The organism is Sulfitobacter sediminivivens, assembly GCF_042611115.2.
GTDB classification, from domain to species: Bacteria; Pseudomonadota; Alphaproteobacteria; order Rhodobacterales; family Rhodobacteraceae; genus Sulfitobacter; species Sulfitobacter sediminivivens.
This window is the reverse complement of the sequence record NZ_JBHGAR020000004.1, coordinates 1-55,919: the sequence shown is the minus strand read 5'-3', so window position 1 is coordinate 55,919 and position 55,919 is coordinate 1. Positions and strand designations below refer to the sequence as shown.

The following is a 55,919-nucleotide window of genomic DNA, read 5'->3' as shown; positions in this document are numbered from 1 at the left end:
GCGCCGCCCCCGGCCCCTGCCCCAACTGGCCCACCACTTTATCCAAATGAGACGCCCCAGCTGCGACAAAAGATCAACAAGTGGGCGGATTTTTATGATGTCCCTCGTCCGCTTGTGCATCGCCTCGCAATCCGCGAAAGCACGCACCGCCCCGGTGCGCGCAACGGCCCCTATTACGGATTGCTGCAAATTCTGCCCGCCACTGCGCGCAGCATGGGTTTTCAGGGCAGTCCGAAAGACCTGTTAGATGCGGATACCAACCTGAAATACGCCGTAAAATACCTGCGCGGCGCATGGCTTTTAGCTGACGGCGACCATGGCACCGCTGTGAAATGGTATTCACGCGGTTATTATTACGAGGCAAAACGCCGTGGCATGTTGGTCGAAACCGGCCTGCGGAGCGGCTGATTTGATTTAATTCTTGTCATGGCATCGTCACAGGCAGACCATATCGGTGTATCGTCACTGAAAAGGAACGCTGTCATGACCTTTCGCCTCAATCGCCGCCATTTCCTTGCCGGTTCTGCCGGATTGCTCGCACTTCATCCGTTTTCCGTCCATGCCGCCGCCAATCAGGCGCATTTGCGTATTATGGAAACAACCGACCTGCATGTGCACGTCTTTCCCTATGATTATTACGCAGACAAGGACGTCGACACCGTCGGTCTTGCCCGCACCGCCGCCATCATCGAAGACATCCGCGCAGAGGCATCCAACGCGCTGCTGCTGGACAACGGTGATTTCCTTCAGGGGAACCCGATGGGCGACTACATCGCCTATGAACGGGGCATGAAAGACGGCGATATGCATCCCGTCATCAAGGCCATGAACACCTTGGGCTTTGCCGCATCGACACTGGGCAACCATGAATTCAACTATGGTCTTGAATTTCTGACCAAATCTCTGGCGGGTGCCGATTTTCCGGTGGTAAGCGCTAATGTTGTGAAAGAAATGGGCGGCGAGCCGACCAAAGACACAACCCTGGTGCCACCCTATGTCATTTTGGATCATCAGGTCACAGACGGTGCCGGGCAAACCCATGCGATAAAGATCGGGATCATCGGTTTCGTGCCGCCCCAGATCATGAACTGGGATCGCCGCCATCTTGAAGGCAACGTTCAGACCCGCGATATCATCCAGACCGCCCGCGCGTATATCCCACAAATTAAGGAAGCGGGTGCCGATATCATCATTGCGCTGTCCCATTCTGGTATCGGAGCGGCGGACGAAACGGCCCTGATGGAAAATGCATCCGTGCCATTGGCCGCCGTTGAAGGCATCGATGCAATTCTGACGGGGCACTCGCACCTCGTGTTCCCATCATCCACCTATGCCGATTATCCGGCCGTTGATGCCGCTGCGGGCACGATCCACGGCAAACCCGCCACCATGGGCGGTTTCTGGGGCAGCCACCTGGGGCTAATCGATCTGATGTTGGAAAACGATGGCGGCACATGGCGCATCGCCTCTCATATGGCAGAGGCGCGACCGATTTCGCAGCGCAACGAAGATCGCAGTGTCACCGCACTGGTCGAAAGTGTGCCTGCGGTGCTGGCCGCAGTGCAACAGGAACACGACGAAACGTTGGCCTATGTGCGGCGCGCGGTGGGCAAAACAGACGCCAATCTGCACAGCTATTTCGCGCTGGTCGCCGATGATCCATCGGTGCAGGTCGTCTCGAACGCGCAGATCTGGTACATTACCCAAATGATGAAAGGCACCGAACACGAGGGGCTGCCAATCCTGTCCGCCGCTGCCCCGTTCAAGGCCGGGGGGCGTGGCGGCCCGGATTATTACACGGACGTTCCCAAAGGGGACGTGGCGATCAAGAACGTCTCGGACCTTTATCTCTACCCCAATACAGTGCGTGCCGTGCGGGTGACCGGCGCTCAGGTCAAGGACTGGCTCGAACGTTCTGCGGGCATGTTCAATCAGGTGCAGCCCGGCGTGGCTGATCAACCGCTGCTGAATGATGCGTTCCCCAGCTATAATTTCGACGTGGTGGATGGCGTCACCTATCAGATCGACCTGTCACAACCGTCGAAATTCGATCCCAAAGGGGTCCTGTTGAATGAGGATGCCAATAGGATTGTCAACTTGCAGTACAACGGCGAACCCATTGACCTCGCTGCAGAGTTCATCATCGCCACAAACAACTACCGTGCCTCAGGCGGCGGTGATTTCCCCGGTGCCAAGGGCGATACCATCGTGTTTGAGGGACCAGATACGAACCGGGACGTGATTGTGCGCTATATCGTCGACAAAGGCACGATCAGCCCGCGCGCCGACGCCAATTGGACCTTTGCCCCCATCGAGGGTGCGACCGTCCTGTTCAATACCGGACCCAAAGCGTCCGATTACATCGATGATGTCAAAGGCGTCAAACTCGACCCCGCAGGGGATGGGCCGGACGGTTTTGCGCAGTTCCGCATCACGCTCTGAATCACACGACGCGGAAACTGCCAATGAAAAAGGCCACGCAGCGATGCGTGGCCTTTTTCATTCTGGATTTTGCTAGAACTACGCGTCGTCTTCGAGCGCCTCAACAGCCTTTTGCAGCTTGTCCTTGGTGATTTCCTTCTCGGTCACTTTTGCTTTTTCAACAATGTGATCAATCACTTTATCTTCGAAGATCGGCGCGCGCATTTGCTGCTGCATCTGCTGGTTCTTTTGCACAAACTCAAAGAACTGACGTTCCTGACCGGGATACTGACGTGCCTGGTTCATGATCGCCTGTGTCATCTCTGCGTCAGACACTTCGATTTCGGCTTTCTGACCCACCTCAGCCAACAACAGGCCCAATCGCACACGGCGCTCTGCCAGTGTTTTGTGCTCGTCTGTTGTCTCGATCTCCGGGTGATCATGGCCCTGAACTTCAGGGTTTTCTTCATGCCACAACTGGTGCGCAATCTGCCCTGCCTCTGCGTCGACCAACGAGGGCGGCAAATCAAAGCTGACCATTTTGTCCAGCGCATCAAGCAATCCGCGCTTCATCACCGCGCGTGCGGCCCCTGCATATTCGGCTTCCAAACGCTCGGCGATCTGCGTTTTCAACGCGGCAAGGTCCTCTGCGCCAAACTTTGTCGCCAATTCGTCGTTGATCTCGGCAGCAACAGGTTCTTTGACTTCTTTGATCGTGCAATCAAAAACCGCTTCTTTACCGGCTAAATTCTCGGCCTGATAGTCATCAGGGAAGTTGACCGTCACAGCCTTTTCTTCCTCGGCTTTCACGCCAACCAACTGCTCTTCAAATCCGGGGATGAATGAATTTGAGCCCAGCACCAGCGGATAATCCTCGGCTGAGCCGCCCTCAAACGCTTCACCGTCGACCTTGCCGACAAAGTTCATGACAATCTGGTCACCGTCTTTTGCCTTGGCACCTTTTTTGCGGGCTTTGAAATCCTGCGCCGTTTCAGCAAGGTTTGCGAGCGCCTCGTCTATTGCGGCGTCGTCGGCTTTCGCAACCAGCTTTTCCAGCTTAATCTTGCCCATGTCGATTTCAGGGATCTCGGGCAACGCTTCATAGCTCATCTCAACCTGAACGTCGTCGCCTTCTTTCCAGTCTTCGTTGGTCATCTTGACCTCGGGCTGCATCGCGGGACGATCGCCGGATTTCTCAAAATGCTCAGACATTGCACCATCAATGCTTTCCTGCATCGCTTCGCCCATCACACGCTGGCCAAACTGCTTTTTCAGCAATGCCATCGGGACCTTGCCCTTGCGAAAGCCCTTCATCTCAACAGTAGGCTGGGCCTCTGCCAGCTTTTCATTAACTTTGGCTTCCAGTTCGGCCGCCGTCACTGTGATGGCATAGCCGCGTTTCAAACCGTCGTTCAGTGTCTCGTTGACCTGCATGTGTGCTCCATAGAATAAGGCCGCACGAACAGGCGTGCGGACGAAAATTTCCGCCCTTCTATGTTCCTTAAAGGCGGCATGCAAGGGGTGGCACCGCCCCAAGTCCGGTTGAGAGTAAATTGGCTGTCAATCAGAGCATTTTTTGATGGAATTGCCTTTACGGATCATGTGCCCGCGATGCCGTGCCAGGACTACAGCCTTGCCCAAGGTGCGACCATCGCATCATCTTCGTACGTCGGTTGATGAATTTACAAATGAAACAAAGTTTTTCCGAAGGTCTGAACTTCCGGCGGGCCGGTCCAATTGTCATTTAACGTCAGAAAATCCGTTTCGCCAAACTTTGCGCGCATGGCCGCGCCGACTACATGACATCCCATCGGTCACGCCGACGCCAACCGAAATTGCTCCCGCCCAACACCCTCTTTAGTCAACGTGAGAATGAGTACCGCCAACAGCAGCAACTCAAATCACATACCAAGCGCTTCTTTGTACATCTCCAACACCGCCTCTTCTTCGGCAATGTCATCTTTGTCGCGCTTGCGCAGCGCAATCACCTTGCGCAGCACTTTGGTATCATAGCCGCGCGCCTTGGCTTCAGCCATCACCTCTTTTTGTTGTTCGGCGAGGTCCTTCTTTTCCGAATCCAACCGTTCAATCCTCTCGACGAACTGACGCAGCTCATTCGCGGTCACGCGGTATGTCGCGTCGCCAACGGGGTCGATGACATCGGGGTTTGTGGATGTGTCGCTCATGCTGCGCTCCTTGCGAATTGATTTGGGGTCTGACTACCCGTGCAATTTGGTACCCGCAAGCGGGTCTTGCCCAAACCTGCTGATTGTCGTAGCGAACGGGTTATGGAAATCGCAACATCTTCCCCGCTCGAATGGATCATCTGGACAGGTGCGGCCTTGTCGCTCATCGGTCTTGCCGGGTTGATCTGGTGCATTGTCCGGGTTGCGCAAGCCAAACGTTCAGGTCTTGATGACGCAGCAATGCGGGCTGTGCTGAAATCTGCGATTCCCGTGAACATGGGCGCGCTGTTTCTGTCGGCAATTGGCCTGATGATGGTCATTCTGGGCATTTTCCTGACGTAACCTCTGGCCTTATTTCACCCTTTTTCAAATACCGATGCGCGCCCTTCGCGTCAGGCGCTTGGCCTGATGTCACCGCAAACCGGCGCTTGTAACACATGCAAAAAACGCTATGTTTCTCTGTAACCATCAGGAGGCCTGCAGATGGACACTTCCCTGCCCACCGTTTCCCCGCATGTGACCGCATTTTTTGATGATGCGACCAACACAGTCAGCTATGTGGTCCAAGACCCCGATGGGTCGGCCTGCGCCATCATCGATTCCGTGCTTGATTTTGACCATGCCGCCGGGCGCACCGACACAAGCTCTGCCGACAGGATCATCGCGCATGTAACTGCCCACAACCTGCAGACCCAATGGATACTGGAAAGCCATGTGCACGCCGATCATTTGTCGGCTGCCCCCTATCTGCAAGAGAAACTGGGCGGCAAGATCGGCATTGGTGCCCAGATCACCACGGTTCAGGACACCTTTGGCAAAGTCTTTAACGAAGGCACCGAATTTCAGCGCGATGGCAGCCAGTTCGACGCGCTCTTTCGAGATGCAGACAGCTTTCATATCGGACAGATGCGCGCAGATGTGATGCACACTCCCGGCCACACACCAGCCTGTCTGACCTATGTGATCGGGGACGCGGCTTTTGTGGGTGATACGCTTTTCATGCCTGACTTTGGCACGGCGCGCTGCGACTTTCCGGGGGGGTCCGCCCATGACCTTTACAAATCCATTCAGCGCATCCTGTCGCTGCCCGACCAGACCCGCATTTTTGTGGGCCATGATTACAAGGCACCGGGACGCAGCGAATTTGCCTGGGAAACCACCGTTGGTGCCCAAAAGGCGGCCAACGTGCATGTGGGGGGTGGTGCTGGCGAAGAGGATTTTGTCACGTTGCGCGAAACCCGTGATGCCAGTCTGCCAATGCCAAAACTGATTGTGCCATCACTACAGATCAACATGCGCGCAGGTCATATGCCAGAGGCGGATGACAGCGGCACTGTAATGCTCAAACTGCCCATCAACAAACTCTGAAGGTACAAAATGGATATGGATTGGATATGGGGCCTGATCGGGGGCCTTACGATTGGCTGTGCTGGCGCGGTCTATCTGCTGGGAAATGGCCGCATCATGGGGGCCAGCGGGATTTTGGGCGGCCTGATTGACGGCTCTGCACGCGGGGCCTGGATGGAACGCGGAGCGTTTCTGGCAGGGCTGATAGCCCTCCCGGCGTTTTTGCAGGCGCTTGGCACACCCACAGCAGCCACCAACCTGACCTCAAACATCGGGCTGGTCATTGTTGCTGGCCTGCTTGTCGGGCTTGGCACCCGCATTGGTAATGGCTGTACGTCTGGCCACGGGGTCTGCGGCATTTCCCGGCTCAGCCCGCGCGGCATTGCCGCCACCCTGGTCTATATCGCGTCAGGGGCGGTCATGGTCGTGGCGCTACGCAGCTTCATGGGAGGGCTTTGACATGCGGACAGCTTTCGCTTTTCTTTCTGGTTCGCTTTTTGGCTTGGGCCTGCATCTGTCCGGGATGACCAACACCGACAAGGTACAGGGTTTTCTGGATTTCTTTGGGGCATGGGACCCGACGCTGGTCTTTGTCATGGGCGGTGCAATCATCCCGATGTTTGTCGCATGGCGGATGACCGATGTGCGCAAACCGCTGGTCGGGGGCGAGTTTCCGGCACCAGCAGACCCAGTGTTTGATCGCCACCTGATCATTGGGGCGGTGCTGTTCGGGATGGGATGGGGCCTTGTCGGTCTTTGCCCCGGCCCTGCGCTCGCCTCGCTCAGCTATGGTGGCTTTGGCGGGCTGACATTTTTGGCAGCAATGATTGCTGGCATGGCATTGGTACCCAGGGCAAAGGGTGCGCTGGACACAAGCGGCACTCGGGCGTAAATAAGCTTATGGATATTCGCCAATTGACCCCCCGCTATTTCGTCAGCCCGCAGATCGAACCGGGTGATATGTCCGCGCTCAAAGCGGCTGGCATTACCCACATCCTGTGCAACCGACCGGACGCTGAGGTACCACCCAGCCACAGTGCCGCAAAGATGGAGGCCGCTGCGAAGGCAGCAGGCATCAGCTTTGCGGTGCAGCCTTTGACCCATCAAACCATGGTGCCGGATGTGATTGCCGCCAACCGTGCCTTGGGGGCCGATACCGATCATGTCGTCCTGGCCTATTGCGCATCGGGCACCCGGTCCACAATTGCATGGGCTTTGGGACAGGCTGGTCAAATGACGCCGGACGCGATCATCGCCGCCGCGCGCAATGGCGGATATGATATTGAAAATATGCGACAGGTTTTGGAACACCCCTTTAACTGAGCATCCTTCCCATTCGACATCCTAACGCAATCGCCCGCTATCCAGCATCTGCACGCGGCAAGTCGGTAAGGTCGTCGTCTTGCGTAAACCCCGACAGATCAGACATGTCGGGCAAATCCGGCAGATCTGGCAGTTCAGCGAAATCAGGCAGGGCTGACACGCCGTTCATCGCATTGCCAACGGGCAGTTCTGCGAAATCCAGGTTTGGAGCGGACAGTTCTGCCATTGCGCCCGGGTCTGTGGCGCGGGTGCCGGTGCCGTCGCCCGCGACGTCCGGCAGGTCCAGCCCATCACGGTCGCTGGCGCGGCGTTTTGGCGTTGTGGCCGCAATGTTTTGATGTTCGACCCGCAGCGCCCGCACCCCGTCAATCTGACCCAAAGTGCCACGGCCGACCCCGGCCCCGCACATGGTCAGCACCCGTGACTGGTCAAAGGCAGTGATCCCAAGTTCAAAAACATCGCCGGGAGCAAGCGCGCCTAGCGTACTCACCGGCATGGATATCCGCGCCAAGGCCACATTCAGATCGACATGCAGCGCCATGACGGTATCACTCAGCGATTTTTGCCGCCGCGGTTCCGTGCCGTCAGCTAGGGTGCCATCGTCGTTGCGGCACTGTGAATTTTCTGACGGTTTTGGCAGGATGGGCAGGCACAAGATGATCTGACCCTGCCGACAGCCGCCCGCGATGTCCACGGTGATGTGCACAACCTGATACTCTGATGCCTCCATACTCATCAGCAGGATTCTGGCATCCTCGGCCCGGATGCCAAACCGATACCCTTGCAAGATCTGCCGTTCGATTTCGGTTTCCGGCAACATTGCCGCCCTGTGCAGCAGGGCGTCCAGAAACGGCGCACAAATGGCAGCGTCCGTTGCTGTCAGGGGGCGCGTTGCACCCCCGACCTCAGGCATCACTTTGCCCATGGTCTGCTGTTGGATCAGCCCACCCACCATATTTGGATCAAAAACTGCGGCCCCCCGCCTGCCTGATGGCCCTTCAAGCGCCATCAACAAAGCTGGCATTTCAAACAATTCGGCAAGGGCGTCACCGTCTCGTTTTTCCATCCGGATGCCGATTGCGGCCATGGCCATGCCAAACATTTCATTTGCCACCTTCGCCAGTGTCAGCCGCAAGGCTTTGGGTACAGACATTGCATGGGTCTGATGCTCAACCCGCCCGACCTGCGCTTTGCGATGCAGCGCGGAGTGCGGTTGATCGCGTTCCGATTGTCCCGATGTCAATGCGGTCATAATCTGCTGGTCGTGTCCCATCGCCTCCACCCGCGTTTTGCGGACCTTGGGACATACTTAGACGATGATTGGTTACCAACGCCTTTATGTCAGCGTGGCAAGCGTGCGTTTTTCCGGCTTTGCGTTTGTACCTTTCAACGGCAAGGTCACACGGAAAGCGGTTCCAGCAACCCTTGGCAGATAGGTGATATCGCCGCCAAGCCGGGTCATGATCTCGTGACAAATGGCCAGTCCCAGTCCGGCCCCTTCGCCCTCCACACCGCTGATCCGAAAGAATTTTTCAAAAATGACCGCCTGCGCGTCGGTGGCAATGCCATCGCCATTGTCGATAAAATCAATGGTCAGCGTTTTCTGGTCATGCTGCACATTGATCGTAAATTGGGGGTCGTCCGCACGGCAGTATTTTTGCGCATTGGCCGCAAGATTGATAAATACCTGTGCTAGCCTGTCCAAATCAGTGGTCAGGGTGACGGCCTCGGCCTGCTTATTGCGGATAATCTTGAGGGGCCGCGCCGCACCGGCAAGCGCTGTGATCACCGCCTGATCCAGCACATCCGCCAATTTCCCGTTACGCATGTTGAGCGTCACCTGACCGTTTTCAAGCACCGACAGGTCCAGCAAATCGTCCAGCAGACGCGTCAGCCGAATGGTCTCTGAATGGATAATCGAGGCATAGCGCGTTTTGTCAGCGGCCTTCATGCCCTTGGCATCGCGCAATATCTCTGAAAATGACCGGATTGACGTCATCGGCGTGCGCAATTCATGGCTGATCTGGCTGAGAAAGCTGTCCTTTTGCAGCGACAATTGCGTCAGTTTTTCATTGGCGTTGCGCAACTGCGCAGCCGTCTCGGACAATTCGCGCGATTTCGCCTCAAGTTGGCTTGAATATTCCAGCATCTGTGCGGATTCGTCGGCAACCGCCAAAAGATCCTGCACCGAAACGGATGTGCCGCCCACGATCTGGGCCACCATCGCATGGGCCGTTGCCGCGCCGACGGATGCGGCCAATTCACGTTCCAGTGCCTGAACAAATTGTGGGGTGGGTTCCGGCAACCCGCCGTTCACCCCTTGCGCTTTTGAATGTGCCCCAAAGAACACCCGCGCCTCTGCGGCCCCCAGAATGCGCTGTGCCATGATCATCAGGTCTTCACTTCCCGCGACAGACGCAGTCCAGCCGCGGGTCGGGCTAGAATGATCAAAGACATTCACAAACTGCGCACCCTGCAATCGTTCAACCGGGTCCGGAAAGGTAAAGAGCGAGACCAGACCAAAAACCAACGTGTTCAGCGACAAGCTCCATACCACCGCATGGACCGTTGGGTCCAACCCGTCGATGCCAAAAAGCGCCTCTGGCCGCAGCCATCCGATGCCCGCCAGCCCCTGTTCAAACGTCGCCACAGAAAGCGCGGTACCCGGCCCAAAGCTGGGCAACAACATCGTAAAGACCCACAAGGCGAACCCGGTGCCAAGTCCGCAGAGCGCGCCCATCCGCGTGGCCCCACGCCAGAATATGCCGCCAAGCAAGGCAGGCAGAAACTGCGCAACGCCGCCAAATGAAATGGTGCCAATCGCCGCCAGTGCGCCACTGCCCCCCGAGGCACGATAATAAAGGAAACCCAACGAAATGATTAGCAAGATCGACACCCGACGTGCCAGGATCACCACATTGCGGACATCCCCCGATTGTGTCGCGCCGTCCTGTCGCAATGCCAGCCAGATCGGCATGACGATGTGGTTGCTGACCATGGTGCTCAGCGCAAGCGTGGCCACGATGACCATCGAGGTGGCCGACGAAAATCCCCCTAAAAAGGAAAACATCGCAAGGCCGTTTTGGCCTTGGCTCAGCGGCAGGCTGAGTACAAAAAGATCTGGGTTTGACCCGACGGGCATGAGGTCAAGACCTATCACCGCGATTGGCACCACAAAAAGGCTCATCAACATCAGATACAGCGGAAATGCCCATGAGGCGATTTGCAGGTACCGTTCATCATCGTTTTCCACGACCATGACCTGAAACATTCGTGGCAAACACAAGAAAGCTGCCGCTGACAGCATAGTCAATGCTACCCACCTGCTGCCCTGCACATGCCATTCACCAATGGGGGAAGCGTCGATGCGGGTCAGGGTTTCGCTGACCCCGCCGGCCAGCCCCCATACCACAAAGATTCCGACCGCCAAGAGCGCTACCAGTTTGACGACCGCCTCAACCGCCACGGCAATTACAACGCCGTGATGGCGTTCATTGACGTTCAGGTTTCGGGTGCCGAAAAGTACGGTAAAAAGCGCCAGACCTGTCGCGACCCAAAACGCCGCCTGACCTTTGTTGATCACCTCATGTTCGGTGCCCACCAGGGCCGTATCGGGGGCCGCAAAAATCGACAGAGACAGAATAACGGATTGTAATTGCAGCGCAATATAGGGGGTCACCCCGATCACAGCCATGATCGTGACAACAATGGCCAACGTATTCGATTTGCCGTATCGCGATGAAATCAAATCAGCAATTGAGGTCACACGCTGACTGCGCCCGATGCGCACCAAGCGGCGCAGTATCCACCACCAGCCGATCATCACCAGCGACGGCCCCAGATAGATCGTCACATATTCAAGACCCGACCGCGCGGCATAGCCAACCGCACCATAAAACGTCCACGCCGTGCAGTAGATTGACAGCGACAGCGTATAGACCAATGGCGAGCGCAGCAGCCATCCGCCCTGCCCCTTCAGGGCCGCACGCTCTGCCATAAAGGCGACGATGAACAGCCCCGCAACATAAAGCAGGCAAACCATGACAAGCTGATTGAGCGAAACCATCAATCAGCCTCGGCGCTTGGTACACCATCTTTTGTGGCCTGCTCTCGCGTGTGCCGCCACAGCCCCCATGCGGCCAGCACCAGCAGTGCCCAAATGCCAAAAATATACTGCAGCGCCATGCTCAGCGGCATTGGGTCGAGGTCACCTTGTGCGGTCGTCTCGGACACCGGCCACAGCAACGGCACCATCCACAAACCCAATCCCAACAGCGGCAGAAACCGCATCGCATCCATCATCCTGCGCAATCGGTAGCCGCGCCGTTCCAAAAAGATAGGGCTGCGCGCCATGGATCAGACCTCCGTCATTGCTGAGTTAATTCGCGCACCGCTTCCAGCATCTCAGCATTGGAAAACGGCTTGGTCATGAACCGGCTTACGCCTGCTTTTTCGGCCATCTCGCGATCCCTGCTTTGGCCGCGTGCGGTCAGCATCAATATCGGCATATCGGCAAATACCGGATCAGCGCGCAGTTCGTTCAGGATTTCAAAACCGCTCTTGCCCGGCAACATAACGTCGAGCATCACCAGATCGGGCATCACCTTGCGGATCACATCAACCGCTGCGGCCCCGTTGGCCAGAGTTTCCACCCGCCAGCCCTCTTGAGACAGCAGAAAACGGATGGCCTCGGCGATGTTTATTTCGTCCTCGACCAGCACCACATGTTTGCCCATCGGCATTGATCCTCCCCCTCGCGCGGCACCGCCCCTGTCTGACGCAAGGTGCTTGTGCAGCACTGATCAGGATGCACCGGAATGAGAGGTCTGTCAAAGCACCAACGTGTCTAAACGCCATTTGCAAGGATCGAGGGTTCGCGCCGGGCACCGCAGTCATCATGCGGACAGATCCGGCAGGTTGACCCAACCAGTTGTGCGGTCGCGGAATCCATTGGTGCGGGCACCAGCAGCATGACAGCCTGTACCAACGGCGGAGTGTTGTAAGACGGCGCGCCGATGGCTTCGCTTGCCGCGAAACAGTCGAACTGAGCCTGTGCCGGACCCATTTGCGACACGCGGCCCGCCACCACGGCCCCGTGCTGCCCCAGCGCTGAAAACAGCGGCCATAGCGGGCAACAGGCACCGTGCCGCGGCACTGTGAACGCCTCAATCGACTTGCGGAAAATCACCGTGCCAGAGCGATCGCAGACCACCAGTCCAGCACCGTGTTCGGGCAAAGCAGCCAATCGGCGCAGGACGCGCACGACCGGTTGGCGCAGATTGCGGGCAAGGGTTACGGGGTCTGACCCAACCTCAGCCACTGCCGCGCGCAGATCGGATATCGACAGTCGCGCCGCGTCGCGGCCAACCTGATGCAAGACCGCTGTGGCGATGTGCTGCGCTGCCAGCGATTGAAGTTGCGGGGCCTGTATGATCAGGGCCTCAACAACCTCTGCCACGTAGTTGCCGTTTTCCAGAGCGTCAAAATGAAACCCATGCGAGGTCAGAAACGCCTCGACTTCTTCCTGGGGGGAACTCGCAGTTTCCGACGCTTCAGGATCAGAATCCAGATAGGCCACCAGCGCCTGAGCACTGTCCGACAATCGCCGGCTGTCTTCGTTGATGTTGGCATGAAAACGGTCGCGCCATTCGGGTTGCAAAGTCTTTGTTTCTGCCAGAATGGACGCGGTGGAGCGGATCGCTGCTGCGGTGGTCAACAATTCATGCATCGACGCTGCCAGATGCGGGTCATGCGCCAGACGGTCGGTGAGCGCCTCAACCGTCTGTTCCAATGCCGCAATACGCCTGCGCGTACCGGCCAGCACATCCGCCCAACCGGGAAAGCGCCCCGCAAATTCATCGGCGCGTGAAGCATCAGGACCGGTCAGGCCCGCATCCATCGCTGCCTCGCGCAGCGTCGCGATCAACGCGGCCTCTGCCCCTTCGGTCAGCGCCTGCGGTTCGACCCCAAGAGCCGCGGCGATGTTGAGCAACAATTTACCGCCGATTCTGCGGCGATTATGTTCAATAAGGTTCAGATAACTGGCCGAAATTCCGATCTGACGCGCCAGATCGGCCTGCTTTTGTCCCGCCATCACCCGGCGTTCGCGAATGCGGCTGCCTGTCAATGCTTCCCGTACCATCCCCAGCCCTCACATTATCGCGCAATATCAATGGGTTTCTGCGCTGCAACATCATTTTATTTACAAAAAAGACAAAGCCTTTGCGAAGATATTTACAGAATAGTCGTGTTTATCAAGGGGCTTATTGATCCGTTTTCACAATACAGGCGATAAGATATTTGCACTTTGTGCTTTGTGCGTCCGCTCAACGATAGCGGACGCGCAATTTCAACAATTGGGAGGAATTCATGTCATTTTCTAAATTGACACGTCGTGGTCTGATCAAAACCAGCGCTGTCGCTGGCGCGGGTCTTGCGCTGCCGACGTACCTGCGTGCCGACGGCCACACGGGTTTCACAAACGCACCAACGGGTGACACCGTCACGCTGGGCTTTAACGTGCCACAAACCGGCCCCTATGCCGAAGAAGGTCTGGACGAGCTGCGCGCACAGGAATTGGCTGTTCAGCACCTGAACGGCGAAGGCGACGGCGGCCTGCTGAATACATTCAGCTCCAAGGCACTGCAAGGCAACGGTATCCTGGGCAAGAAGGTCACCTTTGTGACCGGTGACACCCAAACCAAATCAGATGCGGCGCGTGCATCGGCAAAGTCGATGATCGAAAAAGACGGCGCTGTGATGATCAACGGCGGCTCATCATCGGGTGTGGCTGTGGCTGTTCAGGGCCTTTGCCAAGAGGCGGGCGTGATCTTCATGGCTGGTCTCACACACTCAAACGACACCACGGGTAAAGACAAGAAAGCCAATGGTTTCCGCCACTTCTTTAACGGCTATATGTCTGCGGCAGCACTGGCACCTGTGCTCAAGAACGCCTATGGCACCGACCGCCGCGCCTATCACCTGACGGCGGACTATACTTGGGGCTGGACACAGCAGGAATCGATCGCAGCGGCAACCGAAGCCATGGGTTGGGAGACCGTCAACAACGTGCTGACGCCACTCGCGTCCACTGACTTCTCTGCCTACATCGCGCCGGTGCTGAACTCTGGTGCCGATGTTCTCGTCCTGAACCACTACGGCGGGAACATGGTCAACTCACTGACCAACGCGGTTCAGTTTGGCCTGCTCGACAAAGAAGTGAACGGCAAGAAGTTCGAGATCGTCGTGCCGCTTTATTCTGAGTTGATGGCCGCTGGTGCGGGTGCCAACGTGCAAGGCGTTATCGGTTCGATGAACTGGAACTGGCAGTTGCAGGATGAGGGTTCCAAGGCGTTCACCAAATCATTTGGTGAAAAGTACGGTCGCCCCCCATCCAACTCTGCGCACACCTGCTATGTTCAGACGCTGCTTTATGCGGATGCGGTTGAGCGTGCGGGTACCTTCAATCCATGTGGTGTTGTCGAAGCGCTGGAAGACTTTGACTTTGACGGCATGGGCAATGGTCCAACCACCTATCGCGGTGCCGATCACCAGTGCTTCAAAGACGTGCTTGTCATGAAGGGTAAAGAGAACCCGACAAACGAGTACGACACACTGGAAATCGTCGAAGTGACACCACGGGCGCAGGTCGAATATGCACCCGACCACCCGATGTTTGCCGGTGGCGAGTTGGGCAAGTGTAACCCAGGCGCGTAAAATCGTTCCAAAGAAAAGCCGTAGGGCGCGACATCTCGCGCCCTACCCCCTCATCCTGCTTGGGTGTTGGCCCGGCACGACTTCTTAATCCAATCGGTGGGGACCATGGACGCAATTCTTCTTCAAATTCTCAACGGCCTCGACAAGGGATCCGCATATGCGTTGATCGCCCTTGGCCTGACACTTATCTTTGGCACGCTTGGGGTGGTCAACTTCGCCCACGGTGCCTTGTTCATGATCGGGGCATTCTGTTCCGTCACCTTGCAGAAAATCCTGACGCTCAGCACCGAAACGGTGAGTGAGACCGCGAAGGATTTTCTCGGAAACCCCCTGAAAGTCAAGACGCCATATGTCGAAAGCTGGTTTGGCCCAGAGATGGGTGCCAGCATCATCGACTGGTCCGTCCCGCTGGCCATATTGTTTGCGATCCCTGTGATGCTCGCCATTGGTTTTATTATGGAGCGCGGGCTGATCAAACACTTCTACAAGCGCCCCCACGCCGATCAGATCCTCGTGACCTTTGGGTTGGCGATCGTTCTGCAGGAGGTGATCAAATATTTCTATGGGGCCAACCCGATCCCGACACCTGCACCTTCCGCCTTTGTCGGCAGCTTTGACTTCGGGCCGATGCTGGGGCTCGACACCTCGCTGGCCTATCCGTATTGGCGTCTGGTCTATTTTGGCTTTTCCACGTTGATCATCGGTGCCGTGTTCGCCTTTTTGCAATTCACCACATTTGGCATGGTCGTACGGGCCGGCATGGCCGACCGAGAAACCGTGGGACTGCTGGGCATCGACATTGACAAGCGGTTCACCTTTATGTTCGGCATCGCCGCTGCGGTCGCGGGTCTGGCGGGCGTCATGTACGCGCCCATCAACTCACCCAATTATCATATGGGCATGGACTTTCTGGTCCTCAGCTTCGTTGTGGTGGTTGTGGGTGGCATGGGCTCTTTGCCCGGTGCGGTGCTGGCGGGTTTTATGCTTGGCATTCTGGAAAGCCTCGCATCCCTGACCGAAGTGAAAGCCGTCATCCCCGGCATCGACCAGATCATCATTTATGTGGTCGCCATTATCATCTTGCTGACACGTCCCCGTGGCCTAATGGGCCGCAAAGGTGTGATGGAGGAATAGAACATGTTTGGACTAGAAAAACGCGATACCCGCCTGCTGATCGTTGTCGCCGTCATGGCGCTTGCAGCCCCTTTCCTGCTGAACCCCTTTCCGACAGCATCGGCGATGGCACAGTTCAACGCTGGCTATCCCGACCTGATGCAGCGCTTTGTGATCTTCGGCATTCTGGCGATTGGCTTTAACCTGCTCTTTGGTCTCACGGGCTACCTCAGCTTTGGTCACGCTGCTTTCCTGGGTGTGGGGTCTTATTCAGCCGTTTGGATGTTCAAGCTTCTGGGATACAACATCATCCCCGGAATCTTTCTTTCGATTGTTGTTTCGGGCATTTTCGCACTGGCGATCGGATACATATCCCTGCGGCGCTCCGGGATCTACTTTTCAATCTTGACGCTTGCTTTCGCTCAGATGCTGTTCGCCATCGCATATTCCGACCTGATCGGGCGTTTTTTCGGCACGCCGATCACCAATGGCGAGACTGGATTGCAGGTCTATACCTCTGATCCGCAGTATTTCCACAACGATGCGCTGCCCAATATTCCGCATTTGTTCGGGCAGGAAATGCAATCAACCTACACGATGGATGTTGGGGGCTGGAGCTTTGATTTCTCTACCGGCTATTACCTCTGTGCAATCATCATGCTCTTGGCCTTTTACCTCGCCATCCGCATATTTCGCTCGCCTTTCGGGATGATGCTGCGCGCGGTGAAATCAAACCAGCAGCGGATGAATTACACAGGGCTGAACACCCGGCCCTACACGCTGGCAGCATTTGTAATCTCGGGCATGTATGCCGGCCTTGCGGGGGGGCTGCTGGCCTCAATGGATCCGCTTGCCGGGGCCGAACGGATGCAATGGACCGCCTCTGGCGAGGTTGTCCTGATGACCATCCTTGGCGGTGCTGGCACGTTGATCGGACCTGTCCTTGGTGCTGGCTTTATCAAGTACTTCGAAAACATCTTTGCCAAGATCAACGACAACGTGCTGCACAGCTGGTTTTCTTTCATGCCCGACGGGCTTGAGGACTTCATGGTGTTTATCATTCACCCGTTTGTGGGCAAAGGCTGGCATTTGACGCTTGGTCTGATGTTCATGCTGGTTGTGATCTTCCTGCCCGGCGGTCTTGTCGAAGGGGGCCAACGCATCGGCCGTCTGCTGAAACGCAAAAAACCATCGGACGACACCGCCGATGGCAAAACAACCCCCGCAGAATAAGGAGCAACCGCAGATGGCCATTCTTGAGGTTAAAAACGTCGGCAAACGCTTTGGGGGTCTTCAGGCCTTGGGCGATGTCAATCTGAACATCGAAGAAAACACAGTTCACGCGATCATCGGCCCCAATGGCGCTGGCAAGTCGACACTGCTGAATTGTCTTGTCGGCAAACTGATCCCTGACACGGGGTCGGTCATGTTCGACGGTCAATCGGTCTTGGGCCGCAAGCCCTATGAGATAAACCAGATGGGCATTTCACGGGTCTTTCAGACGCCTGAGATTTTTGGCGATCTGACGGTCCTGGAGAACATGCTGATCCCCTGCTTTGCCAAACGTGACGGGGCATTTCGGATGCATGCAATCGAAAGCGTGATGAACGAAAAAGAGATCTACGACAAAGCAATGCACATGCTTGAGGAGATGAAACTGGTCGAAAAACGCGACATGCATTCGGCCTCCATGTCACGTGGTGACAAGAGGCGGCTTGAGATTGCGATGTGTCTGGCGCAGGACCCGCGCCTGTTGCTGCTGGATGAACCCACCGCTGGAATGGCGCGGGCGGACACCAACAATACCATTGATCTGCTCAAACAGATCAAGGAGGAACGCGACATTACCATCGCGATAATCGAACACGACATGCATGTGGTGTTTTCGCTGGCCGAACGCATCACCGTGCTCGCGCAGGGCACGCCGCTGGTCGAAGACACACCCGACAAGATCAAAGGCAACCCCAAAGTGCGTGAAGCGTATCTGGGCGAGAGCCAAGACGCGGCCTGAAAGAGGGAGGACCGCGCGTCCACCTGACGACACATCCGCAAAAGGAATAGACATGACAACCCAAACCATTGAACGCAACGCCAATCATGCCGCCACGGCCCCCGCATTTCTGTCAGTCTGGGACCTGCACGCCTATTACGGCGAAAGCTACATCGTGCAAGGCGTCAGCTTTAACGTACACGAAGGCGAAATTCTGGCGTTGTTGGGCCGAAACGGCGCGGGCAAAACATCCACCTTGCGCGCCATTGCCCGGTTGGACAGTCCCGAGGCGCGCAAAGGCGAAATCTGGCTTGACCACCAACCGCTGCACAACATGGCCAGCCATCAGGCCTCTGCTGCCGGTATCGCGCTGGTACCCGAAGATCGCCGTATCATTGCGGGCCTGACCGTTGAAGAAAACCTGAAACTGGCGCAAATCGCGCCGCCCATTGGCTGGTCACTTGAGCGGATATACGACCTTTTTCCACGTCTCGGCGAACGCAAATCCCAAGAAGGCATCACATTGTCCGGGGGCGAACAGCAAATGCTCGCCATCGCTCGCGCCCTGGCGCGCGACATCAAAGTGTTGCTGCTGGATGAACCCTATGAAGGGCTGGCCCCGGTGATCGTGGACGAGATCGAAAAGACGCTTTCGCTGATCAAGGATCAGGGCATCACCACGATCCTCGTCGAACAGAACGCGGTGCGGGCGCTGAAACTGGCTGACCGCGCGGTGATACTTGATACCGGTGGCATTGTCTTTGACGGCACCGCTGCCGAAGTGCTGGAAAACGCCGAACTGCGGGCAGAATATCTGGCGATCTGATCCGCCCATTTCCATGCACCCTTTCTTAAATACCGAAACCAGAGGCTCCAGCGGGCGCATCTGGTTTTGGTTTGATGCCAAACCTGGCAATGCGACCCTGGAAAATTTCCGATTTTCCATACCGGACAGGGCCGAAATTTACCGACATAACTGGCGGCTTTCCTTGGCACCGCCCATGTCTTATAAGCATGGAAATGGCAGAGCATATACCAACAATGCCAACCCAAACGGTTGAGGAAAACATGACAAAAAATACCCATGATTCAGATGTCGCTTTCATTCGGGCATTGGCCGAATTGCTGAACGAAAACGACCTGACAGAATTGCAGGTCAAGCGTGACTATGCAGAAGACGACAGTCTGAACGTGCGCGTCAGCCGCAAACCTCCACAACAAATCATGGCGCCGCAGCAGATGCACGCGGCACCAGCCCCGACCGCGCAACCTCATGCGCCCTCAGTATCACCTGCCCCAGCAGCCGGTAACGATGGCCCCGCAGATCCCGCAGATCACCCCGGTGCCGTGACCTCACCCATGGTCGGCACGGTCTATATGCAGGGCGAACCAGGTGCGCCTGCGTTCATCTCGGTTGGTGCAACTGTCGCAGAGGGTGACACATTGCTGATCGTTGAGGCAATGAAGACCATGAACCACATCCCCGCCCCCCGCTCAGGCACAGTCAAGCGCATCATCGTGGGTGATGGCGATGCGGTCGAATTCGGTGCGCCTCTTGTGATCCTCGAATAGGGCGCTGACAATGTTCAACAAAATCCTTGTCGCAAACCGGGGCGAGATTGCCCTGCGCGTCATCCGCGCCGCCCGTGAAATGGGTGTCAAATCCGTCGCTGTGCATTCAACGGCGGACAGTGACGCGATGCATGTGCGGATGGCGGACGAATCTGTCTGCATCGGCCCGCCATCAAGCCAGCAATCCTATCTCTCGATCCCTGCCATCATCGCTGCTTGCGAAATCACTGGTGCCGAAGCGATCCACCCCGGCTATGGTTTTCTGTCAGAGAACGCCGGTTTTGTGCAGGTGATTGAGGATCATGGCCTTACCTTTATTGGCCCCACAGCAGAACACATTCGCATCATGGGCGACAAGATTACTGCCAAGGATACGATGAAAAAGCTCGGGGTGCCCTGCGTTCCGGGATCAGAGGGCGGTGTGGCCACCCTTGATGAGGCAAAAAAGCTGGGTGCCGAAATCGGGTATCCGGTGATCATCAAAGCCACCGCCGGTGGCGGCGGCAAAGGCATGAAAGTTGCCCAGACCGCCAGGGATATGGAACGCGCCTTTCAGACTGCGCGCGCAGAAGGCAAGTCAAACTTTGGCAACGACGAAGTCTATATTGAGAAATATCTGACCACGCCCCGCCACATTGAAATTCAGGTCTTTGGCGATGGCAAGGGCCGCGCTGTGCATCTGGGCGAACGCGATTGTTCGCTGCAACGCCGCCACCAGAAAGTGTTTGAAGAAGCCCCCGGCCCCTCGATCAGCGCCGAAGAACGCGCACGGATTGGCAAAGTCTGCGCCGATGCGATGGCTGATATCAATTACATTGGCGCTGGCACCATCGAGTTCCTCTATGAGAACGGCGAATTCTATTTCATCGAAATGAACACCCGCCTGCAGGTGGAACACCCCGTAACCGAAGGCATTTTTGGCGTCGATCTGGTGCGCGAGCAGATCCGCGTCGCATCTGGCTTGCCGATGGAATTCACGCAGGAAAACCTCAAAATCAACGGTCACGCCATCGAAGTGCGGCTGAATGCTGAGAAACTGCCAAATTTCCGCCCCTCACCCGGTCGGATCAGCCAGTATCATGCCCCCGGAGGTCTCGGTGTGCGGATGGATTCCGCCTTGTATGACGGCTATTTCATCCCTCCCTATTACGACAGCCTGATTGGCAAGCTGATCGTTCATGGCCGTGACCGCCCCGAAGCCCTCGCCCGGTTGGGACGCGCCCTGGGCGAGTTGATCATTGATGGCGTCGATACTACGATTCCGCTGTTCCGCGCCTTGCTGGAAGAAGAAGCGGTCCAAACCGGCGCTTACAACATCCACTGGTTGGAACATTGGCTGGAAACCAACCTCGGAGAAGCCTGATCTGCAATGACTGAGCTGACGCCGGAACTGTTGTTGCACGGCTATTCCATTGGAATTTTTCCAATGGCCGAACACAGGGACGATCCAGAGATTTTCTGGGTCGATCCGCGCCGCCGAGGGGTGATGCCGCTTGATGGCTTTCACCTGTCGCGCTCTTTAATCAAAGACATGCGGCGGACGGCGTTCACCACCAGTATTGATCAGAATTTTGCAGGCGTCGTTGCGGGATGCGCGGACCGTACCGACACTTGGATCAACGAGGAAATATCGAACATATACAGTGCACTACATGAAAAAGGTCATGCACATTCGGTTGAGATTTGGAACGGCGAAATGCTCGTTGGCGGTGTCTATGGGGTCACATTGGGCACTGCTTTTTTTGGGGAAAGCATGTTTTCACGGCGCACAAACGCCTCGAAAATGGCACTTGCGGTGCTTGTGGACCGTTTGATCCGCGCCGGGTTTACACTGTTTGATACGCAGTTTCTGACCGCGCATCTGGCCTCGCTGGGTGCAGTTGAAGTCACCAAAGCGGCCTATCATGCAGAACTGGACCGGGCCAAATCAGGGTGTGCGCTGTTTGCAGCCCCGCCGCCCACGACCATTTACGATGTCGTACAGCGCATGACCCACACATCGTAGCGTTGATGCTCCATCGCGGAAAGCGCTGGCGAGGATGCAATCATCCAACCCGAAAACACCGTTCCGGACTTACCTCTTTCGGATATTTCGAGGGCGGCATAGGCGTTGCCAGCCGGGTTGCCGGCCGGATAACGGCAATCAGACATCACAATTTGCAAGGTGCCAAGGGTCGCGGATTGACCTGAGATCAACTCGATATCTGTGGTCTGGCCGGATGTCTTGTCCAAAGCGCGCAGCACCCCACCCGGTGCCGACGTCACTTGTTGCGCCCCAAGCGGGGACGCAAGGAAAGGCAGCAATATCAAAGACTTCCACATCATGCAGTTCCAATTTGACATCAATTTATGTGTTCGAAGCGGGCAAAGCCCGGTCTTATTCCGGGCTCCATGCCTCGTAGTCGGAACGGTCCGCTGGATTTGCCTGACGGATCGACCCGGCGGGTGCATAGGCCAGCGCAGTGCCGGTCAGGTTCTCCACATGGGGTTTTTCCCACTTTTTATGGATCAAAGGCTTTTCTGTCGGCGTCTCATCCCATGTGTGGTGCAGCCAGCCGTGCCAATCGGGATTCACCCGGCTTGCTTCCATTTCACCATTAAAGATAACCCACCGCCTGCTGTCGTCTGCATTGCGGTAATAAAAATTGCCCTGATCATCCTCACCCACCTTGGTGCCCTTGCGCCAGGTATAAAGCTGGGTGTTCAACGTCTGGCCATCCCACCACGTGAGCGCCCTGAAAACTGATTTGAGAATGCCCATTGGTGGTCTCCGCTCTTGTTGATTTTCTTATGCACCATGGCGCGCGCGGCGTCCAGCCTGCGCCGATGTGTTGCAGCAAAGACTCCCCTCTTCAAAAGTCAGCAGCGGTTTGCTGTCAAAGCTCTTGGCCTGTTCACCCGGCCCCCTTAATGTTTCCAAAACGGAGACAGTCCTCATGGCAGCCAAGACCAAACTCAAAACAAAGTCAAAAACCACGGTCAAAAAGACGGCTCATGTTGCAGAATGTCATGGGGTCAAGGTGCCCGATAGCCCCATGATCACGCCAGGACGCGTCGAGCGGATCAATGCTGCACGCTATGAAGGTCAGGAAATCGCGGGGGCTTTGGAAGTCATTCGTGCGGGTGATCATGTGCTGGAACTGGGCGCGGGATTGGGTCTGGTCGGTGCGATTGCCGCCAAAAGCGGCAAGCCAGCCAAAGTGCTATCGTTTGAGGCGAACCCAAACCTGATCGAACATATCAATGCGCTTTATCACCTTAATGGCATTACCAAAAAGATCGAGGTACGCAATCAGGTGCTGATGAGCGCGCCGAATGCGCCCGACACGATGGCGTTTCATATTCGCAATTCCTTTCTTGGATCCTCGCTGATTGACGCGGAAGGCAAGGCCACCACCCGTGTTGATGTGCCCACAGCCGATTACGCCAAGATCCACGCCGATTTCAAACCCGATGTTCTGTTGATGGACATTGAAGGGGGCGAACTGGACTTCCTGCGTCATGCATCGCTGGATGGTGTGCGCGCCATTGTGATTGAATTCCACCCCAATGCGTACGGAAGGGAGGGGATACAGGAATGCAAATCCATCCTCCAGGCGGCAGGATTTGCCAAACTTAACAGCCACAGCACGCGACTTGTCTGGACCTGCACCTTTGATACCAGCCTGCAGCCTCCTGATCCGGACAGCGGTTGGGCTACGGAAAAGCAGACGTTGGAAAACGCGGTTATCGTGCCCCCAAGCGAACAGAATTTCGTGCAAGAGGCGGGTGTGTTGCATGCCGATGGGTCCTACTGCAGTTCCGGGGCGCTCTGGCGCAACAAACGCGCGCTGACCGTGGTGCCGAAAATGCCGAAAGGTGATCTGATGACGCGAAAAGGCACCTGGCTTTGGGGCGGGTTGCTTTGGATGCACTTTGGTCACTTTCTGGTCGAAAGCACTGCACGGCTCTGGGCACTTGAGGCGCTGGATGAACCGATTGAAGGCATTCTTTTTGCCCCCAAACGTCCCCGCAATGGCAGCGAAGTGCACGCGTTTCAGCATGAATTTGTAAAATTGATGGGCTCTGACGTACCCGTTGTCTGCCTTGATGCACCAACACGCGTGGAGCGCCTGATTGTGCCGGGTCAGGGGTTTGGGCTTGGGGCAATAATCGACGGGACACAACAGTTCCGCGATGCCATTGCCCGGACTTTTGCCAAGGATATCAAAGCGAAAGGCCCAAAGAAAATCTATATTAGCCGCAGCAGCCTGCCCGCCCGGCGTGGCAATCTGATTGGCGAAGCGGAGCTTGAAGCGGAGTTGACCAAGCAGGGATATACCATATTCCACCCCCAAAAGCACGACCTGAGCACCCAGATTGCCACCTACAAGGCCGCGCAGCAGATCATCGCCGCCGAAGGCTCAGCGCTGCATCTTTTGGCAATGGTGGCAGAGGCAAAACAAGAGGTGGCAATCATTGTGCGCCGCCCTTCGGGGGCGACCCGGCAATTGGAAAGGCACTTAAAATCGTTCGCCGGTATCACACCTCTTACGCTTAACCGGTTGACCCGCTCCTGGAAACCCACAGGTCCGGCAAGATCGCGGCTCTGGATGGGGGAGCTGGACATGCCCGCATTACAAAAGGATTTGGCTGATGCAGGATTTATCACGTCCAGCAGGTCCAAATGGAAATCACTGAACCGGGATGATGTCAGTGCCCGTTTGGGTGAAAAGTTTGAAGAAGTCAGCTCGGCAGCAGTGCAGTGACTTCGATCTCGATCCGGTATTTCGGGTCGATCGTCCCGCATTCGATCATTGTGGCGGCCGGTGGGTTTTCGCCAAAAACCTCTGACAGGATTGGCCAGCAAGGTTCAAATTCGGTCCGGTCCGGCAATATATAGGTGACCCGCACCACATGCGCAAAATCGGTGCCTGCTTCTTCCAACGCGGCCTTTATCGTCGCCAATGCCGAACGACATTGTGCAACTACGTCAGACCCCTGCCCGACGGTTCCCGCAACATGAACCCAGCCGCCTGCGACAACGGCCCGGCAATAGCCAACTTTGGCCTCAAATTCGCCACCTGATGAGATGCGTTTCATAAGCTCACTTTTCAACAGATCAAGCCGTTCCGAATGACAGCAAAGGGCACCTCATCCCGACAGCGGGTCTGGATGATGCTACGTCGCGCAGAAACGGATATGGCCCTGTCTCTATCTTCGAAAACCACCGAAAAATATTCGTCTACCCCGCCGAGGCCGGTTCTTTTTCAGCATCAGCATGGATCATCAGAGGTGCCGCATCGGACATCACCGCCTCTTCGTTCACGACCACTTCGGTCACGCTGTCCAATCCGGGCAGATCGAACATCGTGTTCAACAGAATATCCTCAAGGATCGACCGCAAGCCACGTGCACCTGTTTTCCGTTCAATGGCGCGTTTGGCAATCGCCACCAGCGCATCATCGGTAAAGGTCAATGCCGTGTCTTCGAGTTCAAACAGACGCTGGTATTGTTTGACCAACGCGTTCTTGGGCTGCGTCAGGATCGTGACAAGCGCGTCTTCATCCAGATCCTCAAGCGTTGCCAAAACCGGCAAACGGCCCACGAATTCCGGGATAAGACCAAATTTCAACAGATCTTCTGGTTCCAGATCTGTGAAAATCTCTCCAACGCCGCGCGCGTCCTTGTCGCGCACGTCGGCACCAAAGCCCATGGCCGATCCTTTGCCCCGTGCAGCAATGATACGGTCAAGACCCGCAAAGGCCCCGCCACAGATGAACAGGATGTTGGTGGTGTCCACCTGCAAGAACTCCTGCTGTGGATGCTTGCGCCCGCCTTGGGGTGGCACGGACGCGACCGTGCCTTCCATCAACTTCAACAGCGCCTGCTGCACGCCCTCGCCCGATACGTCACGGGTGATCGACGGGTTCTCAGACTTGCGGGTGATTTTATCCACTTCGTCAATATAGACGATGCCACGCTGCGCGCGCTCGACATTGTATTCGGACGATTGCAACAGTTTAAGGATAATGTTTTCAACGTCTTCGCCCACATAACCTGCTTCGGTCAATGTAGTTGCATCGGCCATGGTGAACGGCACATCCAAAATCCGTGCAAGCGTCTGAGCCAGCAACGTCTTGCCGCAGCCCGTCGGGCCGATCAGCAGGATGTTGGATTTCGCCAGCTCGATATCCCCACCCTTTTGCGCATGATTCAGGCGTTTATAGTGATTGTGAACCGCAACCGAGAGCACCTTTTTCGCGTTTGCCTGACCGATCACGTAATCGTCCAGCACATCGCAAATGTCCTTGGGTGTCGGCACGCCATCTGTCGACTTGAGGCCAGATGCCTTGGTTTCCTCGCGGATGATGTCCATGCACAATTCGACGCATTCATCACAGATGAACACGGTCGGCCCCGCAATCAGCTTGCGCACCTCATGCTGGCTCTTCCCGCAAAAGCTGCAGTAGAGGGTATTTTTGCTGTCGCCGCCGGAAGAATTCGCCATTTTAACCCTTTCAGGTCATCGTTTCGAGTGCGCCCAAATCAGGGCCTTGCGATTTGGCCCCAACCCTAGGCCAGTGCCCCCGGCGCTACAATCGCAAAATCGTCAGTTGCGAGACAGCGCCGGGAACAAATTTTATTTACCCTTCTTGCCCTTTTCCGGGGCGTCAGGGTCATCCGCTTTGCCACGGCTTTCCACTATCTCGTCGATCAGGCCCCAATCTTTGGCCTGTTCGGGAGACATGAAATTGTCGCGTTCAAGCGCTTCTTCAACTTTCTTCAGAGTCTGACCCGTATGCTTAACGTAGATCTCATTCAACCGCGTTTTCAGCTTTTGGGTTTCCTGCGCGTGGATCATGATATCCGTCGCCTGACCCTGATATCCGCCCGACGGCTGGTGCACCATCACGCGAGAATTCGGCAACGAGAATCGCATGTCTTTTTGCCCTGCGGTCAGCAGCAAAGACCCCATCGAGGCCGCCTGCCCGATAACCAGCGTGCTGACTTTGGGTTTGATGTATTGCATCGTGTCATAGATCGACAGTCCAGAGGTTACAACACCACCAGGACTGTTGATATACATGGAAATTTCCTTGGAGGGATTTTCCGCCTCAAGGTGCAGCAGCTGCGCCACGACCAGCGTGGACATACTGTCGTGCACCGGACCTGAGATAAAAATGATCCGCTCTTTGAGCAGTCGCGAAAAGATGTCGTAGGCGCGTTCACCACGGCTGGTTTGTTCAACCACCATGGGGACGAGCGTGTTCATATAGGTGTCGATAGGATCGTTCATGTATGCCTGCCTGATTTGCCGTTCGCAGGACCATACCCGCAGAACCCTTACCCAGAGATTAGTCGCGGGGGATTAGGGGTTCAAGGGGGGCCGTGTGATCACGCCCTGCCTGAACGACATAATCAGGGGCGCTTACGGGGCAGTTGATTTCAGATAGGCAATCACAGCGGCAACATCCGCTTCCTTTCTGAGTCCGGCAAAAGACATCTTTGTGCCCTTGAGATAATCCTTGGGTTTGGTCAGAAACGCCGACAATTCGGTTTCGGTCCAGACCAATCCGCTTTCTGATGCTGCCTGCAGTGCTTTGGAGTATTTGAAACCGTCTATGGCTCCCGCGTTGCCGTCCACAATCCCTGTCAGGATCGGACCGACACGGTTCTTGGCACCCTCACCCACCTGATGGCAGGCTTTGCATTTCTTGAACACCTTCTCACCTGCCTCAATGAGCGCGGGATCACCTGTTTCTGGCGTTTCCACGGTCTCTTGCGGGGTTTCTGGTGCAGTGACGCCGATATCGACCATTTCCGCAGCCTTTGCAGCGGTCTCTTCTGGTGTCACATCCAACACGGCCGCCCGCATGGTGATTTTAACGTTGTCCTTGCAGTTTTCCATGCAGGGTTCTCCTGTGAAAACAGCCAATTCTGTCTCTGGTCGATCATCGGGCTTGAACGCGTCTTCATTCGGCAATCGGGTCTGCACAAAATTCTCTGAGGACAGCTCAAATTCATCATCGACTTCGTCATTGAGATACAAAAGATACGCGGTGATCGCATAGACCTCGTCGGCCTCAAGCGACTGCGCCTCGCCAAAGGGCATGGCCCGGTTCACATAGTCATAAACCGTTGAAAGATATGGCCAATAACTGCCGATTGTCTTGACCGGGCGGCTGTCTGTCAGGCTGTCCTGACCACCCGCAAGCACCGGCCAGCGACCTGCACCTTCTCCGAATACGCCATGACAGACTGCGCATTTGGCGGCGAATATCTTGTCACCCTGTTCCACGGTGCCGCTGCCCGCGGGCAAGCCCACACCATCGGGCCGCACGTCAATGTCCCAGACTGCAATCTCGTCTTCGCTGACCGTCTGCCCCAACCCCAGCGGCTCTGCCCCTGCGGGCCCGGCAAAAAGCGCGGCAACACATACGCCTTTAAGAAATCTCAACATTTTCCGCTCTCCCGTCTGCATCCACGGCCCAGGTCTGAATTCCGTTGTTATGATAAATCGAATTCACACCGCGCACCGCGCGCAATGCTTCCTTTGTGGGCTGGACATAGCCAGTGCTGTCATGGGCACGGCTTTGCAGCAGCAAGGACGATCCGTCCCAGTCAAATTCATAGTAAAACCGATGCATGGACTTCATCAGGCTTGGCCCGTCCATCCGGGCCTGATGCCAGTTCATGCCGCCATCAATGGTGACATCCACACGTGGAATCGTGCCACGCCCGGACCACGCCACGCCGGTCAGCACGGTTGGCCCCGGCCCATGGGTGATCGGTGCTTGCGGGCTGGGGTTGGTGATGACGGACTTTGCGTCCATCTCCCAGGTAAAGCGCCGCGCCACGCCATCTTCCAACAGATCGGTGTATTTGCTGGTCTCTTCGCGGTGATGCCAGGGCTGATCGCCCACCTCGATGCGGCGCAACCATTTGATCCACATGTTGCCTTCCCAACCCGGTACAACCAGCCGTACTGGATAGCCTTGTTCGGCACGCAATGCCTCGCCATTCATCTTGAAAGCGACCAAGCAATCGTCCAGTGCCTTTTCCATCGGGATCGACCGGGTCATCGCCGCTGCGTCTGCACCTTCGACCAAAAGCCATTTACCAGAGGGCTTTACGCCCGCTTCTTCAAGTAAAAGGCGCAAGGGAACCCCGGTGTACATCACATTGTGGATCATGCCGTGGGTGAACTGACAGCCGTTTAACTGTGCGCCGCGCCATTCCATCCCTGAATTGGCCGCACATTCCAGAAAGTACACGTGGTTCTCGCGGGGAAACCGTTTGAGGTCTTCCATTGTGAACACCAACGGCTTGTCAACAAGACCGTGGATCATCAGACGGTGCATCGCCGGATCAACCCGCGCCACGCCGCCGTGATGACGTTCAAAGCACAGGCCGTTTGGTGTAATGATCCCATCGAGATCATGCAGCGGGGTAAAGTTGATCGACGACACCGGATCGGCGGTCAACCATTCGACGCTGCGCCGTTTGACATCCTTTTCATACTCCGACGGCAGGCCGTAAGGTGCGACGTCCACACCATCGCCCAGCTCCTGCATCCACGGTTGTACCGCAATGGCCGGATCTTTGGCCGAGGCGGCAGTTGCCAGCCCCGCCCCCGTTGCCGCAGCCCCGGTCAGGAACGCCCGCCTGCTTGGCTTTTTACCCTTGAATGAAAATGTCATGATGGCTTCCCCACATATTTACAAATTCAACTTATTGAATTTATCAGGTCCTGAGAACCCCCAAACTCAGATAAATTCAGTCTGGCAGCACAACATCAACCGGCGTCCGTGCGCCCGTATCTACTGTCCCCAACTTGCTGATGTGGCTTTCGACCACGTCCCAAATCGGCGGGCCCTCGGTGCTTTCATTGACGCTGGCCCATCCTGCCACGACATAACTGCGCGAGGGGTCAATCGCTTCACCTGACGACAACAGGGTCATTTCACTGACCCGTTCGCCCTGAGGCTTGGCGATGTCCATCTTAAAGCCCATGCCACCAACCCGCACCATGTCACCGCCTTGCTGGTAATATGGATCAGGATTGAACAGGTTGTCGCCCACATCTTCCAACACCACTTTCAGGAATTCACCGGTCATTTCAGTGCGGTAGGCATTCGGATAGGTCATGGCAGTGACGTTGAAAATATCCTCGCGGGTGATGTCCTGACCCGGCAAGATCGACGGCCCCCAGCGCACACCGGGCGACAGCGCAATTTCTGCGTCCCGTTCCGACAGCAAAGCATCGCAAATCAGATCGTCCCATGTGCCATTGAAATTGCCGCGGCGGTACAAAAGCGCATCGGATTTGCCAACCACATGGGTGAGATCATCAAGGAACGGCGCGCGCTGCGCATCAATCAAAGCGGTCACGGCAGGGTCAGGCGCGATCAGATCGCTGAAGATCGGGATCAACTTGTGCTTGATGCCCATCATCTTGCCGTCGCGCACGTCCAGATCGACGCGCGATACGAATTTGCCATTGGATCCTGAGGCGATGATATGGGTCTGCCCAACCAGCACGGGTTCGGGCAGCGCGTCATGGGTATGGCCCGAAAGGATCACGTCAATGCCTTTGACGATCCCGGCCATTTTCTTGTCCACGTCAAAGCCATTATGGCTGAGACACACCACCAATTCCGCGCCTGCTGCGCGGACCTCATCCACCATTTCCTGCATGTGCTCATCGCGGATGCCGAACGAGTATTCAGGGAACATCCAACCCGGATTGGCGATGGGCATGTATGGGAACGCTTGTCCTATTACAGCAATTTTAACGCCGCCGCGCTCAAAAAACTCATATGGCTTGAACAATTCCGATGGTTCATCCCATTCGGCGTCAAAGATGTTTTGACCAAGCGCCGCAAAGGGCAACCCTTCGACGATCTCTTGCACACGCTCTGATCCCAGGGTGAATTCCCAGTGGAATGTCATCGCATCAGGCTTCAGTGCGTTCATCACATTGACCATGTCCTGGCCTTGGGTCTTGAGACAGGTCATCGAGCCGTGCCACGTGTCGCCGCCATCAAGTAGCAGCGCATCAGGCCGGTCTGAGCGAATGGCATTCAAAACGGTCGCGACCCGGTCCAGGCCGCCCACTTTACCGTAAGCCTGGGCATGGGTCACGAAATCATCGTAGGTCAACGCATAGTCCATCGGCGTGCCGCCACCGACACCGTAGCGCACGCGAAATTCCTCGCCCGTTAGGTGGGGCACTTTGCCCTTGTTGTCGCCGACACCAATGTTCACGGAAGGCTCGCGGAAATAAATCGGTTTGAGTTGTCCGTGAATGTCCGTGACATGCATCAAGGTTACGTTGCCGAAGGTTTCAAATTCCAGCAGCGCGTCCTGATCAAAGCGGTCCTGAGCGGCCAGTCGCGCCCAATTGCCAAAGCCAGAGCCGCCGTAAATTGAGGCCGCAGCCATGGACATTTGCAAAAAATCACGACGCGACAACATTGATCAGGCTCCGTTCATTGGGTGCAAGGGACTGAACCGACCCCAAGAATTCGGGGTCAGTATCATGTCTGTATTACGTCGGTATGGCTTTAGTTGCGGACGGAAGGTGCCTCTACCGACAGACCGTTGCCACGGCTCGCCACATAAAGTTCAAGCGCAATAAATTCCGCGCTGCCGGGATTGAAGGTCTCGGCCCGCGTATCGCGGATGCAGCCTTTGAACCGGGAATGCGATCCGTTCAACTTGGTATTCTTCAGGCGGTACACCGGAAACCCGTTGATCTGACCTTGGCTCAGGTGATCCGCGCGGATCATGTTGCCATAGTTATCTTCGTGGCAATTCGCGCAGGACAGTTCAAGCTGGCCATAGCGGGTGTAGTACATCTCTTTGCCCTGCTCCCACGTGCTTTGGGCGGGGCCGTCAATGGCCACATTCACCGGCATGCCGCGCGATTGCACCGAAATCAGCGCCTCCATCGAGATGATGTCGGTCTTGTCATACTTCCAAGGCTCCGCACCCATCTGGTTTTCGCGGCAATCGTTGATCTGCATCGCCAAGGTGCGCACTTCTCCAGCGCTTTCGTTCCACTTGGGATAGGTCGCGCGCACGCCCTTCATGCTGGTTTCAACGTCTTCGTGGCATGATGAGCAAGATTTGCCTTCGGACCCTTCGACGGCGTTCCAGGATTCAATCGCCTGATCAACAAAGATCATGCCGGGGTTGTCGAAGTCATCCATTTGCAGAACCTGGGTTTCATCCGACCGGAAACGCCAGCCAGACAACACCTCATCCCCCAGCACGCCCTCAAGGTGGGCGGGGGCCGGAACCTTGGTCATGATCTCGATTTCATCGTTGATGACCAGTTCCGCTTCCTCATCCGCAAAGCCTGCCAATGGCACGGCGACCAGAAGTGCTGCGACCGCTGTCATAGCCTTGAATTTCATAGCGTTTCCTCCCTGTTCCATACGTCGTTGAAGACCCTTGCGGATCATTCAATCGCGATGGATTTTGTTTCTTCGTAGACGCTTCCGTCGTCGTCGTACCATGTGAACTTGAACTCGCCTGCCTCTGGCACGGTTGCGTCAAATTCAAAGTATGGGTTGGTCGACATGGCCGGTTCCATCGTCACATCGATGATGTTCTGGCCGTTGAAATCGCAAGTAAACCGGTTGATGATCGACCGTGGAATGAGGTTGCCATCGCTGTCTTTGCGCTGACCTGATTCCATCGGGTGACTGATCAGGGTTTTGATCGTCACCACATCCCCAGCCGCTGCCTTTTTCGGGACTTTGACGCGGGGTGTTACACCTTCTGCCATGTTCTAGTTCTCCTCGATGAGGGGACGCGCGGGCTTAACCGCCGCAGCCCCCGATTGTGACTTTGACCTCGGCGCTGGTGCGGGCAAATGTGCCGTCTTCCAGTTTGGCGATGGCGACGACATCCTGACTTTTGGCCAGACGGATGCGGGTAGAGGCCGCACGTTTGCCGGCCAATGGGCCAAAGTTGAAGGTGCCTGCTGGGGGTGTCGGATTGCCGGTGGCCAAAAGCATGATCGCGCTTGCGCCCGGTGCTTCGACCTCGATCGGGACGGTGTTGCCGTTCTCGGCGATCTCGGGCGCCGTCAATGTGACGCCTGTGTCTGCCATTTCAGCCCCACCAGTGAATTCGGCGATCAGTTCATCAACTGTTGCGGCAGATGCCCCCATTGGCAGGGTGATCAGGGCAAGCGCGCCCAGTCCCAACCCCAGTGTTTCACGTCTTGAGAAATCCATCGTTCTCTCCTTTATCCTGAAAAGGCGCAATTGCGCTCTAGTCCTTGAGCGTGGCAAGGAATGCCACAACATCCTCGATCATCTGCGCATCCAACAACGGCGGCAGCGGTTCGGATGCGGCATCACCGGTATAAGCGTCACCGGGCCGGATGTATCCGGAAGTTTTGTAATATGAAGGCATCATCGTGCCTTCAAAGGTCATCTTGGAATTCGCAAGAATGCCGCGCAATTCTGCTTCGGTCCAGCGGTCCCCGGCCCCATCGAGCGGCGGGCCAATTTCACCCTGAAACGCAACGTCGGACAGCGCACCAACCTGATGGCAGGCCACGCAGTTGCCTTGTTTCTTGTCACCAACAATTGCCGCGCCATTTGCGGCATCCCCTGCCACACCGGACAGCGACACCTCGACAGCGCCGGCATCATCAAATGCCACATCTGTGGGTGCGACCATCTCTGCCGCCGCCATGCCAGCACCTGACGCGAATGCTGCCGCTACGATCCATTTCATCATTGCAATCGTCTCCTCCCGAGTTCGATCACATCTGCGTGTGATCTTTGTTGTCTCACCCTAAGTCAGCGCGGCCCGAAAGCGCAAGAACAAATTCAAATATTTGAATGGCTATTGATTGAGCCGCCATTCAGTCCGTAGTACCATCGTCACGTTCCTTGATCATACGGGCATGGTAGCGCTGGAAATCTTCATCCCCATCAAGGGCATAGCGTTTCTCGTTGACCCAGGTGAACATATCAAGCGTCGTCCCTCGGCTGAACGCACCGGGCATTACCGCCACCGCCGCACGGGGGGCTTTCGCATCTTCTGGCACCTCTTCGGGCAGGAACATCAACGTGGGCGTAAACAGAATCCCCCATTTACGCGCCATGTCTTTTTCCCTCAACGTCTCGCCGTCAAAATCAGTCACTTCAATGTCGCCATGCAGGTTCAGCTGTACGACAAAATAGTTGTCCGTGATGTAGTCCGCGACAACTGGCTGTGGGTACACTTCCTCGTGCATCTTGGAGCAATAGACGCAGCCGCGCTGTTCAAACATCAACAGCAAACGCTTGCCCTCGCCATTGGCCTCGTCCAAGTCGTCGCGCAGGTCTTTGAATGTGTCGCGCATCCACGGCGCTTTGTGCAGGCCATCGTCGCCCAGTTCCGCCGCCCAGAGCGGCAGCGCGATCAGCATGGCAGAAATGAAAGCTAGAAGTCTCATGGCTGTCTCCTTTTTTATCAACCTAGTGAGGTGAAGGCCGGGAACCAGCGGATCATTGCATCCGCAATCAGACGTACCCCCCCTGTGACGATCAGAAGCGCGAACAAGATCAGCATTGCACCCATGATCTTTTCCACGCGAACGACCAGCGCACGGTTGCGCGCGGCCCAGTTCAGAAACGGTTTGGCAAAAACCGCAGCAACAACGAACGGCGCGGTCATGCCAAGCCCGTATACCAGCAACAGCAAACCACCGCGCCAGATTTCGCCCATGCCCGATGCGATCATCAGGATCGCGCCCAAGGCCGGACCGACGCAGGGTGTCCAGCCAAAGCCAAAAGCGAGACCCATCACATAGGCCCCCCAGATGGATGTCGGTGCGCCGCCCGCCTCCAGCCGCGCCTCGCGGTACAGCAGCGGCACTTTGATCACCCCCAGAAAATGCAGGCCAAAGACCACCAAAATCGCTGCCGCCACCCATGACAGCGGATCAAGATATTGCGCAAACACCTGACCCAATGCTGTGGCCCCCATGCCCAGCATCACAAAAATACTGCTGACCCCAAGCGCAAACAACACCGACGACGCGATCAGCCTGCGCTGTGCGCCCGAGGCAATCTGCCCGTCGCCGCGCAGCTCGGCAACGCTTAACCCGCCCATATAAGACAGATAAAACGGCACCATCGGCAGGATACAGGGCGTAAAAAAGCTCAGCAGCCCCGCCAGTATCGCCCCTGCATAGCTGATGTCGAACATTGCCTTGGGCTTTCCTGAGCTTGATCAATTCACATATTCAAATTACGTTGAGTGTTATACATTCGTCAATCAGGCTTGCTGACATGCGCCCGCTTTTTGCCTTTTTCGTCGCGGCCCTGACCGCCCTGCCCGTCTGGGCAGTCGAATTGGTGATGGTTGACCAGCCCGGCTGTGTCTATTGCGCGCGGTGGGAGGCCGAAATTGGCCCGATCTATCCAAAAACCTCTGAGGGGCGCTTTGCCCCGCTGCGCCGGGTCAATATCAGGGATGTGCAAGATGACGTTGATCTGAAACGGCGGGTGGTGTTCACGCCGACGTTTCTGGTCGTCGAAGACGGGGCCGAACTGATCCGCCTCGAAGGATATCCTGGGATGGATTTCTTTTGGCCCTTACTGGACGAAATTCTGCGCGAAACCACGGACTATATTGGAGAGACCCCATGAAGACCCTTGCGATAACGCTTTGCCTGACCGCTTCAACTGCCCTTGCCGGGGCCGATGATGCCTTTGTCGAATACCGCAGCCTCAAACCGGAATTTGCGCTGCAAATGGCGCAGGCCGCGATGGACAGCTGTCAGGAACAGGGATTTCAGGTTGGCGTCACGGTGGTGGACCGGATGGGAGTGCCGCAGGTGTTCCTGCGCCATCGCTTTGCGGGTGCCCATGTCTATGAAACATCCCGTCGCAAAGCGTGGACCGCCGTAAGTTTCCGCACCAATACGACCGATCTGGCCGCCACCACCCAAGCCGGGATGCCCGCTTCTGGCATTCGCCACCTGAGCGAAGCCCTGCCGCTGGGCGGGGGATTGATGGTGCAGGACGGGGATGGTGCAACGGTCGCCGGGATCGGGGTCAGCGGTGCGCCGGGCGGTGACGCAGATGACGTTTGTGCGCAAGCCGGGATTGATGCTATTGCCGACGACATTGCATTCTAGGACTTGCATTTCAAAGGACAGTTTATGGCTCTTCCGGTAATCACCCCTGACATTTCTGACGAAGACATGGATCGGATGTTGGAAAACGCCGTGACCGCAGCCAACTTTCTCAAGGCGATCAGCCATGAGGGGCGTCTGATGATCCTGTGCCATCTGGTGTCCGGGGAAAAATCTGTGACCGAATTGGAAGACTTGCTGTCTGCGCGTCAGGCGGCGGTCAGCCAGCAATTGTCCCGGTTGCGCCTTGAGGGGTTGGTTATTCCTCGGCGCGAGGGCAAGACGATCTATTACCGTTTGGCCAATGACCGCCCGCGCAAGGTGCTTCAGGTGGTCTACGACCTTTTCTGCAAAGATGATTGATCTTCTGGGGCAGCCAATGACCGCGGCTGTGCTGGGCGCGGTCGGGGGCATCCTGTTGGGTCTGGCCGCGCGGCTGGGGCGGTTTTGCACGCTGGGGGCCATCGAAGACGCGCTTTATGGCAGTTCTGACACGCGTTTGCGGATGTGGGGTCTGGCCATCGGGGTCGCGATCATTGGCACATTCGGTTTGGCGGCGGCAGGGCATATCAACCTCGACAATGCATTCTACTTCAGCGTGGCGTTTTCTTGGCCTGCAGCAATAGTCGGCGGGCTGCTCTTTGGCTACGGCATGGCGTTGTCGGGCAACTGCGGGTTCGGCGCGATCGCACGGCTTGGCGGCGGAGATCTGAGGTCGTTTGTGATTGTGCTGGTGATGGGCCTTGCCGCTTTTGGCACACTTGCCGGACCGTTCGCATATGTGCGTGCTGCGCTGTTTCCGCGGGTGGCGGACACTGGCACACCGGATGGCGTTGCACATGTAGTGGCGAAGATGACCGGGATCCCGCTTGTCATAGCGGGGCTGTTCATTGGCGTTCTGATTATCGGCGCGATGTTGTCTGCCGCAGATTTTCGGCGCAATCGCTCTGCCATCATCTGGAGCGCAATCGTGGGCCTTGCCATTGTCACCGGCTGGGCCGGCACCGCATGGATCGCGCAAAATGGTTTTGCGCCGCAGGTCCTGATTTCGCATACCTATGCAGCCCCTGTGGGCGAGACACTGCTTTTTGCGATGCAGGGATCCGCACGCCCGCTGTCATTCGGTGTCGGATCGGTTGCAGGTGTCTGGATCGGCGCATTCATCGGTTCCTTGTGGAAGGGGCATTTCCGCTGGGAAGCCTGCGAAGACCCGCGCGAGCTGCGCCGCCAGATCATTGGTGCCGCGATCATGGGTGCCGGAGCCGTGATTGCCATGGGGTGCACTGTGGGCCAGGGCCTGTCTGCCGCCTCAACGCTCGCCTTCAGCGCCCCTGTGACACTGATTGCGATCTTTGCAGGGGCTGCCCTGGGGTTGCGGCAGCTGATTGTGGGCTTTGGCGGCGAAAAGGTCTGACCTGTCATATGGCTGTGACAGAATCGCGGCATTGGGGTGGCATCGAAAGCCACCAACAAGGAAGCACCATGACCCGTAGCGATATCATGAACGACCCGTCTATCGGGAACAAAGCCGAGGCGTATGAAGCCTTTGATGACATTCCCACAAATCCCAATCTCAACCGCACCATCGGCGATGTGATTAACGCGCGTTTTGGCCGCCGCGATATGCTGCGGGGCATGTTGGGGGTGTCGGCTAGCACGGCGCTGTTCGGTGCTGCGGCCCTGATCGCACCGGCCAAGAGCCAGGCCGCCGCCAAAGCAGCCAGCCGCTATGTGTTCGACGAACTGACATCGGGCAATGATGCGACCCATCATGTCGCGGAAGGCTATGACGCAAATGTTCTGCTGCGCTGGGGCGATCCGATTATGGCCGATGCACCAGAATTTGACGTGATGAACCAGACGGCCGCAGCGCAGCTCAAGCAATTCGGCTATAACAACGACTACGTCGGCTTCGTGCCGCTGAACGACGAAGGCACACGCGGTTTGCTTTGTGTGAACCATGAATACACCAACGAAGAAGTGATGTTCCCCGGCCTTGGCCGCCAGGACAGCAACGGCTTTGCCGGTATGACGCCGGATCTTATTGACATTGAAATGGCCGCACATGGCGGGTCTGTTGTGGAAATTGCCAAAGACAGCACAGGTGCATGGGCGGTTGTGCGCGATGGCAAGATGAACCGCCGCATTTCTCCGTTGCAAACCGCAATGACCCTTGATGGCCCGGCCGCCGGACATCACAGGTTGCAGACCAATGACGACCCTGCCGGCCTGAAAGTCATCGGCACGATCAACAATTGCGCCGGGGGTCTGACGCCCTGGGGCACATGGTTGATGGCTGAGGAAAACTTTCACGGTTATTTCTGGACGGACAAATTGGATGGCGAAGGCAAGCCTGACATTTCCGGCCAGCCAGAGGCCGCACAAATGGCACGCTATGGCGTGCCGGGCATGTGGTATGCGTGGGGTCAGCATTATGACCGCTACAACATCGACAAAGAGCCGAAGATGCCGAACAAATTCGGCTGGGTCGTCGAGGTTGATCCGATGGACCCGACATCGACACCGATCAAGCACACTGCCTTGGGGCGTTTCCGCCACGAAGGGGCCGAAACCACGGTCTCTGCGGATGGCAAGCTGGTCATTTACATGGGCGACGACAACCGTTTTGACTATCAGTACAAATATGTCTCGAACGGGTCCGTTTCCGACGACCGCGCGGCCAATTCCGCACTGCTGAGCGAGGGCGTGCTCTATGTCGCCCGGTTCGAAGAGGACGGCATCATCAACTGGCTGCCGCTGGTGCATGGTCTGGGTCCACTGACGGCTGAAAATGGATTTGACGATCAAGGCGATGTGTTGATCGACACCCGGATCGCCGCAGATCTGCTGGGGGCCACGCCGATGGACCGCCCCGAAGACGCGCAGCCGCGCGGCGATGGGACGGCCTATATTCTGCTGACCAACAACAACAAACGCAAAGCGGGTGAAACGAATGCCGCCAACCCGCGCGCTGCCAGTGATTTTGGGCATATCATCGAGATCAAGGAAAACGGCGGCGATCATGCGGCAACGTCGGGTACCTGGTCTATCCTGCTAAAGTGTGGCGACCCTTCGTTTGCTGAGGTGGGCGCGCAGTGGAACCCCGACACATCGCAAAACGGCTGGTTCGGGTCCCCCGACAACGCCGCTATAGACGCTGATGGGCGGCTCTGGATCGCGACCGATCAAGGCAGCAAATGGGGCAAGACGGGCAAATCGGACGGCCTTTATGCGGTGGAAACAGAGGGCGATGCGCGCGGCACCTCAAAGCTGTTTTTTCGCTGCCCGGTTGGCGGCGAAATGTGCGGGCCATATTTCACTGAAGATGGCGAGACATTGTTTGTCGCGGTCCAACACCCCGGCACCGACGGGACCAAGGATTTGGCCGGGTTTGAGCGCGAAAGCACTTTTGAAGACCCCGCCACAAGATGGCCAGATTTTAATGACAAGATGCCGCCGCGCCCGGCTGTGGTCGTCATCACCAGGCAGGGCGGTGGCAAGATCGCTGTGTCTTGACACAGCGCCTGCTCATTTCAGCACTTTCAGGCCTCGTCGCTTTGCGACGGGGCCTTATTTATGGCTTAGGCACGCCACCATACTGTCGGCCATCGCGCCCATCAGCGCTGCATATTGCCCCGGACCCAGCGGCAGGTCCGCACCCAGCGGGTCCAGCACGCCGATTTTTACGTCCAGCCCTTCGGTTACAGTCTCCAGCAGGCTTGCGTTGATCTGTGGTTCGCTAAAGGCACAGCGCACACCGCTGTCCGCCAGCTCCGCCCGAAGCGATGCAATACGCGCGGCCCCCGGTTTGGCCGCGTCCCCGGCACTGACCGCGGCTATCGCCTCAACCTCGAAATGGGATTCGAAATAGTGGAATGCGTCATGCAGAACCACGAAGGGCGTGCCTGAGAGCGGTGCCAGTTTTTCAGCGATGGCTTTTTCCTGAAGCGCGATTGCGATCTGCCCCCGGTTGGCATTGGCGTGATATACCTCAGCGTTATCGGGATCAGCCTCTGCCAGCACTGTTGCAATCGCGGTGAGCCAGACCGACGCGTTTTCCGGATCGAGCCACAGATGCGGGTCGCTGGGTTCATCCCCATCATCAGCGTGCCCATGATCGTGTTCATGATCAGGATCATGCCCCTCAAACGCCTCCCCCTCGCGAAACGGCAACACGTTGATCCCGTTGACCTCGGCCAGAACCAGTTGTTTTGCCTGCCCGCCAAGCGCATTTACCGGGCCTTCAAGCCAGGGCGTCAAGGTCGGCCCGACCCAGACGACAATTTCCGACTGCGCCAGATTGCGCGCTTCGGACGGGCGCATCGCATAGCCATGGGGCGATGCGTTGGCCGGGATGATAAGCTCAGGCGCGCCAAGACCGTCCATCACCTGAGCGACCAGGGCATGCACCGGCGCGATATCCGTTACAACTTTGGGAACTTCGGCAAGAGCGGGTGCAGTCGTCATCATCAACAGACAGAAAAGGCGGGACATGGTGGCTCCTAATGTTATACTATTACAATTGCTATCCTGCATGTTATAACATATCAAGTGGAAAATTTCGGGAGTTTGCAATGGCCGCCATCGGATTTGAACGCCACGATCACGCCGCATGTGTGCGCACCACACTGGACAGAGCAGAAGCGCATTGCGCCCAAACCGGACTGCGCCTGACACCTGTGCGCCGCCGCGCGCTGGAAATCCTGTTGGCCGAACACCGCGCTTTGGGGGCCTATGACCTGCTTGAAGTGCTGGCCGCCGAAGGTCTTGGCGCGCAGCCCCCAGTGGCGTACCGCGCTTTGGATTTTCTGGTCAAAGCCGGGTTCGCCCATAAGATCGAAGCGCTGAACGCCTATATTGCCTGCGCGCATCTGGGGTCTGACCACGCGCCCGCATTTCTGATCTGCCGGGGGTGCAATTCGGTGGCCGAGACCGATACCGCACCGGCCCAGGGCCGATTGGGTGAGGCTGCCCGTGCTGCCGGGTTCAGGATTGAACGCACGGTGGTTGAGGCCGAGGGCCTGTGCCCCGAATGCCAGAAAGACGCCGCATGAGCCTGATTGAGACGCGCGATCTGAGCTTGAGCTATGGCGGCCAAGTCGTTCTGCAGAATGTCAATTTCCGCATTGACCGCGGTGAAATCGTGACCATCGTCGGGCCCAATGGCTCTGGTAAATCCAGTTTGCTGCGCGCGCTCATCGGGGCGCTGACCCCCAGTGGGGGTGAGGTGATCAGGGCTGCCGGGCTGCGCATTGGCTATGTGCCACAAAAGCTGCAGATTGATGCGACCCTGCCGCTGACCGTGCAACGGTTTCTGAATTTGCCACATCGGCAAAGCAGTGCCACGCTGGACGCCGCCCTCGCCCGTGCGGGTGTACCGGAGCTTGCAAAACGACAGATGAGCGACCTTTCGGGCGGGCAATTTCAGCGGGTTTTGCTGGCGCGTGCTTTGTTGGGCAGTCCTGACATTCTGATCCTCGATGAGGCGACGCAGGGGCTGGACCAACCCGGTGCCGCCGCATTCTACCGCCAGATCGAAGAGGTCCGCACCGAGATGAACCTTGCCGTGCTGATGGTCAGCCATGACTTGCATGTGGTGATGGCCGCCTCTGACCGGGTGCTGTGTCTGAACGGACATGTCTGTTGCGAAGGCGCGCCGGAGCATGTGGCCGATGCCCCCGAATACCGCGCGTTGTTTGGCACCGGAACCCAAGGGGCATTGGCGCTATATCGGCATGATCATGATCACGACCATGGACACGGCCATTCTCATGACCATGGGACCCGCTGATGCTGGATGATTTTGCGATGCGCGCCGCCCTTGCGGGTCTTGGCGTCGCTTTGGCCGCCGCCCCCTTGGGCTGTTTCGTGGTCTGGCGGCGGATGGCGTATTTTGGCGATGCCACCAGCCACGCGGCCTTGCTGGGTGTGGCGCTGGCGCTGGCCACAGACCTGCCGATTTATGCGGGCGTTCTGATCGTAGCACTTGTCATGGCGCTGATTGTCAGCGCCTTGTCAGAGCGCCATGTGAGCGCTGATGCCCTGCTGGGCGTGCTGGCCCATGCGGCACTGGCGCTTGGGCTGGTGGCTGTATCGCTGCTGCCGGGGCAACGGGTGGACCTTTCGGCCTATCTTTTTGGTGAAATACTGGCCGTCACGCGCGTGGATCTGGGTGTGATCTGGCTTGGGGCCATTGCGGTGGCCGTGCTGTTGATCTGGCGCTGGCAGGCCCTGCTGACAGCCACGCTCAATCCCGATCTGGCCACCGCGTCGGGGGGGAAACCGCGCCGCGAGCAACTGATCCTGACGCTGGCGCTTGCCATCACCGTTGCCGTCGCGATCAAAGTTGTGGGGGCATTGCTTATCGCTGCCATGCTGGTGATCCCGGCGGCCACCGCCCGCCCCTTTGCGCGGACCCCTGAAATGATGGCACTTTGGGCGATTGTCCTTGGGGCGATCGCCGCCCTTGGCGGGTTGGCAGGGTCGTTTGCTTTTGACACCCCCACCGGGCCAAGCATTGTGACATTGGCTGCCGCGCTCTTTGCCCTGTCGGCCGCGTTGGCACCGATATTTCGACGGGGCTGAAGCGCGCGTCGTTACCACTAGCCTTAAGGTCAAATTGCGGTAATCTGACCCCAACGCAGGAGGACAGATGCGCACTCAGGTTGTGATCATTGGCGGCGGGCCATCGGGGCTTTTGCTTGGTCAGCTTTTGCACAGCGTCGGCGTCGAAGCCGTGGTGCTGGAACGCAAAACCCGTGACTATGTGCTGAGCCGGATCCGCGCAGGGGTGTTGGAACAGGGCATGGCGTCGCTGTTGAAAGAAGCAGGCGTGGACGCCCGGATGCGCGCCGAAGGGCTGGCACATGACGGCACGTTGATTGCCTATGACGACACGATGTTCCGGGTTGATTTTGCCAAGCACACCGGCCAGCCCGTCATCGTTTACGGTCAGACCGAAGTCACCCGTGATTTATATGATGCCCGCGAAGCGGCGGGCGCGCAGACGCTGTTCAATGTTGAGGATGTTGTCATTGACGGGGCTGACACCGATGCGGTGAGCGTCCGTTTCGTCGTGGATGGCACAGAGCATCAGATCGAGTGCGATTTTGTTGCGGGATGTGACGGTTTTCACGGGGTCAGCCGCAAAACCATCCCCGAGGACGTGCGCCGGGAGTATGAAAAGGTTTATCCTTTTGGCTGGCTTGGTATCCTGTCCGAAACGCCCCCTGTGAACCATGAGCTGATATATGCCAATTCACCGCGCGGTTTCGCGCTTTGTTCAATGCGCCATGCCAACCTCAGCCGCTATTACGTGCAATGTTCAATGGCCGATACGGTCTCAAACTGGTCAGATGCGCAGTTCTGGACGGAATTGAAACGCCGCCTGCCCGCTGAGGTCGCCGAGGCGCTGATCACTGGGCCATCCATCGAAAAATCCATCGCGCCGCTGCGGTCGTTTGTGACTGAACCGATGCGCTGGGGCCGGCTTTTTCTGTGCGGGGATGCAGCACATATCGTGCCGCCCACCGGGGCCAAAGGTCTGAACACCGCCGCCTCAGACGTGCATTACCTCTTTCAGGGGCTCAAGACGTGGTACGCTGACAAGGACCCCGATGGGTTGGACCGCTATTCGGAACGCGCGCTTGCGCGGGTCTGGAAGGCAGAGCGGTTTTCGTGGTGGTTCTCATCGCTGATGCACCGCTTTCCCGATCAATCGGAATTTGATCTGCGCATGCAGCGCGCCGAGCTTGATTTCCTGCGCAGCAATGATGCTGCACAAAAGGCAATGGCAGAAAATTATGTGGGGCTTGCGTACTGATGACTGATGAATTGAAACCATTCGGCGGCTATGTCGCGCGTGATCACAGCAACCACCCGCGCGCTTTGCATCCGGAATACCGCACATCCATCAAACGCAGTCCACAGGCCGCGCCGCTGTCTTTTCCCACCACGATGAGCGAAGAAACGGGGCCGGTTTTTGGTCACGACATGCTAGGCCCGCTCGATGCGGACCTGTTGCATAATTTCGCCGCTGAGGGACATTCGGCCATCGGCCCGCGTATTGTTGTGCATGGCCGGGTTCAGGACCAATTCGGGCGGCCCGTTGTAGGGGCCTTGCTTGAAGTCTGGCAAGCCAACGCCGGTGGTCGGTATCGGCATGCAAAAGAAGGGTATATCGCGCCCCTTGACCCCAATTTTGGCGGCTGTGGGCGGGTGATCACCAATGCGGATGGATGTTATGAATTTCGCACGGTCCAGCCCGGCCCCTACCCTTGGCCAAATGGACCCAACGACTGGCGCCCCGCGCATATTCATTTCAGCGTCTTTGGTGCAGGTTTTGCCCAACGTCTGATCACGCAGATGTATTTTGAAGGCGATCCGCTGATCCCGCTGTGCCCGATTGTCCGCACGATCCCGAACAAGGATGCTGTTGCGCGGTTGATCGCGCCCCTTGATATGGCCCGCACTGTGCCGATGGACGCGCGGGCCTACCGATTTGACATCACTTTGCGGGGGCGCCGACAGACGATATTTGAAAACCGTATGGAGGGGTTGTAATGACCGATTATCCCGAGACCGCAAGCCAGACCGCCGGCCCTTACGTTCATATCGGTTGCACACCAAATTTTGCGGGGATTACAGGTGTTTATGACCGCGACTTAGGTCAACGGATGATCACCGGGGAAACCGCAGGAACCCGCATCACCCTCATCGGTCAGATATTCGACGGCACCGGGACGCCCCTGCGCGATGCGATGGTTGAGGCGTGGCAGGCAGATGCAAATGGCCTTTATGCGGGCATGGACGGTGCTGACCCTCATTTTAGCGGTTTTGGGCGTTGTGCCTGTGATCCGGAGACAGGCGAATTTCGCTTTGAAACGGTCAAACCCGGCGCGGTGCCTTGGCCAAAGGGCGGCATGCAGGCACCCCATATCACGCTCTGGATTGTGGCGCGGGGCATCAATATCGGACTGCACACCCGCGCGTATTTTGCGGATGAAGAAGGCAACGCTAATGATCCGGTAATGGCACGGATAGAACACAAGGTGCGGGTGAAAACGCTATTGGCACAGCCAGTAGAAGACTTCACATACAGGTTTAATATAAGCCTTCAAGGCCCTGATGAAACGATATTTTTCGAAGTCTAGGGCAGCGTCTGTTTCTTGCTGATAATTGCCGTCGCTTCAATTTCTACCTTTGCCTCATCCTCGATCAATGCGGCGACCACGACCATTGCCATTGCCGGAAAGTGCCGGCCCATCACCTCACGGTAGGCTTGGCCAACCTCTGCCTGTGCTGCGAGATATTCGGCCTTGTCGGTCACGTACCAGGTCAGGCGCATGATATCTTCTGGCACCCCGCCTGCGGCCTCGACCACGGCGCGGATGTTTTTCAGCGCCTGTTTCATCTGGCCGATGAAATCATGGGCCTCAAATGTCTGATCTGCGGTCCACCCGATCTGCCCGCCGACAAACAAATGTCCATCCGCACTGAGCATGCCGTTGGCATAGCCTTTTGCAGGTGCCCAGCCTTCGGGTTGAATGATCCGGTGTGTCATGAGTGTTCCTTCCTTCTCGCCGATCACGTCACGCGCGCGCGGATTTTATAGGTTTCATTGTCCCACAGGTCATTGTCCATCACGTCTTTGATCACCGCCACAGCGCGGCTCACGTCCGCTGCATCGAGATAGAGCGGTGTGAAGCCAAATCGCATGATGTCAGGCGCACGGAAATCGCCAATCACGTCACGGTCAATAAGCGCCTGCATCGCGGCATAGCCATGTTCAAACTGAAATGACACTTGCGAGCCGCGCACCGCACTGTTACGTGGGCTCGCCAAAGTCAGCTGCGGCACGTTTGCCTCTACTTCAGCGATAAATTGTTCCTGCAACGCCACGGAAGCCGCGCGCACATCTTGTATATCAATGCCGTCCCAGACCTTCATCGCGACCTCAAGGGCGGCCATCTGAATAATCGGTGGGGTGCCAACGCGCATCCGTTCAATACCCTTGGCAGGCGTATAATTGAGATCAAAATCAAAGGGTTGGCGATGACCCAACCAGCCGCTGAGCGCAGGTTCAACGGTATCCGCCAAATCAGGACGCACATAGATGAACGCAGGCGCGCCCGGCCCGCCGTTGAAATATTTATACGTACATCCCACCGCAAATTCACAGTTGGATCCGTGCAGATCGACCGGAATTGCGCCAGCTGAATGGGCCAGATCCCAGATCATCACCGACCCGTTGTCATGGCAGCATTTGGTGACCGCTTTCATATCATGCATGCGGCCAGAGCGGTAATCGACCTCGGTCAACATCACCACAGCCACGTCATCGCTGATCGCTGATATGACCTCTTCTGGGGCGACTGTGCGCAATTCATACCCCTGCCCCAACAGGCCCACCAACCCTTCGGCAATGTAAAGATCACTGGGAAAATTGCCGGTGTCAGACAGGATCACCCGCCGGTCCGGAACCATCTTGACGGCGGACGCCAATGCCTGAAACACCTTGATCGACAATGTGTCGCCCATCACCACGGATCCTGTTGGCGCGCCAATCAGATTGCCCACCATATTGCCAACCTGTTCGGGCAAGGCCATCCAGCCCGCCTTGTTCCACCCTTTTATCAGCATTTGGGACCATTCATCGCGCAGCATAGTGGCCACGCGGTCAGGCACTCCCTTGGGCATCGGACCGAGCGAATTACCATCGAGATAAACCATGCCCTCTGGCATGATAAACGCTTCTTTTCTCAAGATATTTGCCACCTACAATGCTCCTCTGACATGCCACAATTCGGGGAATAATTCGACCTCAAGCATCTTACGCAGATAGGCCACGCCGCTGGTCCCGCCGGTGCCGCGTTTGAACCCGATGATGCGTTCGACCGTTGTCACGTGATTAAAGCGCCAGCGCCGGAAATAATCCTCAAGATCAACCAGCTTTTCCGCCAGTTCATAGAGTTCCCAATGGGTTGCAGGGTCTTCATAGACGCGCTGCCAAAGGTCCTGCACCTCTTGTTTTGCGGCCCATGCCGTTGGCTCTGGCTTGCCGGACAACGGTTCCACCCCCAACCGCCCGCACAGAAGGTCAATCGCCACCTGATAAAGGCTCGGTTCTTCCATCTCAGCCATCAAGGCGGCGTGAGGTGCGGGCGTGTGTTCGTGCAGTTTGGTCAGCGCCCTGTTGCGGTTGCCCAATAGATATTCGATCAACCGGTATTGGTAGGATTGAAATCCCGATGACGCCCCCAGATGCGGGCGAAACGCCGTGTATTCGCTGGGCGTCATGGTGCGCAAAACATCCCAGGCCGAATTGAGCTGTTCAAATATCCGCGCCACGCGGCTTAACATCTTGAATGCCGGCTGCAAATCACCGGACTGGATCGCCAAACGCGCCGCAGTGAGCTCATGAATGACCAGCTTCATCCACAGCTCAGACGTCTGGTGCTGGATGATAAACAACAGCCCGTCATGCGCCATGTCCAGCGGGTTTTCGACAGTCAGAATCTGATCCAGACCCAGATAATCGCCATAGGATTTGTCCTTGGCAAAATCCATCTTTGCGCCTTTTGAGGCGTCGTCGAAGCTGCTCATGGTGTGACTTTCATTTCTGGTGCCTCAACGCAAAACGCTGAATTTTGCCGGTGGCGGTTTTTGGCAGAGCATCGATAAATCGAATATCGCGCGGGTATTTATAGGGGGCAATCTGTGCTTTAACATGGTCTTGCAAGACCTTGATTGTGTTTTCATCTTTCGGAACACCATCGTTCAGAACCACATGCGCCTGCACAATTGCGCCGCGCGCCTCGTCTGGTGCGGCAACCACACCACATTCGCTGACATAGGGATGGCTCAACAGCGCCGCCTCAACCTCCGGCCCAGCGATGTTATACCCTGCAGAGACAATCATATCGTCATTGCGCGCGGCAAAATGCAGATATCCCTCGTCGTCCATCATGAAACTGTCGCCGGTGATGTTCCACCCGTCTTTGACATAGGCATGCTGTCGGTCATCCGCGAGGTATCGACACCCGGTCGGGCCGCGCACCGCGAGCCTGCCGACGGTGCCAGGTGGCACTTGCGCCCCCGCCTCATCAATCACTTTGGCCTCATAACCCGTCACGGGCTTGCCGGTGCAGGCCGCCTTGTGATCGGTGAACCTGTTCGAGATAAAAATGTGCAACATTTCAGTCGCGCCAATCCCATCCAACATGGGTTTTCCGGTCTTTTCCTGCCAGTCGTGATAGACAGGTGCCGGCAGGGTTTCCCCTGCTGAAACGGCCGCGCGCAGCGATGACAGGTCCGCGCCTGCGTCCATTGCCTGCAACATCGCGCGGTATGCGGTGGGGGCCGTAAAACAAACCGTGGCCTTATATTTTTCAATGATTTCAATCATGTTTGGCGGGCTTGCGGTTTCAAGCAATGTCGCAGCAGCCCCAAAGCGCAGCGGAAATATGGCCAAGCCGCCAAGGCCAAAGGTGAAGGCCAGAGGCGGTGATCCGACAAACACATCCTCAGGCGTGACGCCCAATACCTCGCGCGCATAGCCGTCCGCGATGATCAACAGATCGCGGTGAAAATGCATCGTGGCCTTGGGATCGCCTGTGGTGCCAGAGGTAAATCCAAGCAACGCCACATCGTCCTGCGCCGTTGCTACCGCATCAAACTGAACTGGCTTTTCCAACGCCAGGCGGTCCAGTTCTGCGTCGTGGTTCGACGTGCCATCAAACCCCACCACGGTTTTCAGAAATTTCGACGATTTGGCACAGATCGCCATTTCATCCATCAGCCTTGTGTCGCACAACGCATGGCTGATCTCCGCTTTGTCGACAATCGCGTTCAATTCCCCTGCGCGCAGCATCGGCATGGTGTTCACCACCACGGCACCGACCTTGGTTGCCGCCAGCCAACAGGCCACCATCGCCGGATTGTTCGCACTGCGGATCAACACCCGGTTGCCCGGTTTCACCCCTAGGTTTTCAACCAGTGCACGGGCCAGTTTGTTTGTCCAGTCAGCGAGTTCCTTATAGGTGCGCCGCCGCCCATTTCCGATCAGGGCGGTGTGATCGCCAAATCCCTTTTCAACCATTGAATCAGTAAGTTCCACAGCGACATTCAGGCGTTCGGGATAGTCAAATCCTTCCAAAAGCAGGTCCGGCCAGCTGTCTTGTGGCGGCAGGTTGTCACGCGAAAACGTATCGCTGTGGGCAGATTGAAAAAGTGTCACGTGATGCCCCCCAAAGTCTGTCGCGCGATCACCACACGCTGCACGTCTGACGCGCCTTCATAGATCCGCAAGGCCCGAATTTCACGGTAGAGCCGTTCGACCGTTTCGCCGATCCGCACACCGTCCCCGCCATGCAATTGCACCGCCATATCAATCACCTTTTGCGCCTGATCGGTGGCGAAAAGCTTGGCCATTGCGGCCTCGCGTGTGACCCGCGCCGCGCCCATGTCCTTGGCCCAAGCGGCCCGGTAGACAAGCAGCGCACTTGCATCCACATCTACCGCCATATCGGCGATGCGACCCTGAACCATTTGTAGATCCGCCAATGGCGCGCCCTGAACTCGACGGGTAGACACCCGCGTGACCGCTTCATCGAGCGCGCGGCGGGCAAATCCCAAGGCCGCTGCCGCCACGGTGGAACGGAACACATCCAACACCGCCATCGCAATGCCGAACCCCTTGCCGGGCTCCCCGATCATCGCCGATGCAGGGACCCGGCAGTCCGTGAACGTCAGCCTTGCCAGCGGATGCGGCGCCATGACCTGCAAACGCTCAGCCACGTCAAACCCGGGCAGGCCTGCCGGGACGATAAATGCGCTCAGCCCCCGAGCGCCGGGTGCCTCGCCGGTGCGTGCAAATACCGTGTAGACATCTGCGATCCCGCCATTGGATATCCATGTTTTCTCGCCGTTCAGCACATAATCATCGCCGTCACGTGTCGCGGTCATCGTAGAATTGGCGACGTCCGATCCCGATTGCGGCTCGGTCAGTGCAAACGCAGAAATCGCCGCCCCCGACCGGGTCTGTGGCAACCAGTCAGACTGTTGTTCTGCGGTGCCAGAAAGCGAGATTGCGCCGGTCCCAAGCCCCTGCATCGCAAAGGCAAAATCCGCCAGACCGTCATGGCGCGCCAAAGTCTCGCGGATCAGACACAGGCTGCGCACATCCAGTTTCTGACCGGCCTCGGCACCGGAATATTGCAACCACCCTGCGGCCCCCAACATCGCGACAAGCGACCGGCACGCAGCCTCTGTGTCACCGTGATCAATCGCCGACAGTTCTTTGCCCGCCCACTGATCCAGCGCCTCGGCCAATTCCTTGTGACGTGTCTCAAAAAAGGGCCATTCCAGAAAACTGCGGTCAGACATGGCGCAAAGCCCCCTGTTTCATTGTTCCCCAAATACACATATCCAGACGCTGCACCGCTCAATCCCCTTTAAAAACCGGGCGCTCCTTTGCAACGAACGCCTGATACGCCCGCTCAAAATCCCCGGTTTGCATGCAGATCGCCTGCGCCTGGGCCTCGGCCTCGATTGCCTGTTCGATGGACATCGACCATTCCTGCGCCAGCATTGTCTTGGTCATCATATGTGCAAAACTCGGACCCGCCTGAATCTTCTGAGCCAGATCACGGGCGGCACTTTCCAGATCAGCTGCGTCTGCCAAGCGGTTGAAAAAGCCCCATCTTTCGCCTTCCTCCGCCGTCATCGACCGGCCCGTGTAAAGTAGCTCAGCCGCGCGGGTTTGGCCGATGACACGCGGCAGGATCGCACAGGCCCCCATGTCACAGCCCGCCAAACCGACACGGGTGAACAGAAAGGCCGTCTTGGCTTCGGGCGTTGCGATGCGCAGGTCCGAAGCCATTGCGATAATCGCGCCCGCGCCCACACAGATGCCATCGACTGCCGCAATCACCGGTTTGCCGCAATTCACAATGGCCTTGACCAGATCACCGGTCATGCGGGTAAACCGCAACAGTTCCTTCATATTCATGCGCGTCAAAGGTCCAATGATATCATGGACATCGCCGCCGGAGCTAAAGTTACCGCCATTGGAGCCAAAGATCACCACATCAACATCGTCGGCATAGACCAGATCGCGAAACCAGTCGCGCAGTTCGGCGTAGCTGTCAAAGGTCAGCGGGTTCTTGCGGTCCGGACGGTCCAGCCGCACGGTGGCGATGCCGGCGTCAATCTCGCAGATAAAATGTTTCACATCACTGCGCATTGGCATTTTCCTTTTCTTCGACAAGGGCGGCAAAGCTATTGAGGCGGGTCGCAATCGCGCGGGCATCTTCGGCGCTGACACTGGCAAGCATCTGATCAATCCACGCTTCATGGGCCGCCGCCTGCCGCGCGAATTCGACCTCGCCTGCCTGCGTCAATCGCAGGATTATCGCCCGGCGGTCACCGGGCACAGGTACGCGTTTCACCAGACCTTCGTCTGCCAGTCGGTCCGCGATGCCGGTGACATTGCCGTTGGACACACGCAGCACGCCAGACAAGCGGCTCATTTTCAGGCCCTCAGGATGGCGAGACAGAGCGGCGAGCATGTCAAAGCGCGGCAAGGTGGTTGCGAAATCCTGTCGCAGATTTTCACGTAATTGACCTTCGATGCCGCGTACCACTTTGAGCAGCCGCAGCCAGAGGCGCAGGCGATCTTTGGGACCGTTCATACGTCGCCACCCGACAAAGATAACGTGTGCCCATTCACCGAACCGGCGGCGTCGGACATGAGGTAAAGGGCGGCGGCGGCAACCTCTTCGACCTGAACAAACCGGTTTTGCGGGCTGGCGCGTTGCAGAATTGCGTGAGCCTCTTCGGCTGTCTTTCCAGTACTTTGGGTGATGTTTTGGATGGATTTTTCCAGCAACGGTGTGTCGATGAAACCCGGACAAATGGCATTTACCGTGATGCCGGTGCGCGCCAGTTCGAGAGCTAAGGCGCGGGTCAGCCCCACAACGCCGTGTTTGGCAGCGACATAACCTGCAACATAGGGATAGCCCTTGAGCCCAGCTGTTGAGGCAACTGAAATCAAACGTCCGTGTCCTGCCTCTTTCATCTCGGCCAAGGCGGCCTGCCAGACGTTGAACACGCCGGTGACGTTGACGGCCAGCATATCCGCCATGTCTAAGGCGGTTAATTTGTCAAAGGGCGCAGAATGGGCCGCACCTGCGTTGGCGATGACGGCGGTTACCCGGCCCTGCTTTGCGCGTGCCGCCGCGAATGCCTGCCTGACAGCGGCTTCATCGGTTACATCACAGATTTGATAGGGCAGACCCTGTTCGACCAGCGGCTCCTTGCGCCGGCCCATGATCGTCACGCGATCCCCTGCCGACGCGACAGCCTGTGCAATGGCGGCCCCTACGCCTGACCCGCCCCCGGTGACAACCACGTGCCCCGGTCGGTAAGACGCATTCTTTGTGCGAACAGATTGCGCCAAAAGCTTTCCCCAATGCTGACGTTTGGGAAAGCCTATGGGAGGTCCATATGTATTTCAAGTAAAAATATTTTAAGCCTAAAGAATTACCTAAGCCGCAGGCCGGATTTTGCATCAAAGAGCATCAGACGCCGTGGTTCAAAGGTGATGTCCACGGTATCGCCTTCGCGGGCCCGGTCATCGCCGCGTTCCTCGGCAATGATGCGTTCTCGGGTCGGAGTATCAAGGTGCAGATAGCTGACCCCGCCCAGCGCCTCGGACAGATCCGCATGTAATGCCCCCTTGCCCGGATGCACCTCCATGTGTTCGGGGCGCAATCCGACAGTCACTGCCGTGCCATCGGGCGGCAATTTCACCGTTGGCGTTACTGCCCGGCTCAGTGCAGGCACATCGACAGCGCCATCTTTGACTGTGCCGTTCAGGAAATTCATCGCGGGCGAGCCGATAAAGCCCGCCACAAAGCGGTTGTCGGGGTCGCGGTACAGTTCAAGCGGGGCACCGACCTGTTCGATCACGCCGGCGCGCAGCACAACAATTTTGTCAGCCAGCGTCATTGCTTCGACCTGATCATGGGTCACATAGATCATCGTCGCCCCGATTTCCTTGTGCAGTCGGGCAATTTCAACGCGCATTTCCACGCGCAGTTCTGCGTCCAAATTCGACAAAGGTTCGTCAAACAGGAACACCTCGGGACCGCGCACAATTGCACGGCCAATGGCCACACGCTGTCGCTGCCCCCCTGACAGGTTCGCGGGTTTACGTTTCAGGTAGTCATCCAGTTTCAGGATATCGGACGCCGCTTTGACTTTTTTGGTGATCTCGGCCTTGGGCACGCCGTTCATCCGCAGACCAAATCCCATGTTCTCGGCAACTGTCATGTGCGGATAGAGCGCGTAGGTCTGAAACACCATCGCCACCCCGCGCTCTGACGGGTCGGCTTTGGTGACATCTCGACTGCCGATGCTGATCTGACCTTCGGTGGTCTCTTCCAATCCTGCAATCATCCGCAGCAACGTCGACTTGCCGCAGCCTGAAGGGCCAACAAAGACGCAAAACTCACCGTCTTCAACGACCAGATCAATGCCGTGGATCACTTGCACATCGCCATAGCGTTTGATGGCACCGTTTAGCGTTACACCTGTCATATGCTTCAAGTTCCTGTTTGTTGAATGGGGTGATCGCCCGGGAACCGCCACGCCTCGGCGTGTTGTCCGATGGCCAGCGCTGCTGCCTTGAGATCCGGCACCAGCGCGTCGAGCTTTTGATAATTGGTTGTCTGAGTGGAACCGGTAATCGACAGACCGCCCAGCACCTTGTCGTGTCCCGTCAGAACGGGCACGGCGACACAGATGATGCCCGGTTCATGTTCTTCGCGGTCATAGGCATGGCCGCGTTCAACGATATTGGCCAGTTCCGCTTTGAGCTTTGCAGGCTCTGCGAGGGTTTGAGGTGTAAAGCGGTGATAGCTTTGCTGGGTCAGAACGCGGCGTTGCTCAAGCTCGGGCAAAAAGGCGAGCATCGCCTTGCCCACGCCGGTGCAATAGGCGGGACCCACCTTGCCTGCCTGACTGAACATCTCGACCGGGTGAACTGCGTTGCGCTTGTCCACGTAAAGGACCTGACCATTGTCCAATTGTGCCAGATGCACGGTCAGCCCGATCTTGGCACTCAGTTGGTCCAGATGAGGGCGCGCGATCGGGGCAAGACTGGATTGCGTCCAGGCCGCGTGGGCCAGACGCACAAGCCGCACTCCCAATGAATACGTCTGGTGTTCAGCGTCATATTCCAACAGCCGCTGATTGGTGAGGGTTTGCAGAAACCGATACAACGTCGCTTTGGGAAACGGGCTTGCGCTCAGCAAGGCACCGAATCGCACCGGGCGGCCAAAAGCAGCCACCTGATCGAGTACGTCCATTGCCTTTCCCACTGTGCCGTCGCCGGACATTTGGGCATCCTCCCTTTCGTGCAGGTTATGCTCTTGTTGGCATCAACCCACTTGACAAGCATGGCAGGTTGCGGTGTAGTTTTCAATATATAAAACCAAGTTTCATATAATGGAACCTCGAACGTTAAATGAAGAAGCTGTCTGGGAGGACAATCATGACTTTTAGAAAATCACTCATGCTGGCTGCATTGGCCGGTTCAACCATGTTGGGCGGCGCTGCGTTTGCAGATGGCCATGCCAAGCTGTCCGGGGATCTCAAGATTTTCCTCGACACATCCAACCCTGCGCCCCGCGCCGCGATGGAAGGCGCGATTGGCCGCTTTGGTGAAAAGCACCCTGATCTGAATATTGAAACGACCGTGATTGACCGCGAAGCCTATAAAACGCAGATCCGCAATTTTTTGACCGCTGATGCGCCAGACGTGGCGACATGGTACGCCGCCAACCGCATGCGCCCCTATGTGGAAGCGGGCCTTTTTGAGGACGTGAGCGACCTGTGGGAAGAGGACATGTTCAAAGAGGACCTCGCCTCGACCAAGGGGGCGATGACCATAGATGGCAAACAGTGGGGCGTGCCTTACACGTACTATCAGTGGGGCGTCTATTACCGCGAAGACATCTTCAAAGAACTGGGCCTGACTGAGCCGACCACATGGGAAGAAGAGAAAGCCAACTGCGCCAAGATCGTTGAAAGCGGTCGGGCCTGCTATACCATCGGGACCAAGTTTTTGTGGACCGCCGGCGGCTGGTTTGACTACATGAACATGCGCACCAACGGCTTTGATTTCCATATGCAATTGCTGCAAGGCGATGCGTCGTGGGAATCAGACGAGGTCAAGGCGACTTTCGCAAACTGGAAAGAGCTGATCGACATGGGCGGCTTTATTGCCAACCACCAGACCTACAGCTGGCAGGAAGCGCTGCCTTTCATGGTGAATGGCGAAGCGGTCGCCTATCTGATGGGTAACTTTGCCGTGGCACCGCTGCGCGAAGCGGGACTGAGCGATGACCAGATTGATTTCTATCAATTCCCGTCGATCAACCCGGATGTGGCACTGGCCGAAGACGCGCCAACAGACACGTTCCACATTCCGGCCAACGCCAAGAACAAGGATGCCGCACGTGAATTCCTGCGTCATATGGCAAGTGCCGAAGAGCAGACCATCATCAATGCTGGCGACGCACTGGGGCAACTGCCCGTCAATGCCAAAGCGTCTGTGGATGACGACGAATTCCTGAACCAGGGCTTTGCGATGTTGTCATCGAACAGTCCCGGCGGTGTTGCACAGTTCTTTGACCGGGATGCCCCAGCGGAAATGGCCAAAGTTGCGATGGAAGGGTTCCAGGAGTTCATGGTCAAGCCGGACCAAGTCGACAGTATCCTGTCCAAGCTGGAGCGCGCACGCGGTCGCATCTACAAGTAAGCAGGCGAGGTGCACCCATGGGTGCAACTTATCCCGCTTTTGACACTGCAAGGCGCGGCAGCCAGCCGCCCCTTGCCCCCCGTTATCCGCCGTAAGGCGCAGGCCCCCTGCACCGCTGCCCAAGGATAGATCATGACCCAAGCTGCCCTGCCCACCGCATCCGCGCCAACACGTTCTTATTGGCAGCGCAATCAACAGACGCTTGCGCCTTGGCTCTTTCTTATCCCCGCCATCCTGTTCTTTGTGTTCTACGTCATCTACCCGGTTTTCCAGTCGTTCAACCTGTCGCTTTAT

At 57.1% G+C, this 55,919-nt stretch carries 60 protein-coding genes (1 of these 60 running past the window's edge); 28 read left to right on the top strand and 32 right to left on the bottom strand.

Annotated features, from left to right (window positions below):
- On the top strand, positions 1-408 hold the 3' portion of the coding sequence (locus ACEWL3_RS06080; RefSeq protein ID WP_386178084.1) for a transglycosylase SLT domain-containing protein. The gene continues 69 nt to the left of window position 1, outside the view; the window shows 408 of its 477 coding nt (coding positions 70-477); its start codon lies beyond the left edge, outside the window; the stop codon is at positions 406-408.
- 75 nt (positions 409-483) lie between these two features.
- Positions 484-2,442, top strand: a complete 1,959-nt coding sequence (locus tag ACEWL3_RS06075) for a bifunctional 2',3'-cyclic-nucleotide 2'-phosphodiesterase/3'-nucleotidase (RefSeq protein ID WP_386178083.1) — start codon at positions 484-486, stop codon at positions 2,440-2,442.
- 78 nt (positions 2,443-2,520) lie between these two features.
- Here ACEWL3_RS06075 and tig read toward each other — a convergent pair whose 3' ends face one another.
- Entirely contained in the window at positions 2,521-3,855 is a 1,335-nt protein-coding gene (tig, locus tag ACEWL3_RS06070; protein ID WP_386178081.1) for a trigger factor, read from the bottom strand.
- Positions 3,856-4,322: 467 nt separating this feature from the next.
- Positions 4,323-4,607 carry a DUF2312 domain-containing protein gene (locus ACEWL3_RS06065; RefSeq protein WP_114878366.1) on the bottom strand — a complete coding sequence of 95 codons (285 nt, stop codon included), beginning with the start codon at positions 4,605-4,607 and terminating at the stop codon, positions 4,323-4,325.
- A gap of 102 nt (positions 4,608-4,709) precedes the next feature.
- Here ACEWL3_RS06065 and ACEWL3_RS06060 point away from each other — a divergent pair, with 102 nt between their 5' ends.
- The 5 genes from ACEWL3_RS06060 (at position 4,710) to ACEWL3_RS06040 (ending at position 7,277) form a co-directional block, all read left to right on the top strand.
- Positions 4,710-4,949: a hypothetical protein gene (locus ACEWL3_RS06060; RefSeq protein ID WP_386178078.1), complete on the top strand. Its 240-nt coding sequence runs from the start codon at positions 4,710-4,712 to the stop codon at positions 4,947-4,949.
- A gap of 141 nt (positions 4,950-5,090) precedes the next feature.
- Positions 5,091-5,975: an MBL fold metallo-hydrolase gene (locus ACEWL3_RS06055; RefSeq protein ID WP_386178077.1), complete on the top strand. Its 885-nt coding sequence runs from the start codon at positions 5,091-5,093 to the stop codon at positions 5,973-5,975.
- Positions 5,976-5,984: 9 nt separating this feature from the next.
- Complete coding sequence (locus ACEWL3_RS06050) at positions 5,985-6,413, top strand: YeeE/YedE family protein (RefSeq protein WP_386178075.1); 429 nt, start codon at positions 5,985-5,987, stop codon at positions 6,411-6,413.
- Between the two features lies 1 nt (position 6,414).
- Entirely contained in the window at positions 6,415-6,846 is a 432-nt protein-coding gene (locus tag ACEWL3_RS06045) for a DUF6691 family protein (RefSeq protein WP_386178073.1), read from the top strand.
- Positions 6,847-6,854: 8 nt separating this feature from the next.
- Complete coding sequence (locus ACEWL3_RS06040) at positions 6,855-7,277, top strand: protein tyrosine phosphatase family protein (protein ID WP_386178071.1); 423 nt, start codon at positions 6,855-6,857, stop codon at positions 7,275-7,277.
- Positions 7,278-7,314: 37 nt separating this feature from the next.
- Here ACEWL3_RS06040 and ACEWL3_RS06035 read toward each other — a convergent pair whose 3' ends face one another.
- From ACEWL3_RS06035 to ACEWL3_RS06015, 5 genes are all read right to left on the bottom strand, one after another.
- Complete coding sequence (locus ACEWL3_RS06035) at positions 7,315-8,529, bottom strand: FliM/FliN family flagellar motor switch protein (RefSeq protein ID WP_386178069.1); 1,215 nt, start codon at positions 8,527-8,529, stop codon at positions 7,315-7,317.
- Positions 8,530-8,613: 84 nt separating this feature from the next.
- Complete coding sequence (locus ACEWL3_RS06030) at positions 8,614-11,343, bottom strand: ATP-binding protein (RefSeq protein ID WP_386178067.1); 2,730 nt, start codon at positions 11,341-11,343, stop codon at positions 8,614-8,616.
- The gene (locus tag ACEWL3_RS06025) at positions 11,343-11,630 is read right to left on the bottom strand and encodes a hypothetical protein (RefSeq protein WP_386178065.1); all 288 of its coding nucleotides are present in this window, start codon (positions 11,628-11,630) and stop codon (positions 11,343-11,345) included. The genes ACEWL3_RS06030 and ACEWL3_RS06025 overlap by 1 nt, the downstream gene beginning before the upstream one ends.
- Positions 11,631-11,644: 14 nt before the next feature.
- Positions 11,645-12,013 carry a response regulator transcription factor gene (locus ACEWL3_RS06020; RefSeq protein ID WP_114880489.1) on the bottom strand — a complete coding sequence of 123 codons (369 nt, stop codon included), beginning with the start codon at positions 12,011-12,013 and terminating at the stop codon, positions 11,645-11,647.
- 110 nt (positions 12,014-12,123) lie between these two features.
- On the bottom strand, positions 12,124-13,419 hold the full coding sequence (locus tag ACEWL3_RS06015; protein WP_386178063.1) for a short-chain fatty acyl-CoA regulator family protein: 1,296 nt from the start codon (positions 13,417-13,419) through the stop codon (positions 12,124-12,126).
- 227 nt (positions 13,420-13,646) lie between these two features.
- On the opposite strand from ACEWL3_RS06015, the gene ACEWL3_RS06010 reads away from it, so the two are divergent.
- The 8 genes from ACEWL3_RS06010 to aat all read left to right on the top strand — a co-directional run bounded on the left by ACEWL3_RS06010 (position 13,647) and on the right by aat (position 21,673).
- Positions 13,647-14,993 carry a substrate-binding protein gene (locus ACEWL3_RS06010; protein WP_114878356.1) on the top strand — a complete coding sequence of 449 codons (1,347 nt, stop codon included), beginning with the start codon at positions 13,647-13,649 and terminating at the stop codon, positions 14,991-14,993.
- Between the two features lie 105 nt (positions 14,994-15,098).
- Positions 15,099-16,127 (top strand): branched-chain amino acid ABC transporter permease, encoded by a 1,029-nt coding sequence (locus ACEWL3_RS06005; RefSeq protein WP_386178060.1) that lies wholly within the window; start codon positions 15,099-15,101, stop codon positions 16,125-16,127.
- 3 nt (positions 16,128-16,130) lie between these two features.
- Entirely contained in the window at positions 16,131-17,339 is a 1,209-nt protein-coding gene (locus tag ACEWL3_RS06000) for a branched-chain amino acid ABC transporter permease (protein WP_386178059.1), read from the top strand.
- A 13-nt stretch (positions 17,340-17,352) separates the two neighbouring features.
- Complete coding sequence (locus ACEWL3_RS05995; RefSeq protein WP_386178057.1) at positions 17,353-18,117, top strand: ABC transporter ATP-binding protein; 765 nt, start codon at positions 17,353-17,355, stop codon at positions 18,115-18,117.
- 52 nt (positions 18,118-18,169) lie between these two features.
- A complete protein-coding gene (locus ACEWL3_RS05990; RefSeq protein ID WP_114878353.1) occupies positions 18,170-18,922 on the top strand; it encodes an ABC transporter ATP-binding protein in 753 nt (250 codons plus the stop codon).
- A gap of 242 nt (positions 18,923-19,164) precedes the next feature.
- Positions 19,165-19,668 carry an acetyl-CoA carboxylase biotin carboxyl carrier protein gene (accB, locus tag ACEWL3_RS05985; RefSeq protein ID WP_386178054.1) on the top strand — a complete coding sequence of 168 codons (504 nt, stop codon included), beginning with the start codon at positions 19,165-19,167 and terminating at the stop codon, positions 19,666-19,668.
- Between the two features lie 10 nt (positions 19,669-19,678).
- On the top strand, positions 19,679-21,031 hold the full coding sequence (gene accC / locus ACEWL3_RS05980; protein WP_386178052.1) for an acetyl-CoA carboxylase biotin carboxylase subunit: 1,353 nt from the start codon (positions 19,679-19,681) through the stop codon (positions 21,029-21,031).
- A 6-nt stretch (positions 21,032-21,037) separates the two neighbouring features.
- Positions 21,038-21,673 carry a leucyl/phenylalanyl-tRNA--protein transferase gene (gene aat / locus ACEWL3_RS05975; protein WP_386178050.1) on the top strand — a complete coding sequence of 212 codons (636 nt, stop codon included), beginning with the start codon at positions 21,038-21,040 and terminating at the stop codon, positions 21,671-21,673.
- On the opposite strand, the gene ACEWL3_RS05970 is transcribed toward aat, so the two are convergent.
- Both ACEWL3_RS05970 and ACEWL3_RS05965 read right to left on the bottom strand, forming a co-directional pair.
- A complete protein-coding gene (locus ACEWL3_RS05970) occupies positions 21,637-21,993 on the bottom strand; it encodes a DUF2155 domain-containing protein (RefSeq protein WP_386178048.1) in 357 nt (118 codons plus the stop codon). The genes aat and ACEWL3_RS05970 overlap by 37 nt on opposite strands.
- Before the next feature lie 52 nt (positions 21,994-22,045).
- Entirely contained in the window at positions 22,046-22,429 is a 384-nt protein-coding gene (locus ACEWL3_RS05965) for an NADH:ubiquinone oxidoreductase subunit NDUFA12 (RefSeq protein WP_386178046.1), read from the bottom strand.
- Between the two features lie 175 nt (positions 22,430-22,604).
- Here ACEWL3_RS05965 and ACEWL3_RS05960 point away from each other — a divergent pair, with 175 nt between their 5' ends.
- Positions 22,605-24,416 carry an FkbM family methyltransferase gene (locus ACEWL3_RS05960; protein WP_386178044.1) on the top strand — a complete coding sequence of 604 codons (1,812 nt, stop codon included), beginning with the start codon at positions 22,605-22,607 and terminating at the stop codon, positions 24,414-24,416.
- Here the strand turns inward: ACEWL3_RS05960 and ACEWL3_RS05955 are convergent.
- The 12 genes from ACEWL3_RS05955 to ACEWL3_RS05900 form a co-directional block, all read right to left on the bottom strand.
- Positions 24,394-24,750, bottom strand: coding sequence for a RidA family protein (locus ACEWL3_RS05955; protein ID WP_386178042.1), 357 nt, complete (start codon positions 24,748-24,750; stop codon positions 24,394-24,396). The two genes, ACEWL3_RS05960 and ACEWL3_RS05955, sit on opposite strands and share 23 nt — an antisense overlap.
- A gap of 142 nt (positions 24,751-24,892) precedes the next feature.
- Positions 24,893-26,158: an ATP-dependent Clp protease ATP-binding subunit ClpX gene (gene clpX, locus ACEWL3_RS05950; RefSeq protein ID WP_386178040.1), complete on the bottom strand. Its 1,266-nt coding sequence runs from the start codon at positions 26,156-26,158 to the stop codon at positions 24,893-24,895.
- Positions 26,159-26,290: 132 nt separating this feature from the next.
- Positions 26,291-26,947, bottom strand: a complete 657-nt coding sequence (locus tag ACEWL3_RS05945) for an ATP-dependent Clp protease proteolytic subunit (protein WP_386178038.1) — start codon at positions 26,945-26,947, stop codon at positions 26,291-26,293.
- 132 nt (positions 26,948-27,079) lie between these two features.
- A complete protein-coding gene (locus ACEWL3_RS05940) occupies positions 27,080-28,111 on the bottom strand; it encodes a c-type cytochrome (RefSeq protein WP_386178036.1) in 1,032 nt (343 codons plus the stop codon).
- Complete coding sequence (soxC, locus tag ACEWL3_RS05935) at positions 28,095-29,351, bottom strand: sulfite dehydrogenase (protein WP_386178034.1); 1,257 nt, start codon at positions 29,349-29,351, stop codon at positions 28,095-28,097. Before soxC ends, ACEWL3_RS05940 begins: the two co-directional genes overlap by 17 nt.
- Before the next feature lie 76 nt (positions 29,352-29,427).
- Complete coding sequence (soxB, locus tag ACEWL3_RS05930) at positions 29,428-31,128, bottom strand: thiosulfohydrolase SoxB (RefSeq protein WP_386178032.1); 1,701 nt, start codon at positions 31,126-31,128, stop codon at positions 29,428-29,430.
- Positions 31,129-31,217: 89 nt separating this feature from the next.
- Positions 31,218-32,072 (bottom strand): sulfur oxidation c-type cytochrome SoxA, encoded by an 855-nt coding sequence (soxA, locus tag ACEWL3_RS05925; RefSeq protein ID WP_386178031.1) that lies wholly within the window; start codon positions 32,070-32,072, stop codon positions 31,218-31,220.
- A gap of 44 nt (positions 32,073-32,116) precedes the next feature.
- On the bottom strand, positions 32,117-32,446 hold the full coding sequence (gene soxZ / locus ACEWL3_RS05920; protein ID WP_386178029.1) for a thiosulfate oxidation carrier complex protein SoxZ: 330 nt from the start codon (positions 32,444-32,446) through the stop codon (positions 32,117-32,119).
- A 34-nt stretch (positions 32,447-32,480) separates the two neighbouring features.
- Complete coding sequence (gene soxY, locus ACEWL3_RS05915) at positions 32,481-32,900, bottom strand: thiosulfate oxidation carrier protein SoxY (protein WP_386178027.1); 420 nt, start codon at positions 32,898-32,900, stop codon at positions 32,481-32,483.
- Between the two features lie 37 nt (positions 32,901-32,937).
- Complete coding sequence (gene soxX, locus ACEWL3_RS05910; RefSeq protein ID WP_386179423.1) at positions 32,938-33,408, bottom strand: sulfur oxidation c-type cytochrome SoxX; 471 nt, start codon at positions 33,406-33,408, stop codon at positions 32,938-32,940.
- A 130-nt stretch (positions 33,409-33,538) separates the two neighbouring features.
- Complete coding sequence (locus tag ACEWL3_RS05905) at positions 33,539-34,114, bottom strand: thioredoxin family protein (protein WP_386178025.1); 576 nt, start codon at positions 34,112-34,114, stop codon at positions 33,539-33,541.
- Positions 34,115-34,131: 17 nt separating this feature from the next.
- Positions 34,132-34,869, bottom strand: coding sequence for a cytochrome c biogenesis CcdA family protein (locus ACEWL3_RS05900; protein WP_386178023.1), 738 nt, complete (start codon positions 34,867-34,869; stop codon positions 34,132-34,134).
- Positions 34,870-34,952: 83 nt separating this feature from the next.
- Between ACEWL3_RS05900 and ACEWL3_RS05895 the strand changes: the two genes are divergently transcribed.
- The 5 genes from ACEWL3_RS05895 to ACEWL3_RS05875 all read left to right on the top strand — a co-directional run bounded on the left by ACEWL3_RS05895 (position 34,953) and on the right by ACEWL3_RS05875 (position 39,316).
- On the top strand, positions 34,953-35,312 hold the full coding sequence (locus ACEWL3_RS05895) for a thioredoxin fold domain-containing protein (RefSeq protein WP_386178021.1): 360 nt from the start codon (positions 34,953-34,955) through the stop codon (positions 35,310-35,312).
- On the top strand, positions 35,309-35,803 hold the full coding sequence (locus ACEWL3_RS05890) for a GlcG/HbpS family heme-binding protein (protein WP_114878335.1): 495 nt from the start codon (positions 35,309-35,311) through the stop codon (positions 35,801-35,803). The genes ACEWL3_RS05895 and ACEWL3_RS05890 overlap by 4 nt, the downstream gene beginning before the upstream one ends.
- Before the next feature lie 24 nt (positions 35,804-35,827).
- A complete protein-coding gene (locus ACEWL3_RS05885; RefSeq protein WP_386178018.1) occupies positions 35,828-36,163 on the top strand; it encodes an ArsR/SmtB family transcription factor in 336 nt (111 codons plus the stop codon).
- The gene (locus tag ACEWL3_RS05880; RefSeq protein WP_386178016.1) at positions 36,156-37,214 is read left to right on the top strand and encodes a YeeE/YedE family protein; all 1,059 of its coding nucleotides are present in this window, start codon (positions 36,156-36,158) and stop codon (positions 37,212-37,214) included. The genes ACEWL3_RS05885 and ACEWL3_RS05880 overlap by 8 nt, the downstream gene beginning before the upstream one ends.
- Positions 37,215-37,282: 68 nt before the next feature.
- On the top strand, positions 37,283-39,316 hold the full coding sequence (locus ACEWL3_RS05875; protein WP_386178014.1) for a PhoX family protein: 2,034 nt from the start codon (positions 37,283-37,285) through the stop codon (positions 39,314-39,316).
- Between the two features lie 54 nt (positions 39,317-39,370).
- Here ACEWL3_RS05875 and ACEWL3_RS05870 read toward each other — a convergent pair whose 3' ends face one another.
- Positions 39,371-40,294 (bottom strand): zinc ABC transporter substrate-binding protein, encoded by a 924-nt coding sequence (locus ACEWL3_RS05870; protein ID WP_386178012.1) that lies wholly within the window; start codon positions 40,292-40,294, stop codon positions 39,371-39,373.
- A gap of 80 nt (positions 40,295-40,374) precedes the next feature.
- On the opposite strand from ACEWL3_RS05870, the gene ACEWL3_RS05865 reads away from it, so the two are divergent.
- From ACEWL3_RS05865 to pcaG, 6 genes are all read left to right on the top strand, one after another.
- On the top strand, positions 40,375-40,854 hold the full coding sequence (locus tag ACEWL3_RS05865; protein ID WP_114878331.1) for a transcriptional repressor: 480 nt from the start codon (positions 40,375-40,377) through the stop codon (positions 40,852-40,854).
- Complete coding sequence (locus tag ACEWL3_RS05860) at positions 40,851-41,591, top strand: metal ABC transporter ATP-binding protein (protein WP_386178010.1); 741 nt, start codon at positions 40,851-40,853, stop codon at positions 41,589-41,591. The genes ACEWL3_RS05865 and ACEWL3_RS05860 overlap by 4 nt, the downstream gene beginning before the upstream one ends.
- On the top strand, positions 41,591-42,385 hold the full coding sequence (locus ACEWL3_RS05855; RefSeq protein ID WP_386178008.1) for a metal ABC transporter permease: 795 nt from the start codon (positions 41,591-41,593) through the stop codon (positions 42,383-42,385). Before ACEWL3_RS05860 ends, ACEWL3_RS05855 begins: the two co-directional genes overlap by 1 nt.
- Positions 42,386-42,452: 67 nt before the next feature.
- Positions 42,453-43,622, top strand: a complete 1,170-nt coding sequence (pobA, locus tag ACEWL3_RS05850) for a 4-hydroxybenzoate 3-monooxygenase (protein WP_386178006.1) — start codon at positions 42,453-42,455, stop codon at positions 43,620-43,622.
- Positions 43,622-44,362 (top strand): protocatechuate 3,4-dioxygenase subunit beta, encoded by a 741-nt coding sequence (gene pcaH, locus ACEWL3_RS05845; protein ID WP_386178004.1) that lies wholly within the window; start codon positions 43,622-43,624, stop codon positions 44,360-44,362. The genes pobA and pcaH overlap by 1 nt, the downstream gene beginning before the upstream one ends.
- Positions 44,362-44,952 (top strand): protocatechuate 3,4-dioxygenase subunit alpha, encoded by a 591-nt coding sequence (pcaG, locus tag ACEWL3_RS05840; RefSeq protein ID WP_386178002.1) that lies wholly within the window; start codon positions 44,362-44,364, stop codon positions 44,950-44,952. The genes pcaH and pcaG overlap by 1 nt, the downstream gene beginning before the upstream one ends.
- Here the strand turns inward: pcaG and ACEWL3_RS05835 are convergent.
- The 10 genes from ACEWL3_RS05835 to ACEWL3_RS05790 form a co-directional block, all read right to left on the bottom strand.
- Positions 44,949-45,362: a RidA family protein gene (locus tag ACEWL3_RS05835; RefSeq protein ID WP_386178000.1), complete on the bottom strand. Its 414-nt coding sequence runs from the start codon at positions 45,360-45,362 to the stop codon at positions 44,949-44,951. The two genes, pcaG and ACEWL3_RS05835, sit on opposite strands and share 4 nt — an antisense overlap.
- A gap of 23 nt (positions 45,363-45,385) precedes the next feature.
- Entirely contained in the window at positions 45,386-46,576 is a 1,191-nt protein-coding gene (gene kynU, locus ACEWL3_RS05830) for a kynureninase (protein WP_386177999.1), read from the bottom strand.
- Positions 46,577-47,404 (bottom strand): tryptophan 2,3-dioxygenase, encoded by an 828-nt coding sequence (locus ACEWL3_RS05825; RefSeq protein WP_386177997.1) that lies wholly within the window; start codon positions 47,402-47,404, stop codon positions 46,577-46,579.
- A 10-nt stretch (positions 47,405-47,414) separates the two neighbouring features.
- Entirely contained in the window at positions 47,415-49,037 is a 1,623-nt protein-coding gene (locus ACEWL3_RS05820; protein ID WP_386177995.1) for an AMP-binding protein, read from the bottom strand.
- On the bottom strand, positions 49,034-50,185 hold the full coding sequence (locus ACEWL3_RS05815) for an acyl-CoA dehydrogenase family protein (RefSeq protein WP_386177993.1): 1,152 nt from the start codon (positions 50,183-50,185) through the stop codon (positions 49,034-49,036). The genes ACEWL3_RS05820 and ACEWL3_RS05815 overlap by 4 nt, the downstream gene beginning before the upstream one ends.
- Before the next feature lie 58 nt (positions 50,186-50,243).
- Complete coding sequence (locus ACEWL3_RS05810) at positions 50,244-51,044, bottom strand: enoyl-CoA hydratase family protein (protein WP_386177991.1); 801 nt, start codon at positions 51,042-51,044, stop codon at positions 50,244-50,246.
- Positions 51,034-51,492 carry a MarR family winged helix-turn-helix transcriptional regulator gene (locus tag ACEWL3_RS05805; RefSeq protein ID WP_386177989.1) on the bottom strand — a complete coding sequence of 153 codons (459 nt, stop codon included), beginning with the start codon at positions 51,490-51,492 and terminating at the stop codon, positions 51,034-51,036. Before ACEWL3_RS05805 ends, ACEWL3_RS05810 begins: the two co-directional genes overlap by 11 nt.
- Positions 51,489-52,259 (bottom strand): SDR family NAD(P)-dependent oxidoreductase, encoded by a 771-nt coding sequence (locus tag ACEWL3_RS05800; RefSeq protein WP_386177988.1) that lies wholly within the window; start codon positions 52,257-52,259, stop codon positions 51,489-51,491. The genes ACEWL3_RS05805 and ACEWL3_RS05800 overlap by 4 nt, the downstream gene beginning before the upstream one ends.
- A gap of 83 nt (positions 52,260-52,342) precedes the next feature.
- Positions 52,343-53,401, bottom strand: coding sequence for an ABC transporter ATP-binding protein (locus tag ACEWL3_RS05795; RefSeq protein ID WP_386177986.1), 1,059 nt, complete (start codon positions 53,399-53,401; stop codon positions 52,343-52,345).
- A gap of 5 nt (positions 53,402-53,406) precedes the next feature.
- Positions 53,407-54,201 (bottom strand): IclR family transcriptional regulator, encoded by a 795-nt coding sequence (locus ACEWL3_RS05790; RefSeq protein ID WP_386177984.1) that lies wholly within the window; start codon positions 54,199-54,201, stop codon positions 53,407-53,409.
- 176 nt (positions 54,202-54,377) lie between these two features.
- Here ACEWL3_RS05790 and ACEWL3_RS05785 point away from each other — a divergent pair, with 176 nt between their 5' ends.
- Positions 54,378-55,625 (top strand): ABC transporter substrate-binding protein, encoded by a 1,248-nt coding sequence (locus tag ACEWL3_RS05785; RefSeq protein ID WP_386179420.1) that lies wholly within the window; start codon positions 54,378-54,380, stop codon positions 55,623-55,625.
- Positions 55,626-55,919 lie beyond the last annotated feature (294 nt).

Coding starts and splice junctions, on each gene's coding strand:
- ACEWL3_RS06075 (WP_386178083.1), top strand. CDS start 484: ATGACCTTTCGCCTCAATCGCCGCCATTTCCTTGCCGGTTCTGCCGGA.
- tig (WP_386178081.1), bottom strand. CDS start 3,855: ATGCAGGTCAACGAGACACTGAACGACGGTTTGAAACGCGGCTATGCC.
- ACEWL3_RS06065 (WP_114878366.1), bottom strand. CDS start 4,607: ATGAGCGACACATCCACAAACCCCGATGTCATCGACCCCGTTGGCGAC.
- ACEWL3_RS06060 (WP_386178078.1), top strand. CDS start 4,710: ATGGAAATCGCAACATCTTCCCCGCTCGAATGGATCATCTGGACAGGT.
- ACEWL3_RS06055 (WP_386178077.1), top strand. CDS start 5,091: ATGGACACTTCCCTGCCCACCGTTTCCCCGCATGTGACCGCATTTTTT.
- ACEWL3_RS06050 (WP_386178075.1), top strand. CDS start 5,985: ATGGATATGGATTGGATATGGGGCCTGATCGGGGGCCTTACGATTGGC.
- ACEWL3_RS06045 (WP_386178073.1), top strand. CDS start 6,415: ATGCGGACAGCTTTCGCTTTTCTTTCTGGTTCGCTTTTTGGCTTGGGC.
- ACEWL3_RS06040 (WP_386178071.1), top strand. CDS start 6,855: ATGGATATTCGCCAATTGACCCCCCGCTATTTCGTCAGCCCGCAGATC.
- ACEWL3_RS06035 (WP_386178069.1), bottom strand. CDS start 8,529: ATGACCGCATTGACATCGGGACAATCGGAACGCGATCAACCGCACTCC.
- ACEWL3_RS06030 (WP_386178067.1), bottom strand. CDS start 11,343: ATGGTTTCGCTCAATCAGCTTGTCATGGTTTGCCTGCTTTATGTTGCG.
- ACEWL3_RS06025 (WP_386178065.1), bottom strand. CDS start 11,630: ATGGCGCGCAGCCCTATCTTTTTGGAACGGCGCGGCTACCGATTGCGC.
- ACEWL3_RS06020 (WP_114880489.1), bottom strand. CDS start 12,013: ATGGGCAAACATGTGGTGCTGGTCGAGGACGAAATAAACATCGCCGAG.
- ACEWL3_RS06015 (WP_386178063.1), bottom strand. CDS start 13,419: ATGGTACGGGAAGCATTGACAGGCAGCCGCATTCGCGAACGCCGGGTG.
- ACEWL3_RS06010 (WP_114878356.1), top strand. CDS start 13,647: ATGTCATTTTCTAAATTGACACGTCGTGGTCTGATCAAAACCAGCGCT.
- ACEWL3_RS06005 (WP_386178060.1), top strand. CDS start 15,099: ATGGACGCAATTCTTCTTCAAATTCTCAACGGCCTCGACAAGGGATCC.
- ACEWL3_RS06000 (WP_386178059.1), top strand. CDS start 16,131: ATGTTTGGACTAGAAAAACGCGATACCCGCCTGCTGATCGTTGTCGCC.
- ACEWL3_RS05995 (WP_386178057.1), top strand. CDS start 17,353: ATGGCCATTCTTGAGGTTAAAAACGTCGGCAAACGCTTTGGGGGTCTT.
- ACEWL3_RS05990 (WP_114878353.1), top strand. CDS start 18,170: ATGACAACCCAAACCATTGAACGCAACGCCAATCATGCCGCCACGGCC.
- accB (WP_386178054.1), top strand. CDS start 19,165: ATGACAAAAAATACCCATGATTCAGATGTCGCTTTCATTCGGGCATTG.
- accC (WP_386178052.1), top strand. CDS start 19,679: ATGTTCAACAAAATCCTTGTCGCAAACCGGGGCGAGATTGCCCTGCGC.
- aat (WP_386178050.1), top strand. CDS start 21,038: ATGACTGAGCTGACGCCGGAACTGTTGTTGCACGGCTATTCCATTGGA.
- ACEWL3_RS05970 (WP_386178048.1), bottom strand. CDS start 21,993: ATGATGTGGAAGTCTTTGATATTGCTGCCTTTCCTTGCGTCCCCGCTT.
- ACEWL3_RS05965 (WP_386178046.1), bottom strand. CDS start 22,429: ATGGGCATTCTCAAATCAGTTTTCAGGGCGCTCACGTGGTGGGATGGC.
- ACEWL3_RS05960 (WP_386178044.1), top strand. CDS start 22,605: ATGGCAGCCAAGACCAAACTCAAAACAAAGTCAAAAACCACGGTCAAA.
- ACEWL3_RS05955 (WP_386178042.1), bottom strand. CDS start 24,750: ATGAAACGCATCTCATCAGGTGGCGAATTTGAGGCCAAAGTTGGCTAT.
- clpX (WP_386178040.1), bottom strand. CDS start 26,158: ATGGCGAATTCTTCCGGCGGCGACAGCAAAAATACCCTCTACTGCAGC.
- ACEWL3_RS05945 (WP_386178038.1), bottom strand. CDS start 26,947: ATGAACGATCCTATCGACACCTATATGAACACGCTCGTCCCCATGGTG.
- ACEWL3_RS05940 (WP_386178036.1), bottom strand. CDS start 28,111: ATGTTGAGATTTCTTAAAGGCGTATGTGTTGCCGCGCTTTTTGCCGGG.
- soxC (WP_386178034.1), bottom strand. CDS start 29,351: ATGACATTTTCATTCAAGGGTAAAAAGCCAAGCAGGCGGGCGTTCCTG.
- soxB (WP_386178032.1), bottom strand. CDS start 31,128: ATGTTGTCGCGTCGTGATTTTTTGCAAATGTCCATGGCTGCGGCCTCA.
- soxA (WP_386178031.1), bottom strand. CDS start 32,072: ATGAAATTCAAGGCTATGACAGCGGTCGCAGCACTTCTGGTCGCCGTG.
- soxZ (WP_386178029.1), bottom strand. CDS start 32,446: ATGGCAGAAGGTGTAACACCCCGCGTCAAAGTCCCGAAAAAGGCAGCG.
- soxY (WP_386178027.1), bottom strand. CDS start 32,900: ATGGATTTCTCAAGACGTGAAACACTGGGGTTGGGACTGGGCGCGCTT.
- soxX (WP_386179423.1), bottom strand. CDS start 33,408: ATGAAATGGATCGTAGCGGCAGCATTCGCGTCAGGTGCTGGCATGGCG.
- ACEWL3_RS05905 (WP_386178025.1), bottom strand. CDS start 34,114: ATGAGACTTCTAGCTTTCATTTCTGCCATGCTGATCGCGCTGCCGCTC.
- ACEWL3_RS05900 (WP_386178023.1), bottom strand. CDS start 34,869: ATGTTCGACATCAGCTATGCAGGGGCGATACTGGCGGGGCTGCTGAGC.
- ACEWL3_RS05895 (WP_386178021.1), top strand. CDS start 34,953: ATGCGCCCGCTTTTTGCCTTTTTCGTCGCGGCCCTGACCGCCCTGCCC.
- ACEWL3_RS05890 (WP_114878335.1), top strand. CDS start 35,309: ATGAAGACCCTTGCGATAACGCTTTGCCTGACCGCTTCAACTGCCCTT.
- ACEWL3_RS05885 (WP_386178018.1), top strand. CDS start 35,828: ATGGCTCTTCCGGTAATCACCCCTGACATTTCTGACGAAGACATGGAT.
- ACEWL3_RS05880 (WP_386178016.1), top strand. CDS start 36,156: ATGATTGATCTTCTGGGGCAGCCAATGACCGCGGCTGTGCTGGGCGCG.
- ACEWL3_RS05875 (WP_386178014.1), top strand. CDS start 37,283: ATGACCCGTAGCGATATCATGAACGACCCGTCTATCGGGAACAAAGCC.
- ACEWL3_RS05870 (WP_386178012.1), bottom strand. CDS start 40,294: ATGTCCCGCCTTTTCTGTCTGTTGATGATGACGACTGCACCCGCTCTT.
- ACEWL3_RS05865 (WP_114878331.1), top strand. CDS start 40,375: ATGGCCGCCATCGGATTTGAACGCCACGATCACGCCGCATGTGTGCGC.
- ACEWL3_RS05860 (WP_386178010.1), top strand. CDS start 40,851: ATGAGCCTGATTGAGACGCGCGATCTGAGCTTGAGCTATGGCGGCCAA.
- ACEWL3_RS05855 (WP_386178008.1), top strand. CDS start 41,591: ATGCTGGATGATTTTGCGATGCGCGCCGCCCTTGCGGGTCTTGGCGTC.
- pobA (WP_386178006.1), top strand. CDS start 42,453: ATGCGCACTCAGGTTGTGATCATTGGCGGCGGGCCATCGGGGCTTTTG.
- pcaH (WP_386178004.1), top strand. CDS start 43,622: ATGACTGATGAATTGAAACCATTCGGCGGCTATGTCGCGCGTGATCAC.
- pcaG (WP_386178002.1), top strand. CDS start 44,362: ATGACCGATTATCCCGAGACCGCAAGCCAGACCGCCGGCCCTTACGTT.
- ACEWL3_RS05835 (WP_386178000.1), bottom strand. CDS start 45,362: ATGACACACCGGATCATTCAACCCGAAGGCTGGGCACCTGCAAAAGGC.
- ACEWL3_RS05825 (WP_386177997.1), bottom strand. CDS start 47,404: ATGAGCAGCTTCGACGACGCCTCAAAAGGCGCAAAGATGGATTTTGCC.
- ACEWL3_RS05815 (WP_386177993.1), bottom strand. CDS start 50,185: ATGTCTGACCGCAGTTTTCTGGAATGGCCCTTTTTTGAGACACGTCAC.
- ACEWL3_RS05810 (WP_386177991.1), bottom strand. CDS start 51,044: ATGCGCAGTGATGTGAAACATTTTATCTGCGAGATTGACGCCGGCATC.
- ACEWL3_RS05805 (WP_386177989.1), bottom strand. CDS start 51,492: ATGAACGGTCCCAAAGATCGCCTGCGCCTCTGGCTGCGGCTGCTCAAA.
- ACEWL3_RS05795 (WP_386177986.1), bottom strand. CDS start 53,401: ATGACAGGTGTAACGCTAAACGGTGCCATCAAACGCTATGGCGATGTG.
- ACEWL3_RS05790 (WP_386177984.1), bottom strand. CDS start 54,201: ATGTCCGGCGACGGCACAGTGGGAAAGGCAATGGACGTACTCGATCAG.
- ACEWL3_RS05785 (WP_386179420.1), top strand. CDS start 54,378: ATGCTGGCTGCATTGGCCGGTTCAACCATGTTGGGCGGCGCTGCGTTT.